Below are 55,699 nucleotides of genomic sequence, written 5' to 3'. Positions count from 1 at the left end.
GCGCGCCTGGTGACCCGCGACGGCAAGCCCCGCTACGCCGACTTCATCCCGCGCCTGTGGGTCTATCTGGACGTCTGTTTCGCCGATCCGGCCTTGGCCGACCTCAAGGCCTGGTTCGACGCTCACGTCCCCGTGGAGACCCGCCGATGAGCGGGCCGAAAATCGCGATGGTGCTGGCGGCGGGCCTTGGCACTCGCATGCGCCCGCTGACCAACGACCGCCCCAAGGCCCTGGTCGAGGTCGGCGGCAAGGCGCTGATCGACCACATGCTGGATCGCCTCGCGGCCGCCGGCGTCGAGACCGCCATGGTCAATGTCCACGCCTTCGCCGACCGGCTGGAGGCGCATCTGAAGGACCGCGTCGCCAAGGGCCTCGCGCCCCGCATTGTCATCTCCGACGAGCGCCCCCAGGCGCTGGAGACCGGCGGCGGCCTCAAGCATGCTATGCCGCTGCTGGGCGAGGGCCCGGTTTGGGTCGCCAACATCGACTCTGTCTGGATCGAGAGCGGCGTCCCCGCCCTGGACGCCATGGTCGCCGCCTGGGACCCATCGCGCATGGACGTCTGCCTGATGTTGGCGCCGACGGCGACGTCGCTGGGCTTTCATGATAGTGGCGACGTCTTCCTGGAGGCCGACGGCGCGGTTCGGTTCAAGGACGCCGGCGAAATGGCGCCGCTGGTCTATGTCGGCGTGCACATCTGTAACCCGGACATCGTCAAGGACGGACCCGAGGGCCCGTTCTCCCTGACGCCGCTCTGGAAGTCTCTCGCCACTCGAGGCCGAGTGCACGGCGTGGCGCCTGAAGGTCTTTGGATGCACGTCGGCGATCCCGTCGCCCGCGACGCGGCCGAAGCGAGGCTGGCCGGAGAATGAGCGCCCAGGCCCCATTTTTTGAGCGCCCGGGGCCGCGCTGGTTCTCGATCCCCGCGCATCGGCCGTTCGTCGACGACCTGGCGCGCGGCCTGCTGAACACGCTGGAGCCGCTGGGCCCCGAGGCCCTGCCCCGCGCCACTGTGTTGACCCCGACCCGCCGTGGCGCCCGCGCCCTGGCCGACGCCTTCCTGACGGTCGGCGGCGGACGGGCTTTGCTGCTGCCGCAAATTCGCCCCCTCGGCGACCTCGACGAGGGTGAGCCGCCGTTCGAGCCGGGCGAGCTTTCCATCGACCTGCCTCCAGCCATCGCCTCCCGCCGCCGCCGGTTTGAGCTGGCGCGGCTGGTCGTCGATCACGGCAGCCTGCTGTCGTTCAAGCCCGGCCCGGTCCAGGCCCTGGAGCTGGCCAAGGCGCTGTCGGACTTCCTAGACAGCTGCCAGATCGAGGAGATCGCCTTCGAGGACAGGCTGGACGGCCTGGCCGAGGGCGACCTGGCCCAGCACTGGCAGGTCTCGGCCCGGTTCCTGAAAGCCGTGCTGCGCGCCTGGCCGCAACGCCTCGAAGCGCTCGGCCTGATAGACGTCTCCGAGCGCCGGGTGCGCCTTTTGCGCGCCCTGGAAAAGCAGTGGTCAGAGAACCCGCCGACCGAGGTCTTGGTCGCCGCAGGTTCGACCGGCACGGCCCCCGCCACCGCCGACCTGCTGCGCGTGGTCGCCGCCGCGCCCAAGGGGGCCGTCGTGCTGCCCGGCCTAGACGAGGACCTCGCCGATAGCGCCTGGGAGCGGATCGAGGGCAGCCAGGGCGAGCAGCATCCGCAGGGCGCCATGAAGCGCCTGCTGGATAGGGCCGGCGTCTCGCGCGGCGACGTGCGGGCATGGGTTCCCGACGCCGACAGCCGGGGCCGCTGGCGGCGGCGGATCGTCAACGAAGCCCTACGTCCGGCCGAGGCCACCGCCGACTGGCTGGCTCAGATCGCCGCCCTGCGCGCCGAGGCGCCGGACCTCGACCCCATCGCCGAGGGCCTGATGGGCTTTTCCGTCATCGCCGCCCGCGCCGAGGAGGAGGCCGCCGGCGCCTGCGCCTTGCTGCTGCGCGAGGCGCTGGAGACGCCGGACAAGACCGCCGCGCTCGTCACGCCTGACCAGACCCTGGCCCGCCGGGTGATGACGCGCCTGCAGCGCTGGGGCGTGATCCCCGACAGCTCGGCCGGCGCCCCGCTGGCCGCCGCCGGTTCGGCGATCCTGGCTCTGCACTTCGCGCGCCTGGTCGAAGAGCCGCTCGATCCCGTGCGTCTGCTCGCGGTCGCCAAGCACCCGCTTGTGCTGAGCGAGGACGAGGCCCCGGCCGCCGCCCTCTTGGAGCACAAGGGCCTGCGCGGCGCCGCGCCCGGTTCCGCCGAGGTCCTGCGCGCGCGCCTGAAGGACATGCCGGACGCTCTGGCGCTTTGCGAGCGCGTGCTGGTCGCCGTCGACCACGCCGCCAGCCCCTATGCCGACGGCTTCGCCCGCCCCTGCCACGCGGCCAAGGCCCTGGTCGAGGCGCTGGAGGGCCTGATTGCGCCGCCGCGTCTCTGGGCCGGCGGCGCGGGCGAGTGCCTGGGCGCGCTGATGGCCGCTCTGATCCAGGACGGCGAGCCCCTGCCCGACGCCTCGCCCCAGGCCTTCGCCGACATCCTTGATCGCCTGGTCAACGAGGAAACCGTCCGGGTCGGCGGCGCCACCCACCCGCGCCTGCGCATCCTGGGCGCCATCGAGGCCCGCCTGGTCCGCGCCGACCGCTTGGTGCTGGCGGGGCTGGAGGAAGGCGTCTGGCCGCAGGGCGCGCCGATCGACCCGTTCCTGTCGCGGCCGATGCGCCAGCGCCTGGGCCTGCCGCCGCCCGAGCGCCGCGTGGGCCTGACCGCCCACGACTTCGCCCAGGCCGCCAGCGCGCCCGACGTCGTGCTCGTCCACTGCGAGCGGCGCGGCGGCGCGCCGGCGGTCGAGTCGCGCTGGCTATGGCGGCTGAAGACCCTGGCCGCCGGCGCGGGTCTCGCCCTGCCCCGCCGCGACGACGTGCTGGACTGGGTCCGCGCCCTCGACGCGCCCGAGCCCTATGCGCCGATCAAGCGCCCCGAACCGCGCCCGCCGGTCGAGGACCGCCCACGCAAGATGGCCGTCACCCGGATCGAGGCCCTGACCCGCGACCCCTACGCCGTCTGGGCGCGCGATATCTTGAAGCTCTATCCGCTGGAGCGCCCCGACGAGCCGGTCGAGGCGCGGGCGCGCGGCACCGCCATCCACGCGGCCTTCGAAAAGTTCGCCGAGACCTATCCCGACGGCGTGCCGGCCGACGCGGCCGCCGTGTTCGAGCGCTTCTACATCGAGGCCCTGGTCGGCGCCGGCATGCCGTCGACGGCCCTGACCCGCGAAAGAGCCCTGGCCCGCGAGGCCGCCCAATGGGTCGCCGACTGGGAGCGCCATCGCCGCGCCGGCGCGCGCAAGATCGTCGTCGAGGCCGAGGGTAAGCTGGAGCTCTCCATCAACGGCCGTCCCTTCACCCTGACGGCCAAGGCCGACCGCATTGAGCCGACACCGGACGGGACCGCGCATATCCTCGACTACAAGACCGGGGCCGCGCCGTCGCAGAAGCAGGTCGACACTGGATTTTCGCCGCAGTTGACCCTGACGGCGGCGATCCTGATGAACGGCGGGTTCCCGGACTTGGGCAGCCCCGCGCCCGGCGAGCTGACCTATGTCCGCGTCACCGGAAGACGCCCCGCTGGGGAAGAGCAGATCCGCGCTCTGGCCAACGGCGAGAGCGCGGAGGCCGCGCGCAAGGCCATGGACGGCCTGGTCAAGCTGATCGCCCGCTATGACGATCCCGACGAGCCCTACCGCTCGCGGGTCGCGCCCCAGTTCGTCAAGGAGCACCCCGGCGACTACGCCCACCTGGCGCGGGTGTTCGAATGGTCGACCAGCGGCGACGACGGAGAGGGCGAATGATCGACCCTCAGCGCATCGCCGCCGATCCGGCGATCTCGGCCTTCGTCACGGCCAACGCCGGCTCGGGCAAGACCAAGACCCTGATCGACCGGGTCGCGCGCCTGCTGCTCGCCAAGGTGCCGCCCGAGGCGATCCTGTGCGTCACCTACACCAAGGCCGCCGCCGCCGAGATGCAGCGCCGCCTGTTCGAGCGCCTGGGCAAATGGTCGGTGACCAGCGACGCCGACCTGCGCGCCGAACTGGCCAAGCTGGTCGGCGAGAGTGACGACATCTATGACGCCAGGCGCCTGTCCGAGGCCCGCGCCCTGTTCGCCCAGGCGCTGGAGACGCCCGGCGGCCTGAAGATCCAGACGATCCACGCCTTTTGCGAGAAGCTGCTGCGGCGCTTCCCGCTGGAGGCCGGCGTCTCGCCGGGCTTCACCGTGATGGACGACCAGGCCGGCGCCGCCATCGCCCGCGCCGCTCGCCGGTCGGTGGCCGCCTGGGTCGACACGCACGACGACGCGTTCTCGCAGGCCTATGCCCGCTTCTCGGTGGCGCTGGACTTCCAGAGCTTCGAGGCGATGTTCGCGGGGTTCGAGGCGCGGCGCGGCCAGATCGTGGCCTATGTCCAGCGGTGCGGCGGCCTAGCCGAAGCGATCGGAGACGCCTGGACGCGCTGCGGCTTCGACGCGCCGACCTCGGCCGAAGAGCTCGCGGCCAAGGCCATGGCCCGCCTCGACCTCGGCGCCTGGCGCGCGGCGGCCACGGTGCTCTTCGACGGCGGCGGCAAGCAGGACGCCAAATATGCAGAGGCCCTGGCCACCGTGGCCCGCGATCCGGACGCCACGCTGGAACTGGCCCTGCGCGCCCTGTTCACCGAAGGCGGCGAGGGCACGCCGGCGACCTGGCCGGCCAAGACCTCGGGCCTGAAGAGCCGCGAGGACCTGCGCGAGGCCTTGCTTCTGGAGCAGGCCAAGCTGGAGGCCGCCCGCGAACAGGTCCGCGCCGCCAAGGTAGCCGAGGACACCCAGAACGCCCTGCTGCTGGCCGGCCTCTATATCGAGCGGCACATGGCCGAGAAGGAAGCGCGCGGCGCGCTGGACTTCACCGACCTGATCGACAAAACCCGCGTGCTGCTGACCGAGAAGGTCGAGGCCGCCTGGGTGCTCTACAAGCTGGACGGCGGCGTCGACCACATCCTGCTGGACGAGGCCCAGGACACCGCGCCCGAGCAGTGGGAGATCCTGCGCGCCCTGACCGCCGACTTCTTCGCCGGCGAGACGTCCGAAGGTTGGAGCGGCCGCCGCGCCGAACGCACGCTGTTCATCGTCGGCGACGAGAAACAGTCGATCTACTCGTTCCAAGGCGCGGACCCCACGCGCCTGTTGGAAGAGACCCAAGGCTACATCACCCGCATCGAGGCGGTCGGCGCCGTCGGCAAGGGCGTGCCGCTGACGGTGTCGTACCGCTCGACCCACGAGGTGCTGAGCTTCGTCGACGCCCTGTTCTCCGATCCCGAAACGCGCGAGGGCGTGCCGCCGCCGGTGGGCCAGGACCTAGTCCGCCACGAGCTCTTCCGTCACGGCCATCCCGGCTGCGTAGACCTGTGGCCGCTCACCCGCGAGCTGCCCGGCGAGGAGCGCGAGGCCTGGGAGGCGCCGCTGGACGCCGAGGGTGAGCGCAGCGCCAACCGACGCTTGGCCGAAGCCATCGCCGCCGAGACGGCCGCGATTCTCAAGCGCGGCGACGCGGTGTTCGACAAGGAGCTGGGCCGCCACCGCGCCGCCCACGCCGGCGACATTCTCGTGCTGGTCCGGCGCCGCAAGGTGTTGTTCGAAGAGATCATCCGCGCCCTGAAGCGGCGCGGCGTGCCGGTGGCCGGCGCCGACCGGCTGTCACTGTCCAGCCACATCGCCTTCGAAGATCTTCTGGCGCTCGGCCGGTTCGTCCTGTTTCCGGACGACGATTTGACCCTGGCGGCGCTGCTGAAGGCGCCGTTCTGCGGCCTGTCCGACGCCGACATCTATGCGCTGGCCAAGGGTCGGCGCGCCACGCTGTGGACGGAGCTTCAGCGACGGTCCGAGGAGCGCCCCGAGTGGGGCGCCGCGCGGGCGGTGCTGGATTGGGCGCTGGCGGAAGGCCGCCGCCGGCAGCCGTTCGAGTTCTACGCCGCCTGGCTGGGCCTCGCCGACGCGGCCGGCCGCTCGCACCGCGCCAAGGTCCTGACCCGCCTGGGCGCGGAGGCCGAAGAGGCGCTCGACGAGTTCCTGGCCCAGGTCATGGAGGCCGAGCAACGCGGCGTGCGCGATCTGGAAGCCCTGGTCGCCGACTTCGCGGCCCTCGACATCATCGTCAAACGCGAGATGGAGGGCGCGCGCCGCGAGGTGCGGGTGATGACCGCCCACGGCTCCAAGGGGCTGGAGGCGCCGATCGTCTTCCTGCCCGAAACCACGGTGAAGCGCGGAGCCGGCGGCTCGCCGCTGCTGGTCACCGAGGACGGGGCCCTGCTCTGGTGCGGCTCCAGCAAGGGCGACTGCGAGGCCTCGGCCAAGGCCCGCCGGCTGCGCGAGGACAAGGAAAGCCAGGAGGCGCTGCGCCTGCTCTACGTGGCCCTGACCCGGGCGCGTGACCGGCTGATCCTGTGCGGCCGCATCGACGCGCGAACCAAGGACGACAAGGTCGGCGGCTGGTACGCGGCCGTCCGCGCCGCCTTCGCCCATGCCGACATCGCCCCGCACGTGCGGACCCTAGGCGAGGACGAGACCGCCTTCCTGCGCTACGGCCCCGATCCGGCGCCCGCGCCGCGCGCCGAGGCGGACGTGCGCGTCCCCGCCGCCGCGCCGGCCTGGATGACCCACGCCGCCCCGCCAGAGCCGGCGGCGGCCCGCTATGCGGCGCCGTCGCGGATCGAGGACAACGCCCGCGTACCCGCCCCCTCGCCGCTGGCCCGCGTCGCGGGCTTGGGCCGCTATCGGCGGGGCGAGCTGGTGCACAAGCTGCTGCAGATCCTGCCCGACCTCGCGCCCGACCAGCGAGCCTCCGCCGCACGCCGCCTGCTGGCCGCCGAGCGCGACCTGACCGACGATCAGCGCGAGGAGATGGCCGCGGCCGCCTTCGGCGTTCTGGACGACGCGCGGTTTTCCGCCGTGTTCGGCCCGGGCTCACGGGCCGAGGTGGCGCTGGCCGGGACCAGCGTCCACCTGCCTAAGGGCCTGGCCGTCTCGGGTCGCGTCGACCGGCTGGTGGTGGACGAGGGCCGCGTCCTCGTTATCGACTACAAGACCAACCGCCCCTCGCCCAACCGCATCGAGAAAGCCGATCCGGCCTATCTGGCCCAGATGGCGGTCTATGCGGCGGTGCTGCGCGAGGTGTTTCCGGGCCGGGCCGTCGAGGCGGCTCTGGTCTGGACGGATGGTCCGAAGCTGATGCCGGTTCCAGAAAAGGTGATGACCGAGGCGCTGGCCAGGCTGGCTTAATCCCGTTGCCGGATGCGCCCTGGCCCCCTACATCTTTGAGCAACCGCCCGGAGCGACTCCGGGTAATTTAGAATTTGATCGCGTCCTCCGCGCCGTAAATCGCCGCGCGACGCCAGACTGGAGCAAGCCATGAGCACCGTTGTGGTGACCGACGCCACCTTCGAATCCGATGTCCTGAAGGCCAGCAAGCCCGTGCTCGTCGACTTCTGGGCCGAGTGGTGCGGCCCCTGCAAGCAGATCGCCCCGGCCCTGGAGCAGCTCTCCGAAGAGCTGGCCGACGTCGTGACCATCGCCAAGGTCAATATCGAGGACAGCCCGACGACGCCGTCGCGCTATGGCGTGCGCGGTATCCCGACCATGATGCTGTTCCGCGACGGCCAGATGACCTCGATGAAGGTCGGCGCCATGCCCAAGCAAAAGATCCTGGAATGGCTGAACGAAGCTGGCGTCCAGGCGGCCTAAGCGCCCTATACCGCTGAATTGAAGACGCCCGCTCCGGCTTCCGGGGCGGGCGTTTTTCGTGGTCCCTATTTCTTGGGCGTCACGATGAACGGCGAGACCGAGACCGGCGGGGCCTTTTTCTCGGCCTTCGGTTTGCGGATTTCCTTGTTCGACTTCTTCTGACCCTTGGCCATCGGCGGTTCCTGCCAGGGCGGGCGCGCTCGCCGAGGATGTCCGGCGGGCCGTGCCGCCCTATCGGCGTGAGACCAGCCTTACGCGTTTAGGTCGGCCACGTCTCGGGGCTCCTCGCCAGCACCTCGCCGGCCAAATAGAGCGAGCCGCAGATCAGCACGTGCGGCGTTGGCTCCAACTGGAGCGCGCGAGCCAGCGCGTCCTCGATGCTGTCGCAGGCGCAAGCGCGCAAGCCCGCCAGTTCGGCGGCGGCGGCCGTCTCGGCGGCGCTGGCGGCGGCGTGGCCCTCGAACGTCACGGTGAAGACCTTGGCCGCCACGCCCCGGAACGGCGTGAAGAAGCCGGTCGCGTCCTTGTTGGCCAGGATGCCGGAGATCAGCGCCACCGGTCGGCCATCGCGAGCGGCGAGGTCGGCGACGGCGCGCGAGACGGCCCTACCCGCATGCGGATTGTGGCCGCCGTCCAGCCAGAGATCGGCCCCGGCCGCCTTGGCGCGCTCGGCCAGCGGGCCGGCGGCCAGACGCTGGAAGCGGGCCGGCCAGACTGCGCTCGCGATCCCTCGGCCCATGGCGGCCTCGTCGATGCGCGGATCACCCAGGGCCAGCAAGGCGGCAACGGCGAGACCCGCATTGGCGAACTGGTGCTCACCCGGCAGCGAGGGCGCGGGCAGGTCCAGCAGGCGGTCCTGCATCTGCACCAGCAGCCGGCCCCTCTCGCCCCAGGCGTCGAAGTCTCGGCCCATCAGGGTCAGTTCCACGCCGGCCAGGGCAGCGGTCGTGTCGAGCACGTCTTCGGCGTCACCGTGTTGGCGGGCCGAGACCGCAGGGGCGTCCGGCTTGATGATCCCGGCCTTCTCCACGGCGATCTGGGCGATCGTGTCGCCCAGGAACTCGCGGTGGTCGATGTCGATCGGGGCGATGACGCTGACTGCCGGCCGTTGAATGACGTTGGTGGCGTCGAGCACACCGCCCAATCCCACCTCGACGATGCAGAGATCGGCCGGAACCTCGGCGAAGGCGACGAAGGCGGCGGCCGTAGTGATCTCGAAGAAGGTGATCGGTTGGCCGGCGTTGGCCGCCTCCACGCGGTCCAGCACGTCGGCCAGGTGGTCGTCGGTGATCAGGGTTCCAGCCAGGCGGATGCGCTCGGAAAAGCGCACCAGATGCGGCGAGGTGAAGACATGGACCTTGAGGCCCGCAGCCTCGGCCATGGCGCGCAAATAGGCGACCGTCGAGCCCTTGCCGTTGGTGCCCGCGACGTGGATCACCGGCGGCAAGCGATCCTGCGGATCGCCCAACGCCGCGCACAGCCGCCGCATCCGGTCCAGCGACAGGTCGATCAGCTTGGGATGCAGCGCCTTCAACCGCTCAAGGGCGGCGTCGTGGGCGCGGAGGTGCTCGGCCAAGGCGGCGCTCAGGCCGCCTTGCGGCTGCGGCCCATCATCAGGGTGCCCAGGATCGAGCCCAGCACCTGCGGCAGCTCCTTGCGGTGCGTGACGCGGTCGACCATGCCCTTCTCGACCAGATACTCCGAGCGTTGGAAGCCCGGCGGCAGGGTCTCGCGGATGGTCTGCTCGATGACACGCGGACCAGCAAAGCCGATCAGGGCGCCCGGCTCGGCCAAGTGGACATCGCCCAGCATGGCGTAGGAGGCCGTGACGCCGCCGGTGGTCGGGTCGGTGAGGACCACGGCGTAAGGCAGGGCCGCGTCCTTCAGTTCGTTGATGGCCAGGGTCGTGCGGGCCATCTGCATCAGCGACAGCGCGCCTTCCTGCATCCGCGCGCCGCCGGCGGCGGTGAAGGCGATCAGCGGGACCTGGCGGTCCAAAGCAGCCTTGGCGGCGGCGATGAAGCCCTCGCCGGCGGCCATACCCAGCGACCCGCCCATGAAGGCGAAGTCCTGGACGAGCACCACGGCGTCGACGCCGGCGACCTTGCCATAGCCGATGGCCATGGCGTCCTGCTCGCCGGTCGCCTTGCGGGCGGCTGCGAGACGGTCCTTGTAGGGCTTGCCGTCCGAGAACTTCAGCGGGTCCTCGACGACCGCCGGGCTCGGCAGGGCCTCGTACTGGCCGTCATCGAAGGTGAACTTGAAGCGGGCTTCCGGCCCGATCCGCATGTGGCGACCGGCCGGCGTCACCCACAGGGCCGCCTCCAGGTCGGAGCGGAAGATCATCTCGCCCGTGTCCGGGCACTTGACCCAGAGGTTCTCCGGCGTCTCGCGCTTGGCGAACGCGCCGCGCACGCCGGGGGCGATCCGCGACAGCCAGCCGCCGCCTCGGCGGTCGCCAGCCTGTTTCTTGTCGCCCTTTTTCGGGTCCTGGGGTTCAGCCATAGCCATAGCCTTAGAGCCTCACTTCGTCCCGACTCGCGCCGAACGCACAGCCTTAGCCAGCTCCGACGCTTTTAGAAGAACCTTCTCGGTCACGTTTTCGTTCAACCGAGCTGCGGATTCGATTTCATCCACAAGCGCCGAGCCCACGACGGCCGCGTCGGCCACCTTGGCGACGGCGGCGGCCTGATCCGGCGTGCGGATGCCAAAGCCCACGGCGACCGGCAAGCCCGAGGCCTTGCGCAGGCGCTCGACGGCCGGCGCAACCTCGGCCGCATCGGCCGACTTCACGCCGGTCACGCCAGCCACGGACACGTAGTAGACAAAGCCCGACGTGCGGCGCACCACCATCGGCAGGCGCGCATCGTCGGTGGTGGGGGCGGCCAGGCGGATCAGGGCGATGCCTTCAGCCTCCAGCGCGTCCGACAGCGGGTCGGCTTCTTCGGGCGGGCAGTCGACGATGATCAGGCCATCGACCCCGGCCTTGGCGGCGGCGGCGGCGAAGCTCTCAAAGCCCCGGTGCAGGACGGGATTGAGATAGCCCATCAGGATGATCGGGGTGTCCTGATCGCCCTCGCGGAAGGCGGCGACGAGGTCCAGCGTCCCTTGCAGGGTCATGCCGGATTTCAGGCCCCGCTGGGCGGCGCGCTGGATGGTCGGCCCCTCGGCCATCGGGTCGGAGAAGGGAAAACCCAGCTCGATCAAATCAGCGCCGGCGGCCGGCAGGCCCTTGAGCACGCTGAGCGTCGTGGCGGCGTCAGGATCGCCGGCCATGACGTAGGTGACGAAGCCGGCGCGGTTTTCGGCCTTCAGCGCCGCAAAGCGGCGGTCGATACGGTCTTTGGTCACGCGGGGTCGGTCCTAGATCTTGCGCCCGAGCGCTTCGGCCACCGTGAAGATGTCCTTGTCGCCGCGACCGCAGAGATTCATCACCACGATCTTGTCCTTGCCCAGCTCTTGGGCGATCTCGCCGACGCGCGCCAGGGCGTGGGCCGGCTCCAGCGCCGGGATGATGCCTTCGAGGGTCGAGCACAGCTGGAAGGCCGCCAGGGCCTCCTCGTCGGTGCTCGAGACATATTCGGCGCGGCCGACCTCGTGCAGGAACGAGTGCTCGGGGCCGATGCCCGGATAGTCGAGACCCGCCGAGATCGAGTGGGCGTCGATGATCTGGCCGTCGTCGTCCTGCAGCAGGTAGGTGCGGTTGCCGTGCAGCACGCCTGGACGCCCGCCGGTCAGCGAGGCGGCGTGCTTGTCGGTGGAGACGCCGTGGCCGGCCGCCTCGACGCCGATCAGGCGCACGCTGGCGTCGTTCAGGAACGGATGGAACAGGCCGATGGCGTTCGAGCCGCCGCCAATGCAGGCGACCACCGCGTCAGGCAGGCGGCCTTCCATCTCCAGGATCTGCTCGCGAGCCTCGGCGCCGATCACGCTCTGGAAGTCGCGGACCATCACCGGATAGGGGTGCGGGCCGGCGGCGGTGCCGATCAGGTAGTAGGTATCGTGCACGTTGGTGACCCAATCGCGCATCGCCTCGTTCATGGCGTCCTTGAGGGTGCCCGTGCCCGAGGTCACCGGGCGAACTTCAGCGCCCAGCAGGTTCATGCGGAAGACGTTCGGCTTCTGGCGCTCGACGTCGGTGGCGCCCATGTAGACGACGCACGGCAGGCCAAAGCGCGCGCAGACGGTGGCGGTGGCCACGCCGTGCTGGCCCGCGCCCGTCTCGGCAATGATCCGGGTCTTGCCCATGCGCATGGCTAAGAGAATCTGGCCCAGGGCGTTGTTGATCTTGTGCGAGCCGGTGTGGTTCAGCTCGTCGCGCTTGAAATAGATCTTGGCCCCGCCGAAGTGCTCGGTCAGCCGCTCGGCGAAATAGAGCGGGCTGGGCCGGCCGGCGTAGTGGGTGTTGTAGCTCGTCAGCTGCGCCTGGAACTCGGGATCGGCCTTGGCGTCGGCATAGGCCTTGCCCAGCTCCAGCACCAGCGGCATCAGCGTCTCGGCCACATAGCGGCCGCCGAAGTCGCCGAACCGGCCGTTGGCGTCCGGATAGGCCGAGTAATCGTTGGGTTTCGCGGGAGCGTTCACGAGCTCTTCCAGCCTCAAGCGCGTTTGACGGCGTTCAGGAACGCCGAGATCAGAGCGGGGTCCTTTAGGCCGGGACCGCGCTCCACGCCAGAGGAAACGTCCACGAGCGGGGTTCCCGAGACCGTGATCGCCTCGGCCACGTTCCACGGATCGAGCCCTCCGGCCAGGAAATGCGGGCGCGAAAAGCGGCGGCCCGTCAGCAGCCCCCAGTCGAAACGGGCGCCCGTTCCGCCTGGCAGCGCCGAGCCTTCCACAGGCTTGGCGTCGAACATCAGCTGCTCGGCGACGCCGTCGAAGGCGGCGGCCTTGTCGACGTCTTCAGAGCTCGAAACGGAAAAGGCCTTGATCACGCCCACCCCGGCGCGGGCGGCGATTTCGCGGACGCGCGACGGCGTCTCCTTGCCGTGGACCTGGATGAGATCGGGCCGCATCGTCGCCATCAAGCGATCGACCAGGGCGTCGTCGGGATCGACGGTGACCGCCACGGTCTTCACGCCCCGGCCCCGCACCGGTTCAACCAAGCGCGCGGCGGCTTCGGGCGTGAGGTTGCGCGGGCTCTTCTCGAAGAAGACAAAGCCCAGATAGGCCGCGCCGCCGTCGAAGGCGGCCTTGACCGTCTCGGGCGTCGACAGTCCGCAAATCTTGGCTCCAGCGCTCATCGCCCGGGAGTTACGGTCGACAAGCCGCCGAAGCAAGCCCAGCGAAACTATTGCAGGGTGAAGACCCCATTCACCGCCCGCCATTCGCGGGGGCCGATCAGCTTGTTGTGAGCCACCCGGACCGAGTGCAGCACCCCGTCCAGCTCCCGGCTCCAGAAGTCTAGGAAGCCTTTCAAGGTCGGGAATTTCGGGGCCAGATCGTAGTCCTGCCAGACGTAAAGCTGCAGCAGGCCGGGATGGTCAGGCATGTGATAGTGAATCTCGGCCGTGGTCAGGCCATAACCCATAAGCTGTTTCTCGAACGCACTGATCGCCATGATAACGCTCCACGCGGACGTGAATCGAAGCTTCAGTCCACTGAGCGAGTCGCTCAAGAGTCATGATGTCGCGGAAGGGCGCCCGCCAGCATCTGCCTAAGGCGTGACCTCCTCGGCCACGGCGTCGGCGGACGTGGTCAGGATCGCGCCGGCCGAAGCGGCGATGATCGCGCCGATGGCCAGCCATTGGGAGGCGACGAGATGCTCGCCCAAGATCACGAGTCCAGCCAGCGCTCCGACGGCCGGCTCGATACTGAGCATCACGCCGAAGCTGCGTTTGGGGATGCCGCGCAGAGCGATCATCTCCAGCGAATAGGGGATGGCGCTGGACAGCACGGCGACGATCAGTCCAAGCAGCATGGTCTTGGGATGGAACAGGCTGGCGCCCGCCGAGGCGATCCCTATCGGCGCGACAATCAGCGCCGCCGTCGTCATGCCCAGCGCCACTGAGCGTCCCGCGTGCAGGTGGCCAGTCCGCTTGCCCAGAATGATATAGAGCGCCCACATCACCGCCGCCGCGCAGGCGAAGCCGACGCCGACCGGATCGAGGGGCTGGGCGCCAGGATCAATGGGCAGCAGCAGGCCCAGGCCGAGCACAGCCAGGCCGATCCAGACGAAGTGGATCAGCTTGCGCGAACTGGCGACCGCCACCGCGAGCGGCCCCATGAACTCGATGGCGATCGCCAGGCCCAGGGGCACGGTGCGGATCGCCATGTAGAAGAAGAGATTCATCAACCCCATCACCGCGCCGTAAGCGGCGATGCGGCCCAGATCGGCGCGCGAAGCCGTATGGCGCCAGGGCCGCCAGACCAGCAGCAGGATCAGGGCCGCGAAGCCGACGCGATAGGCGGTCGTCCCTTGCGCGCCGACCAACGGGAACAGGCTCTTGGCGAAGGACGTGCCCACGCACAGCGCGACGATCGCGCCCAGCAACGCGGCGTAGGGGATCAGGCGGGGACGAGAAGAGGGCATGGGGCCTGTTTAGGCCCCCGAGGCAAACCCGTCATCCCGCGCTTTGAACGGGATGACGGTGCTGAATCTACTTCTTCACCCAGCCGCCATCCAGCGGCTTCCAGTACTGGCCGGGGGCCAGGCGGGCGTAGAGTTGCTTGGCGGTGGCCTGGCCGGCGGCTTCCGGGGTCGCGCCGGTCTTGGCGGCGATGTCCTTGTAGGCGGCGGCGCGGCCGGTGTTGATCTCGGCCACAGCGGCGCGCAGCTCGGCGTCGCCGCCGGCCACGATGCCCAGATAGCCGTCAGCCTGCTCGCCGACCGTGCCGGCGGCCTTGGCGGAGTCCACGGCCGCCTTGGCGGCGGCCGATTGGGCGAGCGCCAGGTTGGCGCCAGCGGCCGTCATCGCCAGGCCGAGCGCCAGAACCGTCATCGTCTTGCGGATCATGTCGGTTCCTCCTCTTAGAACAGGTTCGGGTTCTGCTGGATCAGCGACTGGACTTCCTTGTCCAGCCGCACGCGCACGTCGGCGTCCAGCTTGGCGTAGATATTGATCGGATCGACCTTCACCCGGACGGTGGGCGTGCAGGCGGCGGCCAACGCTCCCGTCATGGCCAGGCCCAGCAAGAGGGCGCGCTTTCTCATGCGTCTAGTCTCCAGTTCATGTTCAGGTTGGCCGGTCACGGTTGAACCGGACCTGAACGAGGCGGGCTCGCCGTCCCCTGACGCTCGAACCAGCTGCGCCAATCGGCCAGAAGCTCGTCGAAGTTCAGGGACGTGTCGAGGGTGAGGTCGACCGGTGTCTTGGCCGGAAGAGCGATACGCTTGTTGAACGCACGGCCGCGGATCAAGTCGATCAGGCCCACCCGGGCCTTCTCGGCGACCTTCGGGTCGTGTTGGCCCTTGATATGGAACAGGATACCCAAGCGACCCTTGTCGGTGCTGTTCACCCCGGCTTCCAGCTGCTCGAAGGACAGATTCTCCATGGCCTGGTAGGCGAAGTCCTGGATGGCGTTGACCTGGGTCGGCGGCGACGGCGGCGCGCCCGGCGCATCGGTCGGACTGGCCGCGACATTGGAAAGGGCCGCGCGCGAGATCTCCAGCCGCCCCGGCTGAATGGCGTTGATCTTGCCCTCCTGGAAGCGTAGCCCTTCCGGGCCGAAGGTGAACGGCAGGCGACCGTCGACCACCGCCTGGACCTTGACCTTGTCGGCCAGGGAAGAGGCCGCGACCAGCTCGCCCAAATCCAAATGCTCGATCACGATCACGCCGCTGATCGTCTTGCCGGCGGCCAGCGGCACGTCGGTCGGCTCGATCGAAATCCGGCCCTTGGCCGCCTCGAACGTCGCCTTGGAGATGTGCAGGGCGTCGGCGCCGAGCTGGAACACCGAATCGACCGCCGTCAGCGGCACCAGCGAGTCGATGCGCACGACCTTTAAGGACTGGCCCGGACGCGTGGTCAGCGGCGCCAGGCTGTCGAAGTCGACCGCGCCGTCCAGGGTGGCGACGAAGCCGATCGGGCTGGTGAAGTCGATGCGGTCAGCCACCAGGCGGCCTCGGCTGGTCGCGCCCTTGTCGTCCCAGGCGAAGACGCCAGTGAAGCTGGCCGGGCCCTTGGCCTCGCGCGCGAAGCTCGCCAGCGGCGACAGGTCGCCCGGCTGTAGCCCGTCCTTAGCGAAGACCAGTTTGGAGGCGTCGATATCGGCCTGCCCCTTGCCGGTCGCCACCCCATGGCGCAGGCGGATCTCGCCCAGCGCCGCGCCAGTCGGGGTCGCGCCCTGGAAGGTACCGCCCCAGACGCCGCCCGAAAGCGCCAACTGGCCCTTGGCTAGGATCGGGTTGAAGCGCCGTTCGGGGGCGGCGTCGTTGACCGTGGCTTGCTCCACCCGGACGCTGGCGCGGTCAAAGCCGCCCGCCCCGCCGAGTCTGGCCTCGCCCTTGATCCCCTGAAGCTTGGCCTCGGCGACGGCCAGCGCGCCCTCGCCCTCCTCGAACCTCAGCGCCGCGCTCCAGCCGCCGGCGCCGGCCAGGACCAGCGGCGCCGTGGTCGGGCAGAGCTTGGCCCTGATGGCGGTGACCGGGTTCTCACCCAAGGCATAGGCCTTGGCCGTGACAGGCGAGCACTGGGACGTGGTCAGGGTGAAGCGCCCGCCCGCCAGCCGCGCCTGGCCGTCCACCTTGCCGCTCGCGCCCTGGATCGGCGGCAGGTCGAGGTCCTCGACCGCCAGCGACAGCGGCGAGGTCAGGACCCCGCCCGCCATCCGCCACTGGGGCGCGAGGGCTTTCACGGTCGGCAGGCCGCCGCCGGCGAGCGAGACCTGCAACGCGCCGCGCGCGCCCTCCGGTCCCGCCTCCAGCAACAGCCCCTTGGGCGCGGCGACGGCGACGGTCACGCCGTTCGGCGCCGACAGCATTGCGCCCTGGACAAGGGTCGCCCGCATACGGTCGCCCTGGATGTCCAGCCCTAGGCTGGGCGCGGAGAGCGCGAAAGTCCGCAGGGCGCTCGACAGGGGTTTGCCATAGGCGGGATTGGGGATGAAGGCGGCCAAGCGCTCGGCGTCGGGGCCTGAAACGCCGCTGCGCCCGGCGGCCGAGCCGTTCAGAACCAGGGCGAGCCCCCCGGGTCCCTGCTCGATCTTGCCGCGCGCCTGCAGCCGGGCGTCGGCGAGGGCCAAGCCGCCGTTCGCCAGTCGGCCGGTTGTCGCCTCGACCCAGAGCGGACCACTGACCGCAGCGCCCTGGGCGTCGAGCATCAGACTGAGGTTCGGGGAGCCGGCCGAGGCCTTCACGTCGCGCAGCGCAATGCCGCCAGCCAAGGCCTGGTCGGCCGCCAGCACGGACTGGATCACGCCTCCGACCGTGGTTCGCGCCTGGCGGTGATCGACGGTCAGGCGCGGCGCTTCCAAGGAAAGGGCGGCCGATCGCGCGTCTAGCGAGGGCGCCGAAAGGCGATCACCGCGCAGGGCGCCGCGCGAGCGTCCGACAAAGGCAAAGGCGTCGAGGCCGCCGTCGAAGCGTCCGGTCAGGCTGAGGTCGGCGGTTAGATCGCCGCCCTGCCCTTCGCCGACCCGACCTTTTTCCGCCTTCAGCGCCAGACGGGCCTCGAGCGGACCCGTGGCCGTCAGACGCGCAAGATCGGGATAGGGCAGGTCCGCCGAGAGCTGGGCCGCAGCGCCGGCGAGGTCGGCGCCCTGGGTTTCCAGGCTTTCGATCGCCAGCGACACATCGACCGTCAGCCGGTCGCCGCGCTTGCGGGCCGAGACCGTCGCGCCCTTGGCCGTCAGCGCCAAATCGGGGACAGCGTAGCGCAGAGGCGCAAGCCGCCCGTCCAGCCGCAGCAGCTGTCCGTCGTCGAGACTGGCGTCGCCGGTCAGCCGAACCCGGCCGCCAGGCGTCGAGAGGTCCAGCCGAGCATCCTCGATCAAGATGGCCGGCCCTGGGACGCCGGGTTTTTTCGGCGACTTCAAGGCCTCGTTGATCAAGGGCTGCAGGGCGCCGAAGCGCAGACGGCCCTGGCCGTCGAGGGTCGCCCGAATCCTGGGCCGGACCAGACGCACGGCCTGGGCCTGAACGCCGAACCGCTCGCCGGTCCACGGCGCGGCGAGGTCGTAGGCGACCTCCAGACGATCGGCGACGAAGACCGGGTTGTCGCGCGGTCCTAGCCGGACGCGCCCGGAAAAGCCCGTGGCGTCCAGCGCGTCGATCTCGACGGCGGCTTCAATGCCCTGGTCACGCAGCCAGCCCTCGGCCAGCTCCCGGCTGATCTCGCGCCGACCCGACCAGACAACGAGGCCGGTGGCGATGAAAGCCAGCATCGAAAGCGAGACGGCCTCGAGGCCGAGATCGACCAGCCGCCCGCGTCCCCAAGCCTTGCGGGGCGTCTGCTTTTCGGCGGCGGCGGTGGAGGGTTCGGCCATCAGATCCTGAAGTCTGGTTCCCTAAGAAGCCCCCCGGCTCAGCTTTGGATCCCTACTTCTGGAAGCCAAGCACGTCTTGCATGTCATAGAGACCCGGCGGCTTGCCCTTTGTCCAGGCCGCGGCGGCTACGGCGCCGCGGGCGAACAGCCCCCGGTCGATGGCCGAGTGCGACAGGGTCAGGGTCTCGGACTCGCCGGCGAAAATCACGCTGTGCTCGCCGACGATGCCGCCGCCGCGCACGACCGAAAAGCCGATCGCACCCTCCTGGCGAGGACCGGTGACCCCGTCGCGGGCGCGGTCGGACACCTGATCGAGATCAACGCCCCGCCCCTGCGCGGCGGCTTCGGCCAGCATCAGGGCCGTGCCCGACGGCGCGTCGACCTTGCGCTTGTGGTGCGCCTCGAAGACCTCGATGTCCCAATCGGAGGCCGGCAGGGCGGCGGCGGCCTGGCGCACCAAGCCCATCAGCATGTTGACGCCCAGCGAATAATTGCCCGAGCGGACGATGACGACCTTCTGGGCCGCCGCCTCGATGCGGGCCAACTGTTCGGGCGAGAAGCCGGTCGAGCCGATGACCAGGGCGGGCGCGTGGGCATGGTGGACGGCGCGGGCGGCGGCGGCTTCGGCCAGCAGGGCCGAGGCCTCGGGCAAGGTGAAGTCGATCACCGCGTCAGCGGCGGCCAGGGCCGCGTCGGCGCTGACCAGAAGCTCGCCTTGCGCCTCCGGGCGATCGAAGCGGGCGGCCAGCACCACGTCGTGGCGGCCTTCCAGCGTCTTGATCACGGCCTGGCCCATGCGGCCGAGGGCCCCGGCGACGGCGATCTTCACGGGCTGGGACAACGGCTTTCCTCTCGCGCTCTTCGCCCTGCTGATCGCCCATCCGCCCCCCGAAGGTCAACCTCGCGCCGGGTGACGGAAGGTCAGCGAGATTGACGCAACGCCAATTCCAACAAGCGTTTGCTGGACTTTTCGCTGTCTTGACCGGTTGTGACGCCGGTTCCCGGTCGCTACGCTGAGCGCTCATAAGGACGCGCTCGCATGGATCGGCGCGTCCCTTCATCGACTTGCGCAGCAGGAATGGGGAAACGCCGGATGAGCGACGCGGAACGCAAGACCTTCACGGACGCGGAGGCCCTGGCCTTCCACCGTCACCCGACACCCGGGAAGATCGCCATCGTGCCGACCAAGCCGATGGCCACCCAGCGCGACCTGTCGCTGGCCTATTCGCCGGGCGTCGCCGTCCCCGTCCACGCCATCGCCGCCGATCCGGACATGGCCTACGAATACACCTCCAAGGGCAACCTGGTGGCGGTGATCTCGAACGGCACCGCGATCCTGGGCCTTGGCGACCTAGGGGCTCTCGCCTCCAAGCCCGTGATGGAAGGCAAGTCAGTCCTCTTCAAGCGCTTCGGCGACGTCGACTCGATCGACATCGAGGTCAGCTCCAAGGACCCCGACGAGATCATCACGGTGGTCAAGAACATCGGCGTCACCTTCGGCGGCATCAATCTGGAGGACATCAAGAGCCCCGAGTGCTTCCGCATCGAAACCGAGCTGCAGGAGCTGCTCGATATCCCGGTGTTCCACGATGACCAGCACGGCACGGCGATCATCTGCGCCGCCGGCCTGATCAACGCCTGCCACATCACCGGCAAGAAGATCGAGGACGTGAAGGTCGTACTGAACGGCCCCGGCGCAGCGGGCATCGCCTCGCTGGAGCTGATCAAGGCCATGGGCGTGCGGCCCGAGAACTGCATCGCCGTCGACTCCAAGGGCGTGCTCTACCAGGGCCGCACCGAGGGCATGAACCAGTGGAAGAGCGCCCACGCGGTCAAGACCGACAAGCGCACACTGGCCGAGGCGGTCGAAGGCGCCGACGTCTTGCTGGGTCTGTCGGCCAAGGGCGCCTTCACGCCCGAGATGATCGCCTCGATGGCCCCCAACCCGGTCATCTTCGCCATGGCCAATCCCGATCCGGAGATCACCCCGGAGGAGGTCAAGCGGGTCCGCAAGGACGCGATCATGGGCACGGGTCGGAGCGACTATCCCAACCAGGTCAACAACGTCCTGGGCTTCCCCTATATCTTCCGCGGCGCCCTGGACGTGCGCGCCCGTCGCGTGAACCACGAGATGAAGCTGGCCTGCGCCCAGGCCCTGGCCATGCTGGCGCGCGAGGATGTGCCTGACGAGGTCGCCGCCGCCTATCACGGTCGCCAGCTGAAGTTCGGACCGGATTACATCATTCCGTCGGCCTTCGACCCGCGCCTGATCTGGTACGTGCCGCCGTTCGTGGCCCAGGCGGCGATGGACACCGGCGTCGCCCGCAAGCCGATCGCCGACATGGACGCCTATCGCGCGGGCCTGGCCCAGCGTCTGGATCCGACCGCCGGCTTCCTGCAGAAGATTTCCGGCTCGGTCCTGGCCAATCCCAAGCGCATCGTGTTCGCTGAGGGCGAAGACCCCAGCGTCATCCGCGCCGCCTACGCCTACCAAACCGGCGGCTACGGCAAGGCCATCCTGTGCGGCCGCGAGAACCTGGTGCACGAGAACATGAAGCTGGTGGGTCTCGATCCCGAGACCGCCGGCCTCGAGATCGTCAATGCGCGCCTGTCGGACCGCAATCCGGACTATGTCGACGCCCTCTATGCCCGCCTGCAGCGCCAGGGCTATCTGAAGCGCGACGTCCAGCGCCTGATCAACCAGGACCGCAACAGCTTCGCCGCCTCGATGGTCACCCTGGGCGAGGCCGACGGCATGGTCACGGGCGTCACCCGCAGCTTCGACCAGGCGCTGGAGGAGGTGCTGCGCGTCGTCGATCCCGCGCCCGGCGGTCGAATCATGGGCATGTCGGTGGTGCTGGCCAAGGGCCGGACGATCTTCGTGGCCGACACCAACGTTACCGAGCTGCCCGAGGCCGAGGAACTGGTCGAGATCGCCTGCGAAGCGGCCCGCGCCGTCCGCCGCCTGGGCTTCAAGCCCCGCGTGGCCTTCATGAGCTATTCGACCTTCGGCAACCCGATGGGCCTGCGCTCGGAGAAGGTGCGCGAGGCCGTGGCCATGCTCGACGAGCTGGACGTCGACTTCGAATACGAGGGCGAAATGCCGCCCGAGCTGGCGCTCGATCCGGAAAAACGCGCCAACTATCCGTTCATGCGCCTGACCGACAGCGCCAATATCCTGGTCATGCCGGCCATCCACGCCGCCTCGATCTCGACCAAGCTGGTTCAATCGCTGGGCGGGGCCACGGTGATCGGGCCGGTGCTGCTGGGCCTGTCGAAGTCGATCCAGATCGCGCCGCTGTCGGCCTCGGTGTCCAAGATCCTGAACATGGCCATGATGGCCGCCTACGACCAACCGGTCGGGGACGAGGAGTAGCCCAAGAAGTCAAAGGCGCGCGCCGGGCTGGGCGCGCGCCTTCCTGACCGCAGCCGGGAGGGGGCGGCTGCGGCCGTGACGACTTAGGCGACCTTGGTCGCGATCGCCTCGGCGGCAGAGGCGCCGGCGGTCCAGCGGACCGCGGCCTTGGCGACGCGCTCACCCAGAAGGCGGGCGGTTTCACGGTCACCGGCGGGCGGCGAGAGCTCGGGCGAGACGTTGTCGGACTGGGCGGCGACGCCGATGAACGAGCCGACGCGGTTGATCGTGTCGGGACCACGCTCGGCGGCCGTCACGTTCGGCGGGGCGATGCCCAGGTTCACCCAGTTCATGCCGTGCTGAGCGGCCAGGATCGTCAGGCTGGCCAGGGCGTGGGCTTTGTCGCCGGAGAAGCTGTGCGAATTGGTGAAGCCGGCAGCCAGCTTGTCCTTCCAGGCGCCGGTGAAGAACGCCCCCGAGGTGGCGTCGGCGAAAACTTTGAACACGCCCGAGACGTCGCCCATATAGGTCGGCGCGCCGAAGATCACGGCGTCGGCCTTGGTGATTTCCTCGATGAAGGGGGCGAAGTCCTGCGAGGCGCTCTCGATCTTCAGCAGCACCGGGGTCTGGCCGGCGTCGCGGACGCCTTCGGCGACCTTTTGGGCGAGAACTTCGGTGTGGCCGTAGCCCGAGTGATAGGCGATGGCGACGGTAGTCATTTGATCCCTCCAATTGGGAACTGAAACGGTAGCGATTACGTAATAGGCGCAAGCGCAGCCGCCAGAGGGATCAGCAACAAAAGTTGGTGCAATTTTTCTGCAGCCGCCTGTCAGCCCGGCTGGAAGCACGGCCTTGATCTAGAGCCTGACCCGTGCCGAAACCGGTTCCCACTTTCGGCGTCACGCTCTAGGCGTGGGCCTTGGCGAGCAGGTCGGCGACGGTGATCTGGCCCAGCCGCTCGGCGGCCGCCGCGTCGGCGGCCTGGATGGCCGAACGGACCGCGTCGGGGATTTTCTCGCCCACGGGGCAGCCCTTGACGCCCTTGGGCGCGACGCCCAGGTGCGCGCAGCCGTTGACGGCCTTCAGCACCACGTCCAGCGTGATGGCTTCGGCGGGCTTAAGCAGCCAGGCGCCGCCGTTGGCGCCGGCGCGCGCGCCGATCAGCCCCGCCCTGCCCAACATGGCGGTGACCCGGCGGACCACGACCGGATTGGTCGGGACCGACGCGGCTAGCTCGGCGCTGGCCACGGCGCGGTCGGCGGAAAACGCCTCCTTGTGCGCCAGATAGGCCAGGGCGTGGGCCGCCACGGGGAATTTTTGACTGTCGGACATCTCTACCGGGAACGTAAGGTTGTCGTCGCCGCGTTCAACTGAAAACTGTTTAATCCTGGCGTCGACACGCGATGCGACGTTAGGGGATGATTGAACCGGCCCTCAATTGGGTGTATCGCGCCGCGCTTGATCGATATGGGTCGGCCCACAGCGTTTTGCGAGGGCGGCCCGGAGGGATTGAATGGCTTCCGAAGCCTCAGGCGCACCCGCTTCCGACTGCGCCCCCGCGTCTTCCGACATTCCGCATCAGGACGGCGGCCCGCCCAACGGGAATGGGAATGGGAATGGGACGAGTCATGGCCATGACCTGAAGGGCCATGGCTTTTTCGCGCTCGCCCTCGGCTCGGTCGGCGTGGTGTTCGGCGACATCGGCACCAGTCCCCTCTACGCCTTCAAGGAGGCGCTGGCCGCAGCCTCCCATGATGGCGTCGTCCGGTCGGAGATTTTTGGCGTTGTGTCCCTGGCCCTGTGGGCGATGTTCCTGATCGTGACGATCAAGTACGTCGTCTTCATCATGCGCGCCGACAACAAGGGCGAGGGCGGGGTGCTGTCGCTGATGGCCCTGGCCCAGCACGCCATGGGTCGACGCACCACCCTGGTCTTCGTCCTGGGCGTGGCGGGCGCGGCGCTGTTCTATGGCGACGCGGTCATTACCCCGGCCATGTCGGTGCTCTCGGCCGTAGAGGGCCTGAGAACCATTCCCGCGCTGGAGCACGGCGTGACCAACGAAGTCGTGCTGCTGATCGCCACGGTGATGCTGCTCGGACTGTTCTTCATCCAGAGCCGGGGCACGGCATCGGTGGGCAAGCTTTTCGGCCCGGTCTGCGCCGTGTGGTTTGGCGTGATGTTCGCGCTGGGCGCGATGAACCTGGCGGCCAACCCCGGCATCCTGATGGCGGTGAACCCGTTCTACGCGGTGAAATTCCTGGCCGAGCACGGCCTGACCGGCTTCATCGTGCTGGGCGCGGTGTTCCTGACCGTGACGGGGGTCGAGGCCCTGACCGCCGACATGGGCCACTTTGGTCGCTGGCCGATCCAGGCCGCCTGGCTGTTCTTCGTGCTGCCGTGTCTGGCCATGAACTATCTGGGCCAAGGCGCCTTCGCCCTGACGACGCTGCAGACCGCCGAGGCAGCCGGGACCGCGATGCCCGAGCTGAACTGGTTCTTCGAGATGGCCCCCGAAGCGCTGCGCCTGCCGCTGGTGCTGCTGGCCGGCGCGGCCACCGTCATCGCCAGCCAGGCCGTCATCACCGGCGCCTTCTCGCTGACCCAGCAGGCCATCCAGCTGGGCCTGCTGCCGCGCCTGGACGTGCGCCGCACCTCCGAGACCCAGTCGGGCCAAATCTTCGTGCCGCAGCTCAACACCATGCTGTTGCTCGGCGTGCTGGCCATCATGTTCACGTTCCAGACGTCCTCGGCCCTGGCCCACGCCTATGGCCTGGCCGTCACCGGCACCATGATCGTGACCACCTGCATGGCCTTCATCGTGATGCGGAAGCTGTGGAAGTGGAGCCTGCCGATGGCCCTGCTGTTCCTTGTGCCCTTCCTGGCGCTGGACATCACCTTCCTCAGCGCCAACGCCCTGCGCTTCTTCTCGGGCGGCTGGCTGCCCGTGCTTATCGGCGCGGTGCTATTTATGATCATGGCCACCTGGGTCCGGGGCAGCCAGATCCTCAGCGCCAAGACCCGTCGCGATAGCGTGCCCCTGGTCGATCTGATGGAGATTCTGCGCGCTCGGGCCCCGCACCGCGCGCCGGGCACGGCGATCTTCCTGACCTCCGACCCGGACATGACCCCAGTCGCCCTGATGCACAACCTCAAGCACAACAAGGTTCTGCATGAGCGCAACGTCATCCTGACGGTCCGCACCACCGAGACCCCGCGCGTCAACGAGGAGGACCGGGTCAAGATCGAGAAGGTCAATGACGACTTCAAGAAGGTCGTCGTCAGCTACGGCTTCATGGAAAGCCCGAACATCCCCAAGGCCCTGGCCGTGTGCCGCAAGCAGGGGCTGAAGTTTGACATCATGGCCACGAGCTTCTTCTTAGGGAGACGCTCGATCGTGCCCTCGGCCAACAGCGGCATGCCGTTGTGGCAGGACCGCCTGTTCATCTACCTGATGAAGAACGCCGCCAATCCGACGGACTTCTTCAAGATCCCACCCGGCCGCGTGGTCGAGCTGGGCGCCCAGGTGACGGTGTAGCGGATGGAAACCGCCTTGCGCGTCGTGGGCGACGGCCTGTCGATCGCCGCCCTGACCATTATCGCCACGACCGCTCACGGCGCGTGGAAACGCATCCCCAAGGACGTGACCGTGCCGATCGTGTGGGGTCGCGACGGCAAGCCCGCGCTTCGGCTCGCTAAGCCGGTTGGCCTGCTGTGGATCCCGGTCGCCTCAATGGCGATCATCTTCGCCTTCACCCTGTCGGGAACGACCTTCCAGGCCCAGGGGCTGGAGGCGCTGATGGTGTTCTGCGCGCGCGCCACCTTGGGCGCCGTCCTGGCCATGGCCCAACTGACGCACCTGCGCTTCGTCATCAAGACGTTGCTGGAAGACGGTCGTCTCTAGCAAGGCTCATTAGAGCTTGACCCGCGCGCCCTGATCCCGTTGAAGGCGCGCGACTTTGTGTTTCTCTCCGAAAGGACCCGCTCATGGCTGACAAGCCCGTGAAAAAGGTCGTGCTCGCCTATTCGGGCGGCCTCGACACCTCGATCATCCTGAAGTGGCTGCAGACCGAGTACGGCGCGGAAGTCGTGACGTTCACGGCGGACCTGGGCCAGGGCGAAGAGATCGAGCCCGCCCGCGCCAAGGCGCTGGCCGCTGGCGTCAAGCCCGAGAACATCTTCATCGAGGACGTGCGCGAGGAGTTCGTCCGCGACTACGTCTTCCCGATGTTCCGCGCCAACACGGTCTATGAGGGCCAGTACCTCTTGGGCACCTCGATCGCGCGTCCGCTGATCGCCAAGAAGCAGATCGAGATCGCCCGCAAGATGGGCGCTGACGCTGTCAGCCACGGCGCGACCGGCAAGGGCAACGACCAGGTCCGCTTCGAGCTAGGCTACTATGGCCTCGAGCCCGACATCACCGTGATCGCCCCTTGGCGCGAATGGGACTTCAAGTCGCGCGAGGCCCTGCTGGACTTCGCCGAGAAGCACCAGATCCAGATCACCAAGGACAAGCGCGGCGAGGCGCCGTTCAGCGTCGACGCCAACCTGCTGCACTCCTCGTCGGAAGGTAAGGTCCTGGAGGACCCGGCGGTCGAGGCCCCCGAGTTCGTCCACATGCGCACGATCGCGCCGGAAGACGCGCCGGACCAGCCGACCATCATCACCATCGACTTCGAGAAGGGCGACCCGGTCGCCATCGACGGCGTGGCGATGAGCCCGGCGACCCTGCTCACCAAGCTGAACGAGCTGGGCCGCGACAACGGCATCGGCCGTCTGGACCTCGTCGAGAACCGCTTCGTCGGCATGAAGTCGCGCGGCGTCTACGAGACCCCGGGCGGCACCATCCTGCTGGCCGCCCACCGCGGCATCGAGAGCATCACGCTGGACCGGGGCGCCATGCACCTGAAGGACGAGCTGATGCCGAAGTACGCCGAGCTGGTCTATAACGGCTTCTGGTTCTCGCCCGAGCGCGAGATGCTGCAGGCCGCCATCGACTACAGCCAGACCAAGGTGTCGGGTCAGGTGCGCGTGAAGCTCTACAAGGGCAATGTCACGGTCATTGGCCGCGAGAGCCCCTACTCGCTTTACGACCAGGACCTGGTCACCTTCGAGGAAGGCAAGGTCGCCTACGACCACCGCGACGCCGGCGGCTTCATCAAGCTGAACGCCCTGCGCCTGCGCGTGCTGGCCAAGCGCGACAAGCGCGGCTAGTCGCAGGTCAAAGCCCTTTGAATCACGCCGCGTCCGCTCTCGGGCGCGGCGTTTTTCTTGGTCGCTACTCGTCGCGCGCCGCTCGCTTGGCAAGCTCCGCACAATACCGCCCGAAATGCCCGGCAAGCGCCTCGCCGGGACCCGGGAAGGTCGTCACCCGATCAGCGTACTCGATAGAGAGGGTGGGCGTGCGAGCCAGCGAGCTCAGATAGCCGTCCGGCATATCCCCCTGCCCGCCCACGAAGCTGCGCTCACCCTGGGTCTCGACGCCCCGGTAAACGCGAAACACCGTGTCAGTCGTCCTGACGCGGAGTTGCGCGGCATTGGCCGCCGGGGCGTAGAAGCGGGCTTGTACGCCGCCGGACTTCAAGCCAGAGCAGCTCAGGACCAGATCGACATTCGATCCGTCAGCGCGGGCCGGGCCGACCAGTAAAAGCCCGCCGGTGACGCCATGAGCGACGCTCCAGTGGTAGGAGTGGCCGTGCTGGACAAAGTACTTTCGCGGCGGCGCGCTATCAGTCGCCATGGCGTGAACCGCCCAGGCCCCGCCGGCGAGCAGAGCAACCGCCGTGGCGGTGCGTAAAGCAATTGAAAAGGGCATCGACGTCTCCCTGGGCTGAGCGAAACTACCCACTCAACCAGAAAGCGCAAGCCTACACCCGATTGTACGGATACCGGTCCCGTATCATCCGCTGGAAGAAGCGCCCCTTGGACGGCGCACGGAAGAACGCCCTCCCGACCCTCTCGGGCACGCCGACATAGACGTATTCGTCCCCATCCTGGAACGTGACGAACAGCTTGCCGTGCTCGGGGGCGTAGTCGATCGCTTGGATCGCGGCAGAGTCCACAGGCATGGCTTTACGAAGCCTCCGCAAAGGGGATCGTTCAGGTCTAGGAGCGAACGAAACCCGGCCGGGTTCCCGGCGTGCGTCCACCTCATAGACCCCTGATCGCCGCGTGCAAACTCAGGGCGAATACGCATAGGGTGCGCGCGGAGCGGCGCGAAAGCTGCGGGGAGGAAATCGAAACATGCATCAGTCCCACGCCCTGGTGGCGATCGTCACCCTGCTGTCCCTGCTGGTCTATGTCTGGATGATCTTCCGTATCGGCGGCGCCCGACGGCGCGCCGGAATCGACGCGCCCGCGATGACCGGCGATCCGGAGCTGGAGCGCCATCTGCGCGTCCAGGCCAATACGGTCGAGTGGCTGGTGATCTACCTGCCGGCGCTGTGGCTGTTCGCTATCTACTGGAACGATCTGGTCGCCGCCGCCCTGGGCGTCGTCTGGATGATCGGGCGGATCGTCTACGCCCTGGGCTACGCGGCCGACCCGAAGAAGCGGGAGGTCGGCTTCATCATCCAGGCCCTGGCGACAGCTGTGCTGGTGTTCGGCGCCCTGGGACGGGCGATCTGGGTCTACGTGACGATCGGCGGTTAAAGCGCGCTTGGAACCCCATGGCGCGGCGGCCTATATCCGCGCCATGGACCACCTGCCCGTCGATCCCGCCCGCTACGGCGCCTTTCTCGTCGCCATGTTCGTCATGGCCATCACGCCGGGGCCCGCCAATCTGTTCGCCATCGCCACGGGCATGGAGCGCGGCAAGGGCGCGGCCCTGATGGGCGTGGTCGGCATGAACGCCGCCACACTGGTGTGGTTCACAGGCTCGGCGCTCGGCCTGGGCGCCCTGATCATCGCCTTCCCCCAGGCCTTTCATGTCCTGGCCCTGGCCGGCGCGGCCTATCTGGTCTGGCTGGGCCTGAAGTCGCTGTGGGCCGGGATCAAGAACCTGGAAAGCCACGCCTCGGCCACGGTGCAGGCTAGCCGCTCGGCCTTCGTCGACGGCTTCATGGTCCAGATCGCCAATCCGAAGGTCCTGCTGTTCTTCTCGGGCGTGCTGCCGCCGTTCCTGGACATCAAGAGACCCCTGGCCCCGCAACTGGTTATGTTCGCCTGCGCGACAATCGGCATGGACCTGATCAGTATGTCCAGCTACGGCCTGGGCGGCGCGGCCCTGTCCAGCCGCATGAACGAGCCGAACTTCCGGCGCGGCTTCGCCCTGCTGGTCGGCGTACTTTTGATCACCGCTGCAGCCTTGATCGTCTCGCGCGGCTAACGCCGGCTTCCTAGATTTCAAAATGGTTGCAAACTGCGCCTTGGCGAAACCACAAAGCCCGGCCAGAGTTGTATCCAATACCTAGGACTCCGCTTGAAGGAGCAAGTCATGTCTATGAAGAAGGCCGCCATCGCCGTGGCGTTGGTGCTGGCCGCCGGCCTCGCGGCCTGCGCCACCCCCACGCCCTATCAGCCAAAGATCACCAAGGGCGCCGTCACTGGCGGCTTCTCCGAGCAGAAGCTGGAAAGCGACCGCTATCGCGTCAGCTTTGCCGGCAACAGCCTGACCTCGCGCGAGACCGTCGAGCGCTACCTGCTCTACCGCTCGGCCGAGCTGACCGTGCAGCAGGGCTACGACTGGTTCGAGACCGCCGACCACCGCACCGAGCGCTCGGCGCGCACCTATGTCGAGCCCGATCCGCTGGCGCGTCCTGCGTTTGGCTGGGGTCCGTATGGCTACTGGCGTCCCGCGTGGCGCTACTACGGCCCGGCCTATGGCTGGCGTAGCTGGGACCCCTTCTGGGGCGACCCCTTCTTCGCCGACCGCGCCGAGATCCGCACCGTCGAAAAGTTCGAGGCGGCCGCCGAGATCGTGATGCACAAGGGCGACAAGCCGCAGGGCGATCCGCGCGCCTACAACGCCCGCGAGATCATGGCCAACCTCACCAGCACGATCGTGCGGCCGGAAGCGCCGAAGTAGAGAACCAAGATGCTCCCCCACAATGCGGGGGAGCTGTCACGGAGTGACTGAGGGGGCTAGCTGTGCGAACGCCGCGCTTGCCCCCTCCGGCCCTCTGGGCCACCTCCCCCGCATCGCGGGGGAGGATCTACGAGGCCTACCGCGGCGCCATGCGGATGCCGCCGTCCAGGCGAACATCCTCGCCGTTGAAGTAGCCGCAGGTGATCATCGTCAGGGCCAGCTGGGCGTACTCTTCCGGGTTGCCCAGGCGCTTGGGGAAAGGCACGCTGGCGGCCAGGCCCGCCTTCACCGCTTCGGGCGCGCCGTTCATCAGCGGGGTGTTGAAGATGCCCGGCAGGATGGTGTTGACGCGAATGCCCTCGCCCATCAGGTCGCGGGCGATCGGCAGGGTCATGCCGACCACGCCGCCCTTCGAGGCCGAATAGGCCGCCTGGCCCATCTGGCCGTCCTCGGCCGCGACGCTGGCGGTGTTGACGATCGCGCCGCGCTCGCCGTCCTCCAGCGGCTCCAGGTCCAGCATGCCCTTGGCCGACTTGGCGATGCAGCGGAACGTGCCGACCAGATTGATCTGGATGATGCGGTCGAAGGCGTCGAGCGGGAAGTGCTTGGTCTCGCCGGTGGACTTGTCGCGGCTGGCGGTCTTGGCCGCGTTGCCGGTGCCGGCGCAGTTGACCAGGATCCGTTCCTGGCCATGGGCGGCGCGGGCCTTTTCGAAGCCGGCGTCGACGTCAGCGTCGCTGGTCACGTTGACCTTGCAGAACACGCCGCCGATCTCCTTGGCCACCTGCTGGCCGCGCTCCTCGTTCATGTCGAACAGGGCGACCTTGACGCCCTGGGCGGCCAGGGCGCGGGCGGTGGCCTCGCCAAGGCCCGAAGCGCCCCCGGTGACGACGGCGGCGACGGTGTTGTCGAGTTTCATGGACGTTTCCCCTTGGCTTCGCGTTTGATGGGTTCGCGTTTAAGATTGGACTAGGAACAGAGGTTTAGACCGATGAGCGGCGACGCCAAACCGTCCCCCGACGTAAACGTCAACGACGTGCTGGACCCAGCCAAGGCGCTGGTCCCCGCCACGGTGCGCGTCCACGAGGAGCGGGTCGAGCGCGGCTTCCTGCCCAAGATCCGCAAGGTCGCCGCCAAGGTCCCCTTCGCCGCCGACGCCCTGTCGGTCTGGTGGTGCGCCCGCGATCCCGAGACCCCCCGGCGGCCAAGGGCATGATGCTGGCGGCCCTGGCCTATTTCGTTCTGCCGACCGACGCCCTGCCCGACATCCTGCCGGTCATCGGCTTCACCGACGACGCCGCCGTGTTCGCGGCCTTGATGGCGATCCTGGGCCGCACGCTGAAGCCTCGACACAAGGATGCGGCCAAGGCCTTTCTGCGAAGGCTAGCCGACGAGGGCTGAGGCCTACCAGTAGGAGGCCATGATCTCGCGCGCCCAGTCCGGCTCGCGGACCTCGGCGCGCGGGGCAAAGCCGCTCATCACCGGTTTGATATCGAGCACCGGCGTGCCGTCGATGGCGTCGAGGCCCCTCACCTCCAGGGTTCGCCCCTTCACCGCCACGACCTCGCAGACGGTGACACCGATGCGATTAGGCCGGTTCCTACCGCGCTGGGCGAAGATGCCGACGCGGGGCCAGGCCTTGTTTCCACGCGGATGCCGCGCGCCGGTGACGATCTGATCGTCGGTGACCTTGTCGAAGACATAGACGATCTCGACATGGCTGAAGGTGTCGAGCCCCATCAGGGCCTCGTCGTCGAAGCGCTGGGCGTCCAGCACAATACGCGCTCGGCTGCCGCCCCAGTCGTCGTCCTCGGGGACAGCGCGCCCGCCTTCGACCTGTCCAATCGGGATCATTTCGATCGCCATCCACTTTCCTCCGTGTGCGACAGGTTGCCGAAGACGTGTGACCGCCTAAGTTGATTGGATGATCGAAACGCTCCTAGCCAAGATGATCAAGACCGGCGACCTCACGGCGCATCTGCCCGGGGGCCGCGTCGTTAAGGCGGGGGACGGCTCGGGGCCGCCCGTGGTGATCCGGATCAACAGGCGAGGCCTACGCCGCCTGGCCAATCCCAGCCTAGGCCTCGGCGAAGGCTACATGGAGGGCGACATCGTCTTCGAGCGGGGGACGATCTCGGATCTCCTGTCCATCGTCGGCGAGAGCGGCGGGCGAAAGCCCAAGCGCGGTTCGACGCTGAGCCGCTTCCGAAAGGCGTTGAAGCGGCGGATCCAGCAGGTCAACGACCGCGTCGCCTCGCGCCGCAACGTCGCCCACCACTACGACCTGTCCAACGATCTCTACCGGCGCTTCCTCGACGCCGACATGCAATACAGCTGCGCCTATTTCGAGCGGCCCGACATGACGCTGGAGGAGGCGCAAGCCGCCAAGAAGGCGCTGATCGGCCGCAAGCTGCTCATTCAGCCCGGCATGAAGACGCTCGATATCGGCTCGGGCTGGGGCGGTCTGTCGATGACGCTGGCCAAGGACTTCGGCGCGCGGATGACCGGCGTGACCCTGTCGACCGAGCAATTGGCCCTGGCCAAGGAACGCGCCGAAAAGGCGGGCCTGGCCGATCGCATCGACCTTCGCCTGACCGACTATCGCGACCTCGCCGAGCCCTTCGACCGCATCGTCTCGGTCGGCATGCTGGAGCACGTCGGCGCGCCGAACTTCCAGACCTATTTCGACACGATCGCCCGCCTGCTGGACGCGGACGGCGTGGCCATGGTCCATTCGATCGGCAAGATGCACGGACCGGGTGCGACCAACGCCTTCACCCAGAAGTACATCTTCCCCGGCGGCTATATCCCCGGCCTGTCGGAGATCGTCACCGCGATAGAGCGCGCCGGCCTCTGGATCACCGACATCGAAATCCTGCGGCTGCACTACGCCGAAACCTGCCGCATCTGGCGCGAGCGGTTCCTGGCCGATCCCGACATCCCGCAGATGTTCGACGAACGGTTCCGGCGGATGTGGGAGTTCTATCTGGCCGGCGCGGAGCTGGGCTTCCGCCACGGCGGCCACATGGTCTTCCAGATCCAGCTGGCCAAGAAGCGCGACACGGTTCCGCTGACCCGGGACTATCTGCTGGCGAAGGCTGGATAGCCCCTATTCCACCGTCACCGACTTGGCCAGGTTCCGAGGCTGGTCGACGTCCGCGCCCTTCACCACCGCGACGTGGTAGGCCAGGAGCTGGATCGGCGCCGACATGACCAGGGTCGAGACCAGCGGGTCGGAGGCCGGGGCCGTGACCACCACCTTGGCGCCCGCCGGCGCGTGCTTCACGCCCTCGGTGTCGGTGATGAAGATCACCTGGCCGCCGCGCGCCATCACCTCGCTCATGTTCGAGGCCGACTTCTCGAAATAGCTGTCGTAGGGGGCCAGGATCACGATCGGGGTCTGGTCGTCCACGAGAGCGATCGGACCGTGCTTCAGTTCGCCGGCGGCGTAGCCCTCGGCGTGGATGTAGCTGATCTCCTTCAGCTTCAGCGCGCCTTCCAGGGCCAGGGCCGACATGGGGCCGCGACCGAGGTAAAGCACGTCGCGGGCCTTGGAGACATCGACGGCGATCTCCTTGATGGCGTCCTCCAGGCCGATGGCCTCGGCGATCAGGCGCGGGGCTTCCAGCAGCACCTTCACCAGGCGCTGCTCCTCGGCCGCGTCGATCGTCCCGCGCGCCTTGGCCGCGGCGATGGCCAGAGCGATCATGACGCTGACCTGGGCGGTGAAGGCCTTGGTCGAGGCCACGCCGATCTCGGGCCCGCAGTGGATCGGCCAAACGACGTCGACCTCGCGGGCCATAGTCGATTCCTGAGCGTTGACGACCACCGCGCTCTTCATGCCCTTGGCCTTGCAGTAGCGCAGAGCCGCCAGGGTGTCGGCGGTCTCGCCCGACTGCGACATGGCCACGACCAGGGCGTCCTTACGGATCGCCGGCTGGCGGTAGCGGAACTCCGAGGCGATCTCGACGTCGACCGGCAGGTCGGCCAGCTGCTCGATCAGGTACTTGCCGATGACGCCGGCGATGTAGGAGGTGCCGCAGGCCACGATCTGGATGCGCTCCAGCTTGGCGAAGTCGATATCACCGGGGATCGCCGCGCGCGAGGTCAGGGTGTCGACATAGGCCGCGATCGTGCGCTGGCAGCCCTCCGGCTGATCATGGATCTCCTTTTCCATGAAGTGTCGGTAGTTGCCCTTCTCCAGCATCACGGCCGAGGTCGGCACCACCCGCACGGGCCGGGTCACCGGCGCGCCCGCAGCGTCGAAGATGCGATGGGTGTCGTGGTCGAGCGCCACGTAGTCGCCCTCATCCAGATAGATCACCCGGTTGGTGAAGGGGCCGACGGCCAGGGCGTCCGAGCCTAGGAACATCTCGCCCTGCCCTTCCCCGACAACCAGGGGGCTGCCACGACGGGCGCCCAGGATCAGGTTCTCCTCGCCCTCGATCAACACGGCCAGGGCGTAGGCGCCGGTCAGGCGATCCAGCGTCGCCTTGAAGGCCTCCAGGGGAGCAAGACCCGTCGCCAGTTCGGCGTCGATCAGCTGGGCGATCACCTCGGTGTCGGTGTCGCTCTCGAACACGCGACCGGCGGCGGACAGCTCGGCCTTCAGTTCGGCGAAGTTCTCGATGATGCCATTGTGGACCAGGGTGACACGGCCGGCGGTGTGCGGGTGGGCGTTGCGGACGTTCGGCGCGCCGTGGGTGGCCCAGCGGGTGTGACCGATGCCCGTGGCGGCGTTCAGTGGCTCCTCGGCGAGAACGGCTTCCAGAGCCTTGATCTTGCCCTGCGCCCGTCGGCGTTCGACGCGACCGTCCACAACGCCTGCGATCCCGGCCGAATCATAGCCGCGATACTCTAGCCGCTTGAGGCTTTCGATCAGACGATCGGCGACGGGTTGCTTGCCGACAATGCCGATAATGCCGCACATGGGCCATGATCCCTTGTAGAAACACGCTCGCGGAACGGGCGCGGACGCGAGCTTTACGAAGCCGGCCTTTAGCACCCGTCCGGGAACGGCTCCGATAAATCTGCATTTCGGATCGTTTCGCGAGCCGAATTTCAGCGAGCCAATCGCTTCTGAATGGCTCAGAATTGGGGCAATGAGCGACCCTACGACTGTTACGCTCTGAAAGAGACGACGAAATCACATGAGCAAGCGCGCCTATTTCGGCACCGACGGCATTCGCGGACAGGCCAACAAGCACCCGATGACGGCCGAGGTGGCCCTGCGCGTAGGTCTGGCGGCCGGCAAGCTGTTCCGCTCGCAGGACGAGCGCCGCCACCTGGTGGTGATCGGCAAGGACACGCGCCTGTCGGGCTACATGATCGAGCCGGCCCTGGTCGCGGGCCTGACCAGCGTGGGCCTGGACGTGCGCCTGTTCGGACCTCTGCCGACCCCGGCCGTGGCGATGATGACCCGCTCGATGCGCGCGGATCTCGGCATCATGATCTCGGCCAGCCACAACAACTTCGCCGACAACGGCATCAAGCTGTTCGGCCCGGACGGCTACAAGCTGTCCGACGAGCAGGAGCTGAAGATCGAGGCCCTGATGGACGAGGGCCTGCAGGAGGGCCTCGCCGCGCCGCGCGAGCTGGGCCGGGTCAAGCGGATCGACGACGCCCAGGCGCGCTATGTCGAGATCGTCAAGGCGACCTTCCCGCGCCACCGCAACCTCTCGGGCCTGCGCATCGTCATCGATTGCGCCAATGGCGCGGCCTACAAGGTCGCCCCCACAGCCCTCTACGAGCTGGGCGCCGAGGTGATGTCGCTGGGCGTGTCGCCCGACGGCACCAACATCAACGAAGAGTGCGGCTCGACCCATCCCGAGGCCATGGCCAAGATGGTGCGCGAATACCGGGCCGACATCGGCATCGCCCTGGACGGCGACGCCGATCGCCTGGTGATCTGCGACGAGAAGGGCGTGGTCGTCGACGGCGACCAGATCATGGCGATCATCGCGGGATCCCTGGCCAAGGCCGGGACGCTGAAGGGCGGCGGCGTCGTCGCCACGGTCATGTCGAACCTCGGCCTCGAGCGCTGCCTGAACGGCCAGGGCCTCTCCCTGGAGCGCACCGCCGTCGGCGACCGCTATGTCATGCAGCGCATGCGCGAGGGCGGTTTCAACGTGGGTGGCGAGCAGTCGGGCCACCTGATCCTGTCGGACTTCTCGACCACGGGCGATGGTTTGATCGCCGCCCTGCAGGTGCTGGCGGTGATGATCGAGACCGGCCAGCCGATGAGCGCGCTGAGCCGCCAGTTCGAGCCGGTGCCGCAGTTGCTGGAGAACGTCCGCTTCGCCGGCGGCAAGCCGCTGGAGGCCAAGACCGTCAAGGAAGCCATCGCCGACGGCGAGGCCCAGCTGAACGGCTCGGGCCGCATCGTCGTCCGCGCATCGGGCACCGAGCCTCTGATCCGCATCATGGCCGAGGGCGACGACCCCGCTCTGGTCAAGAAGGTGGTCAAGTCGATCGCCGGCGCGGTGAAGGCCGCCTGAACAGGCGCTCAAGGCATCCGCACACGCGGCTTGTCGGCATTTTAATCTCGCGAGGCTCCCCAACGGCATGACGCTGGGGACGCTTGCCCGTTCGCGCGCGCTCGAAAACGCGATAGCGACTTGTCCGACATATAAAATTTCCATCCTGCGCATGAGTCGCCGCGTGGCCGGCGGACGCTCTCGCCGGCACAGCGCTGGAAAGGAGCGCAGTGCTCTTCCTTAGATTTATGCCATTAATCCCATTGACGCCTCCCGCGAGTACCGTGCAGTTTTAGTCTGACAAAACTGAAGCGTGAAATCTCATTCACGCTCGATCCCAGGGAGGGGACACATGAAGCGCCTAGCGCTCCTGCTGTCGGCTGCGCCGATAGCAATCGCCGCCATGCCGGCGGCAGCTCAGATCGCGGAAAAACCCGCCGAGACCAGGCCGGCGACCAGCGCCAAGGTCGAGGACTCGGCCGTGACGGAAGTCGTGATCACCGGGCTGCGCAAGAGCCTGAGTTCGGCGCAGCAGATCAAGCGCAGCTCGGACGCCATACTTGACGCGGTCGTCGCCGAAGACATCGGCAAACTGCCGGACAACACCGCCGCCGAGACCCTGGCGCGCATCACCGGCATCCAGGTCGAACGGTTCAGCGACGAGGCCAACAGGGTCCTGATCCGCGGCCTGCCCGACGTGGCCACCACCTATAACGGCCGCGAAATCTTCACGGCCGAGAACCGCCGCGTGCAGTTGCAGGACTTCCCCGCCCAGGCCCTGGCCGGCATCGAGGTCTACAAGTCCGGCACCGCCGACATCGTCGAGCCAGGCCTGGCGGGCCTGATCAATGTCCGCACCCGTCGCCCGTTCGACTTCAAGGGCGGATTCATCGGCGGCGGCATCCGCCTGACCTACAACGACCAGAGCAAGAAGCGCGACCCGAACGGCAATATCCTGGTGTCGAAGCGCTGGGACACGCCGATCGGCGAGGTCGGGATCCTGGCCAACGCCACCTATGCCGAGTCGAAGTACCGGAACGGGGTGCGCTACAACAACCAGTCGATCGTCAAGGTCAGCCCGCTATCCACCGTCTCGCCGGCCAGCGTCGGGACCAACTTCTACTACCCCGCCTCCGTCGGCCTCTATAACGACGGCGGCAAGCGCTATCGCCCCTCGGGCAACGTCGCCATCCAGTGGAAGCCGACCGACAAGCTCGAGATCTATTTCGACGGCATCTACCAGGGCTATCGCGGCCGCCAGGCCACCGACAACCTGGACGTCAATCTCCGCGACTGGGATTCGACCGTCCAGAAGGACCCGACCCTGACCAACGTCGTCCTGGTCCCAGGGTCGACCGACCAGGCCGCCAGCTTCACCAAGACCGGCGGCATGGCCCCGCAGGCCTATCGCTCGACCGGCGCCGACCAGACCAACACCTACCAGGGCGCTGTTGGCGCGGTCTGGCGCGGCGACCGGCTGACGGTGTCCACGGACCTCGCCTACGAAGACAGCCGCTACACCGCCCGCAACTGGAGCCTGGACAGCGCCTTCGCGTCGCCGCCGACAGTCGTCGTCAAGTTCAACGAGAAGGACGGCGCGGCGTTCGACATCCAGGGCTTCAACGCCTCGGACCCGGCCAACTATCTCTGGCGCGGCTATTACGAGCGCCGCTACATCGCCAAGGGCAGCGGCGTGCAATGGCGCGGCGACCTGACCTATGACACCGGCTCGTCGCTGATCCCGGAGATCAAGTTCGGCCTGCGCTATACCGATCGCGACGCCTCGCTGATCCAGGGCTCGCGCTACGCCTGGGTGCTACCGCTGAAAATCCCTCTGGCCAGCCTGCCGGTCGGCGAACTCCAACTGATCGAGGATCCGTTCCGGGGGAGCACCCAGGGCTTCACCCGCTACCTGATGCCAACCCGCGAGGGGGTCGCCGGCAACTTCGCGGCCCTGCGGCAGCGCTCCGTGGACGCGTTAAAGCAGCTAGTCGCCCTCAATCCGAACGACCAGGGCTACAAGGACACCCTGGCGGCGTTCAGCACCGAGGACGTGCAACTGGACAAGGCCGGCGCCTTCAGCGCGAAGGAGCAGAGCTACGCCGAATACGTTCAGGCCAAGTACGCCTTCGACGTCGGGTCGGTCGCGGTTGACGGCGTCGCGGGGGTGCGGGTCGTCCAGACTACGGGCGAGTTCTCCGGCACCTCGCGCGTCAGCGCCAACGGCGTCACCACCCTGATCCCACGCACGATCCGGCAGAACTATACCGACGTTCTTCCGAACGTGAGCATGCGAATCCGGCCGGTCGACAAGTTCCAACTGCGCATGGCCTATACCCAGACCCGCACGCGGGTGAACTTCGGCGACCTCAATCCGGCGCTGAACATCAGCCAGGTGGTCCGCGACCCGTCGCAACCGGTCGATCCCAACTCGCCGACCGCCAACATCAATGCTTATGGTTCGGGTGGGAACCCCGACCTGCTGCCGCTGACCTCGGACAACTACGACGTCAGCGCCGAGTACTATTTCTCAAGCACCGGCAATATCTCGGTCGCCGGCTTCCATCGCGACCTGTTCGGCTTCACGAGCCGGTACACGCGACAGGTCCAGGATCCAGTCTACGGCCTGATCCAGATCAGCCGCCCCGAGAACTCCGGCGCGGGCAAGATCAAGGGCTTCGAGGTCAACGCCCAAAGCTTCCTGGACTTCCTGCCGGGCGCCTGGAAGGGCTTCGGGGTCCAGGCCAACGTCACCTACATCAACGGCCGCAAGATGCAGCCGGCGGTGCTGGGCGGCGACGGCGAGTACGTGCGGATCGAGGGCCTGTCCAAGTGGACCTACAACGCCGCCGTGTTCTACGAGCGCAACGGGCTCACGGGCCGACTGTCGTACAACTATCGCTCGCCGTGGGTGGACTACTACCGCCAGGCCACGGACGGCTCGCGTTACACCGGCGTCGGCATCCGGGGCACCTCCCGCCTGGACGCGTCGCTCAGCTACGACGTGACCAAGAACATCACGGTCGGTGTGGATGTCACCAACCTGCTGGCCAAGCCGTTCGAGAACTATAACAACTACTCGCCGACCCGAGCCTATCCGGTCGATGTGCGCTACGAAGGCCGCTACTACGGCGTGGGCCTGCGGTTCCGCTTCGGCGAGTAACGCGCGAGCGGCCAGCGGCGAAGGTCGCTGGCCGCTTTCGTTCGGGCGAAAAGCACGCCCCCAAAGACGCTCTTGAGAATCACTTGCAATTATAGGCGATCGAGCGCAGAAGGCTCGCGCCTGTCTCACGGGCGTCCGTTGAGACTAATTATTATGTGCAAGTGGGGCGTAGATGTTGCATAAGGGATTGTTCGGTGGCCGCGCGGCCTTGATGCTTGGCGCATCGCTGATGCTGATGGCCAGCGTGGCCGAGGCCCGGCAAACCACCGAGAACGAGGCGTCGAAAACGGCCGCCGCCAAGCTTTCGCTGGGCAAGGTGGTCGTATCGGCCGGGACGGAGAAGGTGGCGATCGACACGCCCCAGGCCGTCACCACCCTGGACCAGGACGACATCGACGACGCCCAGGCCTCCACGATCGGCGAGCTGCTGGAGAGCGCGCCCGGCGTCAGCGTGCAGGGCGGGGTCAGCGCCCTGGGCCAAGGCTTCAACATCCGGGGCCTGGGCACCGGCCTGGCCGACTCCGACAGCCGCATCCTGATGCAGGTCGACGGCGTGGCCAAGTTCTACGAGCAGTACCGGATGGGCTCGTTCTTCAGCGAGCCCGAGCTCTACAAGCGTGTCGAGATCCTGCGCGGCCCGGCCTCGTCGACGCTGTACGGGGCCGGCGCCCTGGCGGGCGTCGTCAACTTCACCACCAAGGACGCCTCTGACTTCCTGCGCGGCGATGATCGGTTCGCCGTGCGGCTGAAGGCCGGCTACGAGTCGAACGGCGACGGCCGCACGGCTTCGGTCATCCTGGCCGGCAAGCCGACCGACTCGCTGGAGCTGCTGGCCGCCTATAACGACCGCGACGTCGGCCACTACAAGGACGGCGACGGCGAGACGGTGACCCCCTCCAACGCCATCTCAACCTCGTACCTGCTGAAGGCTCGTCAGACCCTGGGCGGAAACAAGCATCACGCCCTGTGGGGCAGCTATGAGCGCTGGGTCAGCGACAGCACCCAGATGTACGATCAGGCCGAGGGCTTCGGCACCACGCCGGTCCGCCGCAAGGTCGACGACAAGACCGCAGTGCTGGGCTACGAGAACGACTTCAACGGCTCCAAGCTGCTGGACCTGCGCGCCCAGGGCTCCTACGCCATGTCGAAGGCCGAGCAGCGCGAGACGACCTTCCTGTCGGGCGTGACCTATTCGGAATTTTCCTACGAGACCCTGCAAGGCCGCGTGGAAAACCGCTCGGAACTGACCCTGGGCAAGGACTGGAAGTCCTATCTGTTCGTCGGCGCCCAGGCCTATCAGCAGGAACGCCGCAATCCCCGCACCACGACCTCGGGCACGGTGAACCACGGCGCCACGACCCACCCCGAAGGCGACATGAGCAAGTACGGCCTGTACGCCCAGGCCGAACTGATCTGGGCCGACCGGCTGACCATTACCCCGGGCGTGCGGATCGACTGGACGCGTCTGGAGCCTGGTCAGGGCGTGACCACCACGGCCAAGGTCAAGGACAACGGCGTCTCGCCAAAGATCGCGGTGATGTACGCCCTCAGCGACCAGGTCTCGCTGTTCGGTTCGATCGCTCACACGGTGCGCATGCCCGTCCTCGACGAGATCTACAGCCGCACCAGCGCGACGGCGACCAACTACTCCCTGAACCTCAAGCCCGAGGAATCCGACAACTACGAGCTGGGCGCGACACTTTCGCTGGAGAACCTGCTGCGCAAGAACGACGTGTTCCGGGCCAAGGTCACGGCCTTCCGCAACGACGTGGGCAATCTGATCACCCGGGCGTCGACCACCTCGGCCTATTATATGAATGTCGGCGAAAGCCGCTTCACCGGCGTCGAGTTGGAAGCCGAGTACGCGGCGCGGTTCTTCTTCGCCCGGCTGAATCTCTCCACCACCGAGGGCAAGAACCAGCTGACCGACGCCTATCTCAATACCGTGCCGGCCGACGAGGCCAATATGACGGTCGGCTATCGCTGGCCGCTGCAAGGCGTGACCTTCGCCTGGAAGGTCGAGGCCGCCGCCGATCAGGACGAAGTCAGCACCGCGTCCGAGCGCACCCCCGGCTATGTCGTCCACGGCGCCACCCTGTCCTGGAAGCCCCCGGCGGGCGCCCTGGCTGGCGTCGATCTGCGCCTGGCCGTCGACAACATCGGCGACCGGCGCTTCCGTCGCCACCTGTCTTCCTTCAACGCCGAGGGGCGCAGCGTGAAGGTGTCCGTCGCCAAGGCCTTCTAGCCGATGCGGATACCGGCTCGCTGCGCGGCCTGGACCGTCGTGCTGGTCTCCCACGGCCTTGGTCTGTGGAGCCTGACGCGAACGCCCAGGCCCAACACCGATCCTCCGCCGGACATGAGCGTCTCGCTGGTGAGCTTGTCGGAGCTCGCCAGCGAGACGACGGCGCCGGCCCAGAGGTCGCCGGCGGCTTCGCCGTCATCGGCGGCGTCAACCCAATCCCCGGGCCCGACGCCGCCGAGCGACATGGCCGCCTCCGCGACGCCGCCGACCGTGACCCGGTCGGCGGCTTTCGCTGATCATGCGCCGGTCCCGCCTCAGGTCGCCGCCGCGCCATCCCGTCACGCCGAGATCGCCTCGCCGCCGCCCGGCGGCGGGACAGGGGTCGGCCGTGCGACGGCCGCCCCAGGGACGCCGACAAGCGCGGGCGCGCCGCCCGCTTCGACGCGCGCCCAGGGCGACTACGCCGCGCGCGTGCGGGCATGGCTGGAGGCCCACAAGACCTATCCGCGCAAGGCCCGACAGCGCCGTGAGGAGGGCATGGCGGAAATCTTTCTGGTGCTGGACCGCCATGGCCGGGTGCTTCGCGGCGAGCTTGTCCGGGGCTCCGGCTACGCCCTTCTGGACGCCGAGGTGCTGGCCATGCTCGACCGCGCCGCCCCGTTCCCGCCCGCCCCTCGTGAGATTGCCGGAGAACGGCTGGAGCTGTCGGCGGTGGTGGACTTCCACCTGGACCGCTGAGGTCGATCCAGGCTGAAGAAGCCGTGTCTCACCCGAGGAGGAGCGGCAGGGTCGCGATCGTCTGGACGTTCTCTATCGACCGGGCGCGTCACGCTCTAAGTATTTGATTTAGAGCCTCGTTATCGCGTCAAAACGATTCCGTTTTGACGCGCGAGGCTCTAGACGGGCGGCTTCTGATTGCTTCCGCGCGTTCAGAATGACGATCTCCGGCGGCGTCTTCGAGAACAGCGAAGGCTCGGGACTGGGCCAGCGGCGAGGAGTCTTCATTCGCATTGCCGTGGGTCCTCACAGCGCCTCGGCGGCTTCGACCACCGCGCGCAGATAGGCGACGTGGTCGCGGAAGGCCTTGCGGCCCAGGGGCGTCAGCGCCGCGCGGGTGCGGGGTCGCTTGCCCACGAAGTCCTTCTCGATCGCCACATAGCCGGCCTTCTCCAGCGTCGTCAGGTGACTGCCCAGATTGCCGTCGGTGGCCTGGGTGATCGCCTTGAGCCGCGGAAAGTCCAGCGGCGCGCCCTTCTCGGCGGCCAGGGCGGCCATGATCTTCAGGCGCAGCGGCTGGTGGATCAGATCGTCGGCTTGAGACATCTCAGGCGCTCCGCAGCCAGACGCCGCTCAGGAACAGCCCGCCGCCGCCAACCACGGCCAGCCATTCGGCCAGATGCGCGGGCCAGGCGTAGTAGCCGGCCAAGGTGGCGACGAACAGGGTCACGCCGATCCAGGCGTAGCGTGGGGCCAGATAGATCCCAAGGACCGTATAGATGAAGCCCACGAACAGGCCCGGCAGGGCCAGATAGGGCAGCAGGTCGTGCTTGGGAAACACCGCCACGATGGCCAGGACGAAGGCCACGCCGGCGGCCATGCCAAGGCTGGTGCGCATCGCCTGACCCGCCGCGCCGCCCGCCGCCGCCGGGGCCTTGGCGGCCAGGAGCAGAGTTGCGGCGAAGCCTACGCCGTCGAGGGCCAACCACATCCAGCCCCATAGCGCCGGAGACAGCCGCGCCATGCCCAGATAGCCCAGGAACCAGATCACGCCCCAGACCATCAGGATGGGACCGGCGTAACGATAGCCCTTCAACGTCTGGCCTCGGCGGGTCACCGCCTCGATCTCGGCCAGGGCGCCCCGGGCCTCGTGTTCGGAAACGCTCATCATTACCGCCTCCATTCAGATAACTCTGTGATGCAGAGTAAGCGCGCACAAAGAAACTCTGTCAAGCAGAGTCCTCTGAAGAGTTCTTTCTCCGGAGCGCTCCTGGTGTCAGACCCCGAGCTTCGGCGCCTTCAGGCGGCGCTTGTTGACGTGGTGGCTGGGGGCCTCGGCCTGGATCTCCTCGGGGTACTCGCCCTTGAAATAGAAGCGCTGCCAGGCCTCCTTGGTCGCCTCGGGGTCACGTTTGAAGATCAGGCTGTTGAACTCGGTGCGCTTCTCGGCCCAGACGTCGTACTGGCGGCGCAGCTCGGGATTGGAGTTCATCGAGCGGATCACCGGCTGGAACGACTCGATGGCCTTGTCCTGCAGCAGCATCAGGAAGCAGAAGGTCTCGCCCTTCTCGAACCGCACGGTGCCGGGGCGGGTGAAGATCCAGTTCATCGTGAAGGGGAAGGGCAGCCAGTCAGTCTCGATCACCCCGGCCAGCGGCTGGATGCCGTCCTTGACGTGGTTGGGCGGCCCCATGGCCATCATCGACCAGCCCGGCGGGGTGCGGAACAGATAGCCGGTGTGGAAGGTGACCACGCCGCGCGTGAAGTGCGACTTCACAAAATCGGTGAAGCCCGGATAGGGGTGGTCGGGCTGGAACTTGATGCACTCCTGGTGCGCCCCGCCGTCCCAGGTCATCGAGAAGCCGACCGGGCAGAGAATGTCCCAGCCGGTGGTGTTGGCCATGGTCAGCGGCAGACAGCGATAGGGATGGCGCTCGGCGAACCGGTCCATCCAAGCGCGCTGCGGCCGGCCCGGCACGATCTCGGGCGGCCGGTTCTCGGTGGGATAGCACTCCAGTTCCATGCCGGTCCTTTGCTTGGCTTCCTGCCCCTTGTTGGATCAGGTCTAGCGGGCAAGACCGGGGGGCGTCCAGCGGGTCAGGCGTAGACGGAGCGAATGGCCAGGATCATGCCCCAGCCGCCGATCAGACAGCTCGCCAGGAAAGTGGCTTCTAGGAGCCAGGGCCACCGCGCGGGACGCCCGATCATCATCTCTCGCAAATGGAAGAGGATCGCGGCTCCGCTGAGAACTTGGACGGCGCGAGTCAGGGCCTCCGGCAGCACGAGCGCCAGAGAATAGACAAACGCCACGCCGCCCATGAACCAGAGGGTTCTTTTTGTAGGCATCCCAGGCGATGACGGCGATTGCATAAACCCAAGATTGAACGATCGCGAAAAGCTGTCAACGCGCCGGTTTGCGCCGGATGTCGCCTGGCCTTAGGAAACGGCCATGACCGCCAAGACCCGCGCCGACCTGTTCGCCTTCTTCGACGCCCACGGGGTCGACCACAAGACCCTCGACCACCCGCCGGTGTTCCGCGTCGAGGAGGGGCTGGAGATCAAGGCCGCCCTGCCTGGGGGACACACCAAGAACCTGTTCCTCAAGGACGCCAAGGGCCAGCTGTGGCTGATCTCGGCCCTGGGCGAGACACGCATCGACCTGAAAAAGCTGCACCACGTGATCGGCTCTGGGCGGCTGTCGTTCGGGCCCGAGCCGATGATGCTGGAGACGCTTGGCGTGACGCCGGGCTCGGTCACCGCCTTCGGCCTGATCAACGACGTCGACAAGCGCGTCCGCTTCGTGCTGGACAAGGCCCTGGCCGACAGCGACCCGGTCAACTTCCACCCGCTAAAGAACGACGCCACCACCGCCGTCAGCCAGGCGGGCTTCCGCAAGTTCCTGGCCGCGTTGGAGATCGACCCGATGATCGTCGACTTCGAGGCGATGGCGGTCGTCTGATCCGCTTCGTCAAGCGTACGCATCATTGCGCGAGCGCCCGCCAGGGACCATCTTGGCGACTGACGCGTTTCCTGCCCCAAGTCTTCCTATCCCAAGTCTTCCTATCCCCGAGAATACGAGAGACCCGATGTCCCTGATCGGCGAAAAGCCCGCCGCCCCCGCCTCGGGCAAGAGCGACCACATCAAGGATGGCTCGGACGCCACCTTCATGGCCGACGTCATCGAGGCGTCCAAGACCCAGCCCGTCATCGTCGACTTCTGGGCCACCTGGTGCGGCCCGTGCCGCCAGCTGACTCCGACGATCGAAAAGGTCGTCAATGCGGCCAAGGGCGCCGTCAAGCTGGTCAAGATCGACGTCGACGCCAATCCGGCCTTCGCCGGCCAACTGCGCGTGCAGTCGATCCCGACCGTCTACGCCTTCGTCGACGGCCGCCCGGTGGACGCCTTCCAGGGCGCCCTGCCCGAGAGCCAGGTCAAGGCCTTCGTCGAGAAGCTGGCCAAGGCCGGGGGCGGCGAGAGCCCGCTCGACGAACTGATCGCCCTGGGCAAGGAATCCCTTGAGATCGGCGACGTCGGCGGCGCGGCCCAGGCCTTCGCCCAGGCCCTGCAGGTCGACCCGACCAACATCAAGGCCATCGGCGGCATGGCGCGCGCCTATGTGATCGGCGGCGACCTGGAAGGCGCGGCCGAGGTCGCAGCCATGGCCCCCGCCGACGCCAAGGACCCCGACCTCGACGCCGCCCGCGCGGCGCTCGCTCTTGCCGAAGAGGCTCCGTCCGAGACCGCCGCCTTCGAGCAGCGCCTGGCCGCCGATCCCGACGACCACGAGGCCCGCTTCGAGCTGGCCAAGGCCTTCGCAGGCGCCGGCCGCCTGCAAGACGCGGCCGACCACCTCTTGACCATCATCGCCCGCGACCGCGCCTGGAACGACGAAGCCGCTCGCAAGCAGCTCCTGACCGTGTTCGAGGCCGCCGGCCCGACCTCGGAAGTGGCCAAGCAAGGGCGCCGGAAGCTATCCTCGATCCTGTTCAGCTAAGGTCTCAGTCACACGGAGAGTCCATGCCGACGGCCTACCGAAAGCTTGGCGACCTGCCCCTGGTGATCCCGGTGTTTCCCTTGGACGGCGTGCTGCTGCTGCCCGGCGGACAGCTGCCGCTGAACATCTTCGAGCCGCGCTATCTGAACATGCTGGACGACGCCATGTCCGGCGAGCGGATCATCGGCATGATCCAGACTCGCGTCGGCGGCGATCATCAGCGCCCGGCCCTGGCCCCGGTCGGCTGCGCCGGCCGCGTGACCAGCTTCGCCGAGACCAGCGACGGCCGATACCTGATCACCCTGACCGGGCTCTGCCGGTTCCGGGCCGGAGATGAGCTGCCGGTGCGCACGCCCTACCGGCAGATGCGCGTCGACTTCAGTCCCTATGAGCCCGACCTGCGTGAAGACGGCTCCGGCGAGCGCACCGCCGCCGACATCGACCGGCTGCTGTCAGCCCTACGCCGCTATCTGGACCACCGGGGCCTGGCCATCGACTGGGGCGACGCCGAGAGCGCGCCCTCCGACGCTCTGATCAACAGCCTGGCCATGGCCCTGCCGTTCGACCCGATGGAAAAGCAGGCCCTGCTGGAGGCCGAGACCATCTTCGAGCGCAAGGCGACCCTGACGGCGCTGCTCGAGATCGACGCGGCCGCAAGCGACGATGACGAACCGACTTCGATTCAGTAGACAGGCGCCATGACCCAAGCCGCCCCTCCCCCCGTCGATGTCGATCCGCGCCTCTTGGAAGTGTTGGTGTGCCCGGTGACCCGCGGTCCGCTGGACTACGACCGCGCCGCCGGCGAACTGATCAGCCGCTCGGCGAAGCTCGCCTATCCGATCCGCGACGGCGTGCCGATCATGCTGCCCGAAGAGGCGCGGGAACTGGAGGCTTAGCGCTCCAACCCATGCCCCAGCGGCCATTCGATCTGCGAGAAGACTCGATCTTCGAGCCTTTCCCCAAGTGGTGGGGCCTGCTCATCATTGGCCTATCCGCGCCGCTGCTGTTGATCTTCGACAGGCTCGGCTTGCCGGCCGTTGGTCAGCTGGCCTGGACCTCCACGGCCGCTATAGGATTTGCCGTCCGAACTTACTGGCCCCTGCGACGCGAACCCTGGTTCTGGGCCACCATAGCCTGCACGATTGCAGTCCACGCCATGGCCATCGTGCTCTGGCCTTGGCCGAAGCAGTCCTATCCCGCCTGGATAACCGGACTATCCCTGGGGGCAGACATCGCGTTCGTTGTTGGCGTCGTCGCTCTTGTCGCAACGTCGATCAGGTGCGCCAGCAAAGCCGACTAAAGCGCTACACCCCGCAACAGCTTCGGCAGATCGCCCACCCCGCCGCCGGCTTCGTGCATGAAGAACCGGCGGGCCGGAGCGATGCGGTTGACCACCGCCAGGCCAGCCCCGCGCGCCACGCGCAGCAGCGGGTTGTCGTTCGAGAAGATCCGCACGAAGGCGTCGAAGGCGAGAGCGTTGGTGACGGTGTCGAACCGCCGCCAGCGGGCGTAGCGCTCCAGCACCGCCTCGGCGCCGATGTCCTCGCCGTTGCGGACGGCCTCGACCAGCACCTCGGCCAGGGCCGCTGCGTCCTTCAGGCCCAGGTTCAACCCCTGCCCGGCGATCGGGTGCACGCCGTGGGCGGCGTCGCCGATCAAGGCCAGGCGCGGCGCGGTCATCCGTTCGGCCAGTAGCAGCGACAGCGGATAGACGAAGGTCGGCCCGACCACCTCCACTCTCCCCAGGAAATCGCCGAACCGGCGCATCAGGTGGGCGTGGAAAATCTCAGGCGACGCGTTCCTCAGGGCCTCGCCGCGCGCCGTGCTCTCGGTCCAGACCAGGCTGGCGCGGTTCTCGGTCAGCGGCAGGATGGCGAACGGACCGCTGGGCAGGAAATATTCGTGGGCGACGCCCTCGTGCGGACGCTCCAGCTTCACCGTGCAGACGACGCCACTCTGGCCATAGCCCCAGCCGATGTGGCCGATGCCGGCCGCCTGGCGCAGGACCGAGCCGCGCCCCTCGGCGCTGACGGCGAGCGGCGCGGTGAGCGCCCGGCCGTCCGACAGGATCAGGCGGGCCGCGCCGGGCGTGACCTCCAGGTTCTTGGCCGCCATCGGGGCGATGACCGGAATCTCTTTCTCGATCACAGCCTTGGAGAGGGCCGCGCGGATCTGGCGGTTCTCGACCAGATAGCCCAACGGCTCGCCCTCGATGCGGCCCGAAATCTCGCCGGAGTCAAAGCGCAGGAACGACGGCAGCGGCTTGCGGGCCGCCGCGCCAGGCGTGCGGCCGTCGGTGACCAGGATCTGCTCGATGCGCTGGGCATGCGGCTCCAAGCTCTCGCCCGCCCCGATCGCGCGCCATTGGCGGAACGAGGAATAGGCGATGGCCGAGCTGCGCCCATCGAAGGTCGGCGCCAGCTGGGCGTCGAACGGCTGGGGGTCGACCAGCAGGGGTTTGAGACCGCCGGACTTCAGGGCCAGGGCCAGGGTCGCGCCGGCCATGCCGGCGCCCGCGATGATCACGTCTGCATCGTAAGCGCGCATGAAGGGGATATGGGCTCCCCCTCCCGCGCCTGTCCAGACGCCCGGCTATTTCTTTTCCGCGTAAGGGGCTTGGGCGTCGCTGCGGATCAGGCCTCGCGTGGCGTCGCCGACCCCGACGATCACGAACTGAACGGCCAGGGCGCAGAGGATCAGGCCAAGCACCCGCACCACGATGCTCATGCCGATCCGCCCCAGCACCCGGCCGATCAGCGGCGCGGCCCAGAAACAGGCTACAACCACGGCCGAGACGGCGGCGATCACCGCCACCCCGATCCCGGCGCCCGCCAGACCCAGCGGCTTGGCCTCGGCGGCGTAGATGATCACGGTCGAGATCGCGCCTGGCCCGATCAGCAGGGGCATGGCGAACGGCACGATCAACCGCTCGAACCGCTGCTTGGCGTAGGCGCGGGGCGACTGGTCCTCCACGCCCTCGGCGGCGTCGGCGAACATGGTGGTGAAGTCGTCGCGCACCATGTCCAAGCCCAGAATGAACAGGATGATGCCGCCGGCGATCCGGAAGGCCGGCATCGAGATGCCGAAGAAGGCCAACAGGCCAACGCCCGTGAAATAGAAGAAGATCAGGAACGCGGTCATGAACAGGCCGATATAGACGGCCACCATCCGCCGCCCCGCCGCAGCCGCGCCCAGGGTGGCGGCGGCGAACAGCGGCACGTTGCCGATCGGGTCGATCAGAGCAAACAGCGCGACGAAGAAGTTGACGGCGAGTTTGGCCTCGGTCATTCGACGTCCCTACCTTTCAGATCGCGCCCAAGCTTTGCTCTGTCCTAGAGCGGACCGTCGCGCGCGCCAACCCTTGCGACCAAACATGGGGACTAGAAGATGACCGCCGACCCGCGCCTGATCGTGCCGCTCGACCTGCCCACCGTCGACGAGGCCCGCGACATGGTCGAGCGCCTGGGCGACACGGTCAGCTTCTACAAGATTGGCCTGGAACTGCTGGCCAGCGACGGCATGACCCTGGCCCGCGAACTGAAGGCGTCGGGCAAGTCGATCTTCCTTGACTGGAAGCTCCACGACATCGGCGCGACGGTCGAGCGCTCGGCCCGTGTCCTGGCAGGGAGCGGTTGCGATTTGCTGACCGTCCATGCTGAGCCGCAGGTCATGAAGGCGGCGGTCCAGGCGCGGGGCGATTCCTCGCTGAAGATCCTGGCCGTCACGGTGCTGACCAGCCTGACCGACGCCGACCTGATCGAGATGGGCTACGCCTTCAGCGCCCGCGAGCTGGTCGAGCGCAGGGTGCGCCAGGCCATCGACTGCGGTGTCGACGGCATCGTCTCCTCGCCGCACGAAGCCGCGCTGGCCCGCGAGATCGCCGGTCCGGGCTTTCTCATCGTCACCCCCGGCGTGCGCCCCTTTTGGTCGGCCAAGAACGACCAGGCCCGCGCCGCCACGCCTGAAGCCGCCATCCGCGCCGGCGCCAGCCATCTGGTCTGCGGCCGCCCGATCACCGCCGCGAACGATCCGCGCGAGGCGGCGCTTAAGGTGATCGAGGAGATCGCGGGGGTGTGAGCGACGGACGTCGGCCCAACGCGCGAACCACCCCGAACCAGCCGCCGCCGACCATCGCCAGCCCCAGGGCCGCGAACAGCAGGCCCGGCGACGGCGGCGCGACCTTGAAAATGGCGGCCAGGGCCGGGACGGTGAAGATCAGGACCAGGGCGCCGGACGCCGCAGCGGTGATGGTCCAGTAGATTCGGCGATGAGGCGCGAATAGTCGGCCGCCCGAAGACGAGGCGTCGGCCAGGGCCAGGATCAGATTGCCCGCCACCAGCGTCAGAAAAGCCGCGCCGCGCGCCTGGCTTTCTGGATGATGACCCAGCGCCCAGACATAGACCCCCAGCACCATGGCCAGAACGCCGGCGCCCTGCAGCAGGGCCAGGCCCACCTGGCGGGGTCCAAACAGCGGCTCGTCCCGCCGCCTCGGCGGATGCTGCATGGCGTGCGCGCCGCCTGGCTCAGCCTCGAACACCATGGCGCAGACGGGATCAATCAATAGCTCCAAGAACACCACGTGCATCGGATACAGCAGCGGCGGCAGGCCCATGACGATCGGAATGAGGGCGACGCCGGCGATCGGAACGTGGATGGCTGTGACATAGACCAACGCCTTGCGCAGGTTGGCGAAGATCCGCCGCCCCAGTCGCACCCCGCCCACGATCGAGGCGAAACTGTCATCCAGAATGACGAGGTCGGCGGCCTCGCGCGCCACGTCGGTGCCCTTCTGGCCCATGGCGATGCCGATATGGGCCGCCTCCAAGGCCGGCGCGTCATTGACGCCGTCGCCGGTCATGGCCACGACCTGGCCGTCGGCCTTCAAGGCCTGGACGATCCGCAACTTCTGGTCCGGCGTTATACGGGCGAAAAGGCGGGTCTGGCGCAGGCGCTCGGCCAGGGCCGCGTCGTCTAGCGCGGCGATCTCCGCGCCGATCATCACCCCGCCCGAGGCGTCCAGTCCGGCGGTCTCGGCGACCGCCAGGGCGGTGGCGGGATGATCGCCCGTGATCATGACCACGGCGATGCCCGCTCCTTGAGCCTCTTTCAGGGCCGCCGGGACGTCCGCGCGAACAGGATCCAGGAAGCCGATCAACCCCTCGAACGTGAAGGGCGCGTCCTCGGGAGCATCGAGCAGCGCCCCACCCGTCAAGCAGGACGCCACGCCGAGCACGCGCAGTCCTAGGCGGGCGAACCGCTCCACGATGGGGGCCAGCTCGCCGACTTGAGCGTCCGACAATCGGCACAGCCGGAAGATCGCCTCAGGCGCGCCCTTGGCGGCGATACGCCACTGATCCTGTGGCCCGCGCCAGGCCTGAACCATGGCCATGCGCTCGGGCCGCAGAGGCCAGGTGCGTTCCGGCGCATCTGGCGTCTCGGGCTCTGGGCCGCCCAGCAGCGCCCGGACGGCCTTGTCCATGGGATCGACGGGACGGACGGCGCAGGCCAGTCCAGCCACGCGCAAACAGGCGTGCGCGGGAGCGGATAAAGGGACATCGGCGCTGACGGCCCAATCCTCGCCCGATGTCCAGATCCGCGCCACGCGCATCTGGTTCTCGGTCAGGGTGCCGGTCTTGTCGACGCAGAGGAACGACGCGCCGCCCAAGGCCTCGATCACCGCGCTGCGTCGCACCAGCACCTTGCGCCGCGCCAGGCGTCCGGCGCCCAGCGCCAGGAAGACGGCCAGCACCATCGGGAATTCCTCGGGGATCAGCGCGATGGCGACGGTCACGCCGGCCAGGACGCCACCGACCCAGTCTCCGCGCAGCAGGCCATAGGCGATGGCCACGACCACGCAAAAAGCGATGGCCATCGCGCCCAGCAGCGTCACCAGGCGTCCGGCGGTCTTCTGCAATGGCGTGGGCTGCTGGACGATCGCGGCCAGAGAGACCCCGATGCGACCCAGCGCCGTCCCGGAGCCGGTCTTGCTGACCCTGGCCACCGCCTGGCCGCGCACCACCAAGGCGCCCGAGAAGAGATAGGGTCCGGTCTCCGCGCCGGGCTGAGCGTCGGCGTCGATCGCCTCGCCTTCGGTCAAGGGACGCTTGGAGACCGGGGCGGACTCGCCGGTCAGGGCCGACTCATCAACGCTCAGGACGTCGCCGCCGACCAGCACGCCGTCGGCCGGCAGCCGCTCGCCCTCGCCGATCAGGATGATGTCGCCTGGAACCAGGTCCCGCGCCGCCAGCCGCGCCTCGACGCCGTCGCGCACCACCCGCGCGTAGGGCTGGGACAAATCGCGCAGGGCCGACAGCGCCCGCTCGCTGCGCGCTTCCTGCAGCACGACCAGTCCAATGGTCGCCACGGCGCCCGCCATCAGGAACAGGCCCTCGCCCAGGTCCCCCAGCACCAAATAAAGGCCGGCGGCCCCGATCAGCAGCAGGAACATCGGCTCGCGCAGGGTGTCGAGGAGGATCCGGGCCAGGCCCCGCCCCGTGGCGCGCGGCAAGGCGTTGGAGCCAAATTCGGCGAGCCGTCTGGTCGCCTCGGCCTCAGTCAGTCCGTTGAAGCCCTCGCGCGACATGACTCTCTGTCCGATCCGCCAGCTGACGCCGACTCTGGATGTCAGACCAAGACAAGATAATCGCCGCGATCCGGATCTGGAGTGTCGCGCCGTGGCGTCGGCCGCGTCCAGCGCCTTCTCGTCCAGCGCGGCCGTTGGTCAGAAGTCGACCGCCACGCCCTTCTTCTCCCAGTCGCCGAAGCGGGTCGGTTCGGGGCCTTCTCGGCCACCCTGTTCGGGAGGAAGCGACAGCGCCTCTTCGGCCGCGCGGCGGGCGGCGGCCTCTTCCAGGGCGCGGCGGGCGGCGGGGCTCAAAGCCTTGCCGGGGGCGGCGCCGGGGACTTCGGGAACAGCTTCGGGCGAGGCGTCGGGAAGGTCGGACATGAGCCGAGTTTAGCACCGCACAGGGGCGCCTTGCCACCGCTCGCGGTGCGAATCCGCTTGCGCTCGCGCCCGCCTCTTGGCACGGCGAGGCGGTGACTCAAGAATTGAACGACGGCCTCCCCGCCCGGGAAGCCGCCCTGACCCTGATCGACGCGGCCCTGTCGCGGCGCGGCGGCCTCGACGAAGCCGCCTCGGCCAACGGTTTCCGCTTCCTCGAACCGCGCGAGCGGGCCTTTGCCCGCGCCCTGGCCATGGCCGTGCTGCGCCACCTTGGCCCCATCGACCGCGCCCTCGCCGCGCGCCTGCAGAAGGCGCCGCCGGACCGGGTCATGCACCTGCTGCGCCTCGGCGCGGCCCAGGCCTTCCACCTGGAGGTCCCGGCCTTCGCCGCCGTGGCCACCTCGGTCGAGCTGGCCGGCGCCAACAAGACCAGCCGCCCGTTCAAGGGCCTGGTCAACGCCGTCCTGCGCGGCCTGCTGCGCGACGCCCCGCCCAGCAACGACCCGACCTTGCTGGCCCCGCCCTGGCTCTATTCGCGCTGGGTCGCCGCGTTCGGCGAGGCCACGGCGCGCGAGATCGCCGGTCAGATCGCGCTGGAGCCGGCCACCGACCTCTCGCTCAAGCCCGACGCCGACTCGGCCGCCCTGGCGCAGGCGCTGGAGGGCGAGATCCTGCCCGGTGGCTCCTTACGCTTGCGTCGCAAGGGCGACGTCGCCGCCTGGCCCAGCTTCGAGGATGGGACCTGGTGGGTGCAGGACGCCGCCGCCGCCATTCCCGCCCGCCTGCTGGACGTCAAGGCCGGCGAGGCCGTGCTCGACCTCTGCGCCGCGCCCGGCGGCAAGACCCTGCAGCTGGCGGCCGCCGGCGCGGACGTCGTCGCCCTCGATCGCTCGGCCGCGCGCCTCAAGCGCCTGGAAGAGAACCTGGTCCGCACCGGCCTCACCGCCGAAGTGGTCGCCGCCGACGGCGCGGCCTGGGACGACGAACGGACCTTTGACGCCATCCTGCTGGACGCCCCGTGCAGCGCCACCGGCACTTTCCGCCGGCACCCAGACGTGCTGTGGGCCGCGCGGCCGGGCGATGTCGCGAGCCTCGCCGGCGTCCAGGCCCGCATCCTCGACAGCGCCGCCGATCGCCTCAAGCCCGGCGGGCGCCTGGTCTACTGCGTCTGCTCGCTGGAGCCCGAGGAGGGCGAGGCCCAGGTCGAGGCCTTCCTGGCCCGCCGCCCGGACATGGCGCTGGACCCCATCGCGCCCGGCGAAGGCGGCGCGCCGGAAGCGAGCCTGACCCCGCGCGGCACGCTGCGCCTGCTGCCGCACCAGCTGGACGGCGGCCAGGACGGCTTCTTCGCCGCGCGGTTCCGCAAGGCCTGACCACGGTTCGGTGAGCTTGAGTATTTCTGCGCTTAACGGGTCCCGTCCGGGATGACAGAGCGACTCCGGCCCGCTATCCCAGGGTCATGACCGCGCCGCTCATCGCCCCGTCGATCCTCGCTTCCGACTTCGCCCGCCTGGGCGAGGAAGTCGCCGCCATCGAGGCGGCCGGCGCCGACTGGGTGCATGTCGACGTGATGGACGGCCACTTCGTGCCCAACATCACGCTCGGCCCCGACATCGTCAAAGCCATCCGGCCGCACGCCAAGATCCCGTTCGACGTGCACCTGATGATCAGCCCGGCGGACCCTTATCTCGAAGCGTTTCGCGCCGCTGGCGCGGACATAATCAGCATTCACCCCGAAGCCGGCCCGCACCTGCACCGCTCGCTGAAGCGCATTCGCGAGCTGGGCGCCAAGGCGGGCGTCGTCTTCAACCCCTCGACCGGCCTCGACCATATCGAGTGGATCCTGGAGGACGTCGACCTCTTGCTGGTCATGTCGGTCAATCCAGGCTTCGGCGGCCAGAGCTTCATTCCCGGCCAGCTGCGCAAGGTCGAGGCCCTGCGCAAGATGGTCGACAAGGCCGGCCTTCCCATCATCATCGAGGTCGACGGCGGCGTCACGCCGGTCACCGCCCCGCAATGCGTGGACGCCGGAGCCACAGCCCTCGTCGCCGGCTCGGCGGTGTTCAAGGGCGGCCGCGAGGCCTACGCCGCCAACATCCGCGCGCTGAAGGGCGGCTGATCCGTTGGCTCCAGCCGTCAAGCGTTCCGCCAACGGCTATCGTCCTCCCGCCAGGAAGCGGGCCCGGGTCCTGTGGCGAGCCGTAAAGGCCGAGCTTTCCACCCATGTCGAGCGCGAGTGGTTCGGCTCGGGTCCGCACCGCCTGAAGATCTCCGGCCCCAAGGTCACGGCCCTGGCCGCCCATCCGCGCGATCCACGCCCCACCAACGCGGGCCAAGGCCGCCGCATCCTGGCCGGGACGCTGGTCCTGGACGGCGGCTCGTTGCGCCTGGGCGAAACAGGCGATCCGTTCGACACCGCCAGCCCCACGCGTCGCTTCGCCGTCAGCCTGCACCGCTTCGACTGGCTGCCGGACCTGATCGCCGCCGGCCCGGACGGCGCGCGCCGCGCCTTGCGCCTGCTCGACGACTGGCGGCGGGTGTTCGGCAAGTGGAACGCCTTTTCCTGGAGCGCCGACTG

53 protein-coding genes and 1 pseudogene (2 of these 54 running past the window's edge) are annotated in these 55,699 nt (G+C 68.3%); 26 read left to right on the top strand and 28 right to left on the bottom strand.

All coding sequences use genetic code 11. The features are described 5' to 3' along the window. The 5 genes from amgK to trxA (CSW59_RS13715) all read left to right on the top strand — a co-directional run. Positions 1-150 carry the end of an N-acetylmuramate/N-acetylglucosamine kinase AmgK gene (gene amgK / locus CSW59_RS13735; RefSeq protein ID WP_369825776.1) on the top strand. 939 nt of this gene lie to the left of the window's left edge, so 150 of the gene's 1,089 nt are visible here — the last part of the coding sequence; its start codon lies beyond the left edge, outside the window; the stop codon is at positions 148-150. Further along, complete coding sequence (gene murU / locus CSW59_RS13730; protein ID WP_099444540.1) at positions 147-872, top strand: N-acetylmuramate alpha-1-phosphate uridylyltransferase MurU; 726 nt, start codon at positions 147-149, stop codon at positions 870-872. Before amgK ends, murU begins: the two co-directional genes overlap by 4 nt. After that, positions 869-3,856, top strand: coding sequence for a double-strand break repair protein AddB (addB, locus tag CSW59_RS13725; RefSeq protein ID WP_099444539.1), 2,988 nt, complete (start codon positions 869-871; stop codon positions 3,854-3,856). Before murU ends, addB begins: the two co-directional genes overlap by 4 nt. After that, entirely contained in the window at positions 3,853-7,314 is a 3,462-nt protein-coding gene (addA, locus tag CSW59_RS13720; protein WP_099444538.1) for a double-strand break repair helicase AddA, read from the top strand. The genes addB and addA overlap by 4 nt, the downstream gene beginning before the upstream one ends. 129 nt (positions 7,315-7,443) lie before the next feature. Beyond that, positions 7,444-7,776: a thioredoxin gene (gene trxA / locus CSW59_RS13715; RefSeq protein WP_062095908.1), complete on the top strand. Its 333-nt coding sequence runs from the start codon at positions 7,444-7,446 to the stop codon at positions 7,774-7,776. A gap of 65 nt (positions 7,777-7,841) precedes the next feature. On the opposite strand, the gene CSW59_RS13710 is transcribed toward trxA (CSW59_RS13715), so the two are convergent. The 12 genes from CSW59_RS13710 to dapB all read right to left on the bottom strand — a co-directional run bounded on the left by CSW59_RS13710 (position 7,842) and on the right by dapB (position 19,042). Further along, a complete protein-coding gene (locus CSW59_RS13710) occupies positions 7,842-7,949 on the bottom strand; it encodes a hypothetical protein (protein WP_004617960.1) in 108 nt (35 codons plus the stop codon). A gap of 86 nt (positions 7,950-8,035) precedes the next feature. Continuing rightward, positions 8,036-9,352 (bottom strand): folylpolyglutamate synthase/dihydrofolate synthase family protein, encoded by a 1,317-nt coding sequence (locus CSW59_RS13705; RefSeq protein ID WP_099444537.1) that lies wholly within the window; start codon positions 9,350-9,352, stop codon positions 8,036-8,038. An 8-nt stretch (positions 9,353-9,360) separates the two neighbouring features. Further along, on the bottom strand, positions 9,361-10,287 hold the full coding sequence (locus tag CSW59_RS13700) for an acetyl-CoA carboxylase carboxyltransferase subunit beta (protein ID WP_099444536.1): 927 nt from the start codon (positions 10,285-10,287) through the stop codon (positions 9,361-9,363). A 12-nt stretch (positions 10,288-10,299) separates the two neighbouring features. Next, complete coding sequence (gene trpA, locus CSW59_RS13695; RefSeq protein ID WP_099444535.1) at positions 10,300-11,127, bottom strand: tryptophan synthase subunit alpha; 828 nt, start codon at positions 11,125-11,127, stop codon at positions 10,300-10,302. Between the two features lie 12 nt (positions 11,128-11,139). Beyond that, complete coding sequence (trpB, locus tag CSW59_RS13690) at positions 11,140-12,360, bottom strand: tryptophan synthase subunit beta (RefSeq protein WP_201722801.1); 1,221 nt, start codon at positions 12,358-12,360, stop codon at positions 11,140-11,142. Positions 12,361-12,374: 14 nt separating this feature from the next. Then, positions 12,375-13,019, bottom strand: coding sequence for a phosphoribosylanthranilate isomerase (locus tag CSW59_RS13685; RefSeq protein WP_099444534.1), 645 nt, complete (start codon positions 13,017-13,019; stop codon positions 12,375-12,377). A gap of 47 nt (positions 13,020-13,066) precedes the next feature. Then, a complete protein-coding gene (locus CSW59_RS13680; protein WP_099444533.1) occupies positions 13,067-13,336 on the bottom strand; it encodes an usg protein in 270 nt (89 codons plus the stop codon). 96 nt (positions 13,337-13,432) lie between these two features. After that, entirely contained in the window at positions 13,433-14,308 is an 876-nt protein-coding gene (locus CSW59_RS13675) for a DMT family transporter (protein ID WP_099444532.1), read from the bottom strand. A 67-nt stretch (positions 14,309-14,375) separates the two neighbouring features. After that, on the bottom strand, positions 14,376-14,732 hold the full coding sequence (locus CSW59_RS13670) for a YdbL family protein (RefSeq protein WP_099444531.1): 357 nt from the start codon (positions 14,730-14,732) through the stop codon (positions 14,376-14,378). Between the two features lie 14 nt (positions 14,733-14,746). Continuing rightward, a complete protein-coding gene (locus tag CSW59_RS13665; RefSeq protein WP_013077335.1) occupies positions 14,747-14,929 on the bottom strand; it encodes a YnbE family lipoprotein in 183 nt (60 codons plus the stop codon). Positions 14,930-14,964: 35 nt separating this feature from the next. Next, positions 14,965-18,201, bottom strand: coding sequence for a YdbH domain-containing protein (locus CSW59_RS13660; RefSeq protein ID WP_099444530.1), 3,237 nt, complete (start codon positions 18,199-18,201; stop codon positions 14,965-14,967). 52 nt (positions 18,202-18,253) lie between these two features. After that, positions 18,254-19,042, bottom strand: a complete 789-nt coding sequence (gene dapB / locus CSW59_RS13655; protein ID WP_099444529.1) for a 4-hydroxy-tetrahydrodipicolinate reductase — start codon at positions 19,040-19,042, stop codon at positions 18,254-18,256. Positions 19,043-19,279: 237 nt separating this feature from the next. Here dapB and CSW59_RS13650 point away from each other — a divergent pair, with 237 nt between their 5' ends. Continuing rightward, positions 19,280-21,577, top strand: coding sequence for an NADP-dependent malic enzyme (locus CSW59_RS13650; RefSeq protein WP_099444528.1), 2,298 nt, complete (start codon positions 19,280-19,282; stop codon positions 21,575-21,577). A gap of 83 nt (positions 21,578-21,660) precedes the next feature. Here CSW59_RS13650 and CSW59_RS13645 read toward each other — a convergent pair whose 3' ends face one another. Continuing rightward, on the bottom strand, positions 21,661-22,275 hold the full coding sequence (locus CSW59_RS13645) for a flavodoxin family protein (protein ID WP_099444527.1): 615 nt from the start codon (positions 22,273-22,275) through the stop codon (positions 21,661-21,663). Positions 22,276-22,462: 187 nt separating this feature from the next. After that, entirely contained in the window at positions 22,463-22,888 is a 426-nt protein-coding gene (locus CSW59_RS13640) for an Rrf2 family transcriptional regulator (RefSeq protein ID WP_099444526.1), read from the bottom strand. Between the two features lie 181 nt (positions 22,889-23,069). Here CSW59_RS13640 and CSW59_RS13635 point away from each other — a divergent pair, with 181 nt between their 5' ends. The 3 genes from CSW59_RS13635 to CSW59_RS13625 all read left to right on the top strand — a co-directional run bounded on the left by CSW59_RS13635 (position 23,070) and on the right by CSW59_RS13625 (position 26,767). Next, positions 23,070-25,091: a potassium transporter Kup gene (locus tag CSW59_RS13635; RefSeq protein ID WP_099444525.1), complete on the top strand. Its 2,022-nt coding sequence runs from the start codon at positions 23,070-23,072 to the stop codon at positions 25,089-25,091. A gap of 3 nt (positions 25,092-25,094) precedes the next feature. After that, on the top strand, positions 25,095-25,457 hold the full coding sequence (locus CSW59_RS13630; RefSeq protein ID WP_099444524.1) for a hypothetical protein: 363 nt from the start codon (positions 25,095-25,097) through the stop codon (positions 25,455-25,457). 83 nt (positions 25,458-25,540) lie between these two features. Next, the gene (locus CSW59_RS13625) at positions 25,541-26,767 is read left to right on the top strand and encodes an argininosuccinate synthase (protein ID WP_099444523.1); all 1,227 of its coding nucleotides are present in this window, start codon (positions 25,541-25,543) and stop codon (positions 26,765-26,767) included. Positions 26,768-26,831: 64 nt separating this feature from the next. Here CSW59_RS13625 and CSW59_RS13620 read toward each other — a convergent pair whose 3' ends face one another. After that, entirely contained in the window at positions 26,832-27,368 is a 537-nt protein-coding gene (locus tag CSW59_RS13620; RefSeq protein ID WP_099444522.1) for a hypothetical protein, read from the bottom strand. Between the two features lie 52 nt (positions 27,369-27,420). Beyond that, positions 27,421-27,621 (bottom strand): KTSC domain-containing protein, encoded by a 201-nt coding sequence (locus tag CSW59_RS13615; RefSeq protein WP_099444521.1) that lies wholly within the window; start codon positions 27,619-27,621, stop codon positions 27,421-27,423. Between the two features lie 175 nt (positions 27,622-27,796). On the opposite strand from CSW59_RS13615, the gene CSW59_RS13610 reads away from it, so the two are divergent. The 3 genes from CSW59_RS13610 to CSW59_RS13600 all read left to right on the top strand — a co-directional run bounded on the left by CSW59_RS13610 (position 27,797) and on the right by CSW59_RS13600 (position 29,579). After that, entirely contained in the window at positions 27,797-28,204 is a 408-nt protein-coding gene (locus CSW59_RS13610) for an MAPEG family protein (protein WP_099444520.1), read from the top strand. A 7-nt stretch (positions 28,205-28,211) separates the two neighbouring features. Beyond that, positions 28,212-28,880 (top strand): LysE family translocator, encoded by a 669-nt coding sequence (locus CSW59_RS13605; protein ID WP_099444519.1) that lies wholly within the window; start codon positions 28,212-28,214, stop codon positions 28,878-28,880. A gap of 108 nt (positions 28,881-28,988) precedes the next feature. After that, on the top strand, positions 28,989-29,579 hold the full coding sequence (locus CSW59_RS13600; RefSeq protein ID WP_099444518.1) for a hypothetical protein: 591 nt from the start codon (positions 28,989-28,991) through the stop codon (positions 29,577-29,579). A gap of 136 nt (positions 29,580-29,715) precedes the next feature. Here the strand turns inward: CSW59_RS13600 and CSW59_RS13590 are convergent, their stop codons facing one another. Beyond that, on the bottom strand, positions 29,716-30,498 hold the full coding sequence (locus CSW59_RS13590; RefSeq protein WP_099444517.1) for an SDR family NAD(P)-dependent oxidoreductase: 783 nt from the start codon (positions 30,496-30,498) through the stop codon (positions 29,716-29,718). 72 nt (positions 30,499-30,570) lie between these two features. Between CSW59_RS13590 and CSW59_RS13585 the strand changes: the two are divergent. Continuing rightward, positions 30,571-30,980: pseudogene (locus CSW59_RS13585) on the top strand (YkvA family protein). A 3-nt stretch (positions 30,981-30,983) separates the two neighbouring features. Here CSW59_RS13585 and CSW59_RS13580 read toward each other — a convergent pair. After that, on the bottom strand, positions 30,984-31,445 hold the full coding sequence (locus tag CSW59_RS13580) for an SAM-dependent methyltransferase (RefSeq protein WP_099444516.1): 462 nt from the start codon (positions 31,443-31,445) through the stop codon (positions 30,984-30,986). A gap of 58 nt (positions 31,446-31,503) precedes the next feature. On the opposite strand from CSW59_RS13580, the gene CSW59_RS13575 reads away from it, so the two are divergent. Next, positions 31,504-32,685 (top strand): cyclopropane-fatty-acyl-phospholipid synthase family protein, encoded by a 1,182-nt coding sequence (locus tag CSW59_RS13575; RefSeq protein WP_099444515.1) that lies wholly within the window; start codon positions 31,504-31,506, stop codon positions 32,683-32,685. 3 nt (positions 32,686-32,688) lie between these two features. Here CSW59_RS13575 and glmS read toward each other — a convergent pair whose 3' ends face one another. Continuing rightward, positions 32,689-34,509: a glutamine--fructose-6-phosphate transaminase (isomerizing) gene (gene glmS / locus CSW59_RS13570; RefSeq protein ID WP_099444514.1), complete on the bottom strand. Its 1,821-nt coding sequence runs from the start codon at positions 34,507-34,509 to the stop codon at positions 32,689-32,691. Positions 34,510-34,729: 220 nt separating this feature from the next. Between glmS and glmM the strand changes: the two genes are divergently transcribed. The 3 genes from glmM to CSW59_RS13555 all read left to right on the top strand — a co-directional run bounded on the left by glmM (position 34,730) and on the right by CSW59_RS13555 (position 41,463). Next, positions 34,730-36,076: a phosphoglucosamine mutase gene (gene glmM, locus CSW59_RS13565; RefSeq protein ID WP_099444513.1), complete on the top strand. Its 1,347-nt coding sequence runs from the start codon at positions 34,730-34,732 to the stop codon at positions 36,074-36,076. Between the two features lie 331 nt (positions 36,077-36,407). Then, on the top strand, positions 36,408-39,218 hold the full coding sequence (locus CSW59_RS13560; protein WP_236632220.1) for a TonB-dependent receptor: 2,811 nt from the start codon (positions 36,408-36,410) through the stop codon (positions 39,216-39,218). A gap of 211 nt (positions 39,219-39,429) precedes the next feature. Next, entirely contained in the window at positions 39,430-41,463 is a 2,034-nt protein-coding gene (locus tag CSW59_RS13555) for a TonB-dependent receptor domain-containing protein (RefSeq protein WP_236632219.1), read from the top strand. Here CSW59_RS13555 and CSW59_RS20800 read toward each other — a convergent pair. Then, positions 41,460-41,708: a hypothetical protein gene (locus CSW59_RS20800; protein WP_161495054.1), complete on the bottom strand. Its 249-nt coding sequence runs from the start codon at positions 41,706-41,708 to the stop codon at positions 41,460-41,462. The two genes, CSW59_RS13555 and CSW59_RS20800, sit on opposite strands and share 4 nt — an antisense overlap. On the opposite strand from CSW59_RS20800, the gene CSW59_RS13550 reads away from it, so the two are divergent. Beyond that, positions 41,707-42,201: an energy transducer TonB gene (locus tag CSW59_RS13550; protein ID WP_161495053.1), complete on the top strand. Its 495-nt coding sequence runs from the start codon at positions 41,707-41,709 to the stop codon at positions 42,199-42,201. The genes CSW59_RS20800 and CSW59_RS13550 overlap by 2 nt on opposite strands. A gap of 285 nt (positions 42,202-42,486) precedes the next feature. Here CSW59_RS13550 and CSW59_RS13545 read toward each other — a convergent pair whose 3' ends face one another. The 4 genes from CSW59_RS13545 to CSW59_RS13530 all read right to left on the bottom strand — a co-directional run bounded on the left by CSW59_RS13545 (position 42,487) and on the right by CSW59_RS13530 (position 44,499). Further along, positions 42,487-42,786 (bottom strand): transcriptional regulator, encoded by a 300-nt coding sequence (locus tag CSW59_RS13545; RefSeq protein ID WP_099444510.1) that lies wholly within the window; start codon positions 42,784-42,786, stop codon positions 42,487-42,489. A gap of 1 nt (position 42,787) precedes the next feature. Further along, entirely contained in the window at positions 42,788-43,348 is a 561-nt protein-coding gene (locus CSW59_RS13540; protein WP_143755000.1) for a hypothetical protein, read from the bottom strand. A gap of 108 nt (positions 43,349-43,456) precedes the next feature. After that, entirely contained in the window at positions 43,457-44,203 is a 747-nt protein-coding gene (locus tag CSW59_RS13535; RefSeq protein ID WP_099444508.1) for a DUF6065 family protein, read from the bottom strand. Positions 44,204-44,277: 74 nt separating this feature from the next. Continuing rightward, the gene (locus tag CSW59_RS13530; RefSeq protein ID WP_099444507.1) at positions 44,278-44,499 is read right to left on the bottom strand and encodes a hypothetical protein; all 222 of its coding nucleotides are present in this window, start codon (positions 44,497-44,499) and stop codon (positions 44,278-44,280) included. Positions 44,500-44,629: 130 nt separating this feature from the next. Between CSW59_RS13530 and CSW59_RS13525 the strand changes: the two genes are divergently transcribed. The 4 genes from CSW59_RS13525 to CSW59_RS13510 all read left to right on the top strand — a co-directional run bounded on the left by CSW59_RS13525 (position 44,630) and on the right by CSW59_RS13510 (position 47,071). Then, on the top strand, positions 44,630-45,139 hold the full coding sequence (locus CSW59_RS13525) for a prolyl-tRNA synthetase associated domain-containing protein (RefSeq protein ID WP_099444506.1): 510 nt from the start codon (positions 44,630-44,632) through the stop codon (positions 45,137-45,139). Positions 45,140-45,266: 127 nt separating this feature from the next. Beyond that, entirely contained in the window at positions 45,267-46,175 is a 909-nt protein-coding gene (gene trxA / locus CSW59_RS13520) for a thioredoxin (protein ID WP_099444505.1), read from the top strand. 23 nt (positions 46,176-46,198) lie between these two features. Further along, on the top strand, positions 46,199-46,864 hold the full coding sequence (locus tag CSW59_RS13515; RefSeq protein ID WP_099444504.1) for an LON peptidase substrate-binding domain-containing protein: 666 nt from the start codon (positions 46,199-46,201) through the stop codon (positions 46,862-46,864). 9 nt (positions 46,865-46,873) lie between these two features. Then, on the top strand, positions 46,874-47,071 hold the full coding sequence (locus CSW59_RS13510) for a Trm112 family protein (protein ID WP_099444503.1): 198 nt from the start codon (positions 46,874-46,876) through the stop codon (positions 47,069-47,071). A 400-nt stretch (positions 47,072-47,471) separates the two neighbouring features. On the opposite strand, the gene CSW59_RS13500 is transcribed toward CSW59_RS13510, so the two are convergent. Both CSW59_RS13500 and CSW59_RS13495 read right to left on the bottom strand, forming a co-directional pair. Then, entirely contained in the window at positions 47,472-48,722 is a 1,251-nt protein-coding gene (locus CSW59_RS13500) for a UbiH/UbiF/VisC/COQ6 family ubiquinone biosynthesis hydroxylase (protein ID WP_201722800.1), read from the bottom strand. Between the two features lie 45 nt (positions 48,723-48,767). Then, positions 48,768-49,463, bottom strand: coding sequence for a MarC family protein (locus CSW59_RS13495; protein WP_099444501.1), 696 nt, complete (start codon positions 49,461-49,463; stop codon positions 48,768-48,770). 99 nt (positions 49,464-49,562) lie between these two features. On the opposite strand from CSW59_RS13495, the gene pyrF reads away from it, so the two are divergent. Then, complete coding sequence (gene pyrF, locus CSW59_RS13490) at positions 49,563-50,252, top strand: orotidine-5'-phosphate decarboxylase (RefSeq protein ID WP_099444500.1); 690 nt, start codon at positions 49,563-49,565, stop codon at positions 50,250-50,252. Here pyrF and CSW59_RS13485 read toward each other — a convergent pair. Then, positions 50,221-52,758, bottom strand: a complete 2,538-nt coding sequence (locus CSW59_RS13485; RefSeq protein WP_099444499.1) for a cation-translocating P-type ATPase — start codon at positions 52,756-52,758, stop codon at positions 50,221-50,223. The genes pyrF and CSW59_RS13485 overlap by 32 nt on opposite strands. Before the next feature lie 138 nt (positions 52,759-52,896). Beyond that, positions 52,897-53,121, bottom strand: a complete 225-nt coding sequence (locus tag CSW59_RS13480) for a DUF1674 domain-containing protein (protein ID WP_099444498.1) — start codon at positions 53,119-53,121, stop codon at positions 52,897-52,899. A 92-nt stretch (positions 53,122-53,213) separates the two neighbouring features. Between CSW59_RS13480 and CSW59_RS13475 the strand changes: the two genes are divergently transcribed. The 3 genes from CSW59_RS13475 to CSW59_RS13465 all read left to right on the top strand — a co-directional run. Beyond that, entirely contained in the window at positions 53,214-54,494 is a 1,281-nt protein-coding gene (locus CSW59_RS13475) for an RsmB/NOP family class I SAM-dependent RNA methyltransferase (RefSeq protein WP_099444497.1), read from the top strand. An 86-nt stretch (positions 54,495-54,580) separates the two neighbouring features. After that, positions 54,581-55,240 carry a ribulose-phosphate 3-epimerase gene (rpe, locus tag CSW59_RS13470; RefSeq protein ID WP_099444496.1) on the top strand — a complete coding sequence of 220 codons (660 nt, stop codon included), beginning with the start codon at positions 54,581-54,583 and terminating at the stop codon, positions 55,238-55,240. Positions 55,241-55,244: 4 nt separating this feature from the next. Continuing rightward, positions 55,245-55,699, top strand: the beginning of a protein-coding gene (locus CSW59_RS13465) for a heparinase II/III family protein (RefSeq protein ID WP_099444495.1). The gene runs 1,282 nt beyond the window's last position; the window shows 455 of its 1,737 coding nt (coding positions 1-455); the start codon lies at positions 55,245-55,247; the stop codon falls past the right edge of the window.

The sequence above is a fragment of the Caulobacter sp. BP25 genome (assembly GCF_002737755.1).
Classification (GTDB): Bacteria; Pseudomonadota; Alphaproteobacteria; order Caulobacterales; family Caulobacteraceae; genus Caulobacter.
The sequence above is the reverse complement of the archived record's forward strand: the minus strand, read 5'-3'. Positions and strand labels throughout refer to the sequence as shown.

Bases quoted from the DNA above. Each gene is read 5' to 3' on its own strand.
- CSW59_RS13575 (WP_099444515.1), top strand. From the start codon at position 31,504: ATGATCGAAACGCTCCTAGCCAAGATGATCAAGACCGGCGACCTCACG.
- trxA (WP_062095908.1), top strand. From the start codon at position 7,444: ATGAGCACCGTTGTGGTGACCGACGCCACCTTCGAATCCGATGTCCTG.
- CSW59_RS13685 (WP_099444534.1), bottom strand. From the start codon at position 13,019: ATGAGCGCTGGAGCCAAGATTTGCGGACTGTCGACGCCCGAGACGGTC.
- pyrF (WP_099444500.1), top strand. From the start codon at position 49,563: ATGACCGCCGACCCGCGCCTGATCGTGCCGCTCGACCTGCCCACCGTC.
- CSW59_RS13640 (WP_099444526.1), bottom strand. From the start codon at position 22,888: ATGTCCGACAGTCAAAAATTCCCCGTGGCGGCCCACGCCCTGGCCTAT.
- CSW59_RS13510 (WP_099444503.1), top strand. From the start codon at position 46,874: ATGACCCAAGCCGCCCCTCCCCCCGTCGATGTCGATCCGCGCCTCTTG.
- murU (WP_099444540.1), top strand. From the start codon at position 147: ATGAGCGGGCCGAAAATCGCGATGGTGCTGGCGGCGGGCCTTGGCACT.
- CSW59_RS13560 (WP_236632220.1), top strand. From the start codon at position 36,408: ATGAAGCGCCTAGCGCTCCTGCTGTCGGCTGCGCCGATAGCAATCGCC.
- CSW59_RS13635 (WP_099444525.1), top strand. From the start codon at position 23,070: ATGGCTTCCGAAGCCTCAGGCGCACCCGCTTCCGACTGCGCCCCCGCG.
- CSW59_RS13480 (WP_099444498.1), bottom strand. From the start codon at position 53,121: ATGTCCGACCTTCCCGACGCCTCGCCCGAAGCTGTTCCCGAAGTCCCC.
- CSW59_RS13485 (WP_099444499.1), bottom strand. From the start codon at position 52,758: ATGTCGCGCGAGGGCTTCAACGGACTGACTGAGGCCGAGGCGACCAGA.
- CSW59_RS13535 (WP_099444508.1), bottom strand. From the start codon at position 44,203: ATGGAACTGGAGTGCTATCCCACCGAGAACCGGCCGCCCGAGATCGTG.
- glmM (WP_099444513.1), top strand. From the start codon at position 34,730: ATGAGCAAGCGCGCCTATTTCGGCACCGACGGCATTCGCGGACAGGCC.
- rpe (WP_099444496.1), top strand. From the start codon at position 54,581: ATGACCGCGCCGCTCATCGCCCCGTCGATCCTCGCTTCCGACTTCGCC.
- CSW59_RS20800 (WP_161495054.1), bottom strand. From the start codon at position 41,708: ATGTCGCTCGGCGGCGTCGGGCCCGGGGATTGGGTTGACGCCGCCGAT.
- CSW59_RS13645 (WP_099444527.1), bottom strand. From the start codon at position 22,275: ATGACTACCGTCGCCATCGCCTATCACTCGGGCTACGGCCACACCGAA.
- CSW59_RS13650 (WP_099444528.1), top strand. From the start codon at position 19,280: ATGGGGAAACGCCGGATGAGCGACGCGGAACGCAAGACCTTCACGGAC.
- CSW59_RS13675 (WP_099444532.1), bottom strand. From the start codon at position 14,308: ATGCCCTCTTCTCGTCCCCGCCTGATCCCCTACGCCGCGTTGCTGGGC.
- CSW59_RS13710 (WP_004617960.1), bottom strand. From the start codon at position 7,949: ATGGCCAAGGGTCAGAAGAAGTCGAACAAGGAAATCCGCAAACCGAAG.
- addA (WP_099444538.1), top strand. From the start codon at position 3,853: ATGATCGACCCTCAGCGCATCGCCGCCGATCCGGCGATCTCGGCCTTC.
- CSW59_RS13530 (WP_099444507.1), bottom strand. From the start codon at position 44,499: ATGGGCGGCGTGGCGTTTGTCTATTCTCTGGCGCTCGTGCTGCCGGAG.
- CSW59_RS13600 (WP_099444518.1), top strand. From the start codon at position 28,989: ATGTCTATGAAGAAGGCCGCCATCGCCGTGGCGTTGGTGCTGGCCGCC.
- CSW59_RS13670 (WP_099444531.1), bottom strand. From the start codon at position 14,732: ATGATCCGCAAGACGATGACGGTTCTGGCGCTCGGCCTGGCGATGACG.
- CSW59_RS13590 (WP_099444517.1), bottom strand. From the start codon at position 30,498: ATGAAACTCGACAACACCGTCGCCGCCGTCGTCACCGGGGGCGCTTCG.
- CSW59_RS13495 (WP_099444501.1), bottom strand. From the start codon at position 49,463: ATGACCGAGGCCAAACTCGCCGTCAACTTCTTCGTCGCGCTGTTTGCT.
- CSW59_RS13545 (WP_099444510.1), bottom strand. From the start codon at position 42,786: ATGTCTCAAGCCGACGATCTGATCCACCAGCCGCTGCGCCTGAAGATC.
- CSW59_RS13665 (WP_013077335.1), bottom strand. From the start codon at position 14,929: ATGAGAAAGCGCGCCCTCTTGCTGGGCCTGGCCATGACGGGAGCGTTG.
- CSW59_RS13580 (WP_099444516.1), bottom strand. From the start codon at position 31,445: ATGGCGATCGAAATGATCCCGATTGGACAGGTCGAAGGCGGGCGCGCT.
- CSW59_RS13680 (WP_099444533.1), bottom strand. From the start codon at position 13,336: ATGGCGATCAGTGCGTTCGAGAAACAGCTTATGGGTTATGGCCTGACC.
- CSW59_RS13550 (WP_161495053.1), top strand. From the start codon at position 41,707: ATGGCCGCCTCCGCGACGCCGCCGACCGTGACCCGGTCGGCGGCTTTC.
- trxA (WP_099444505.1), top strand. From the start codon at position 45,267: ATGTCCCTGATCGGCGAAAAGCCCGCCGCCCCCGCCTCGGGCAAGAGC.
- CSW59_RS13700 (WP_099444536.1), bottom strand. From the start codon at position 10,287: ATGGCTATGGCTGAACCCCAGGACCCGAAAAAGGGCGACAAGAAACAG.
- CSW59_RS13525 (WP_099444506.1), top strand. From the start codon at position 44,630: ATGACCGCCAAGACCCGCGCCGACCTGTTCGCCTTCTTCGACGCCCAC.
- CSW59_RS13515 (WP_099444504.1), top strand. From the start codon at position 46,199: ATGCCGACGGCCTACCGAAAGCTTGGCGACCTGCCCCTGGTGATCCCG.
- CSW59_RS13615 (WP_099444521.1), bottom strand. From the start codon at position 27,621: ATGCCTGTGGACTCTGCCGCGATCCAAGCGATCGACTACGCCCCCGAG.
- CSW59_RS13625 (WP_099444523.1), top strand. From the start codon at position 25,541: ATGGCTGACAAGCCCGTGAAAAAGGTCGTGCTCGCCTATTCGGGCGGC.
- CSW59_RS13555 (WP_236632219.1), top strand. From the start codon at position 39,430: ATGCTTGGCGCATCGCTGATGCTGATGGCCAGCGTGGCCGAGGCCCGG.
- CSW59_RS13620 (WP_099444522.1), bottom strand. From the start codon at position 27,368: ATGCCCTTTTCAATTGCTTTACGCACCGCCACGGCGGTTGCTCTGCTC.
- CSW59_RS13610 (WP_099444520.1), top strand. From the start codon at position 27,797: ATGCATCAGTCCCACGCCCTGGTGGCGATCGTCACCCTGCTGTCCCTG.
- CSW59_RS13540 (WP_143755000.1), bottom strand. From the start codon at position 43,348: ATGAGCGTTTCCGAACACGAGGCCCGGGGCGCCCTGGCCGAGATCGAG.
- glmS (WP_099444514.1), bottom strand. From the start codon at position 34,509: ATGTGCGGCATTATCGGCATTGTCGGCAAGCAACCCGTCGCCGATCGT.
- CSW59_RS13630 (WP_099444524.1), top strand. From the start codon at position 25,095: ATGGAAACCGCCTTGCGCGTCGTGGGCGACGGCCTGTCGATCGCCGCC.
- addB (WP_099444539.1), top strand. From the start codon at position 869: ATGAGCGCCCAGGCCCCATTTTTTGAGCGCCCGGGGCCGCGCTGGTTC.
- CSW59_RS13500 (WP_201722800.1), bottom strand. From the start codon at position 48,722: ATGCGCGCTTACGATGCAGACGTGATCATCGCGGGCGCCGGCATGGCC.
- CSW59_RS13660 (WP_099444530.1), bottom strand. From the start codon at position 18,201: ATGGCCGAACCCTCCACCGCCGCCGCCGAAAAGCAGACGCCCCGCAAG.